The organism is Arthrobacter sp. AK01, from assembly GCF_021109375.1.
Classification (GTDB): domain Bacteria; phylum Actinomycetota; class Actinomycetes; order Actinomycetales; family Micrococcaceae; genus Arthrobacter.
On record NZ_JAJOHP010000026.1, the window covers coordinates 1 to 57,479 of the forward strand.

Annotated in this window: 54 protein-coding genes (1 of these 54 running past the window's edge); 35 read left to right on the top strand and 19 right to left on the bottom strand. The window is 62.9% G+C overall.

Annotated features, from left to right (window positions below; genetic code table 11):
* The first annotated feature begins 156 nt into the window (after positions 1–156).
* Both LN996_RS10935 and LN996_RS10940 read left to right on the top strand, forming a co-directional pair.
* Complete coding sequence (locus tag LN996_RS10935; protein ID WP_231340414.1) at positions 157–2,046, top strand: dynamin family protein; 1,890 nt, start codon at positions 157–159, stop codon at positions 2,044–2,046.
* On the top strand, positions 2,043–3,518 hold the full coding sequence (locus tag LN996_RS10940) for a dynamin family protein (RefSeq protein ID WP_231340415.1): 1,476 nt from the start codon (positions 2,043–2,045) through the stop codon (positions 3,516–3,518). The genes LN996_RS10935 and LN996_RS10940 overlap by 4 nt, the downstream gene beginning before the upstream one ends.
* Here LN996_RS10940 and LN996_RS10945 read toward each other — a convergent pair.
* On the bottom strand, positions 3,499–4,125 hold the full coding sequence (locus LN996_RS10945) for a hypothetical protein (RefSeq protein ID WP_231340416.1): 627 nt from the start codon (positions 4,123–4,125) through the stop codon (positions 3,499–3,501). The genes LN996_RS10940 and LN996_RS10945 overlap by 20 nt on opposite strands.
* A gap of 6 nt (positions 4,126–4,131) precedes the next feature.
* Positions 4,132–4,572, bottom strand: a complete 441-nt coding sequence (locus tag LN996_RS10950; RefSeq protein ID WP_231340417.1) for a PLD nuclease N-terminal domain-containing protein — start codon at positions 4,570–4,572, stop codon at positions 4,132–4,134.
* An 84-nt stretch (positions 4,573–4,656) separates the two neighbouring features.
* Here LN996_RS10950 and LN996_RS10955 point away from each other — a divergent pair, with 84 nt between their 5' ends.
* Entirely contained in the window at positions 4,657–4,968 is a 312-nt protein-coding gene (locus LN996_RS10955; protein ID WP_231340418.1) for a DUF4229 domain-containing protein, read from the top strand.
* Between the two features lie 61 nt (positions 4,969–5,029).
* Here the strand turns inward: LN996_RS10955 and LN996_RS10960 are convergent, their stop codons facing one another.
* The 5 genes from LN996_RS10960 to LN996_RS10980 form a co-directional block, all read right to left on the bottom strand.
* Positions 5,030–5,911, bottom strand: coding sequence for a 1,4-dihydroxy-2-naphthoate polyprenyltransferase (locus LN996_RS10960; protein ID WP_231340419.1), 882 nt, complete (start codon positions 5,909–5,911; stop codon positions 5,030–5,032).
* Between the two features lie 52 nt (positions 5,912–5,963).
* Positions 5,964–7,103: an AMP-binding protein gene (locus LN996_RS10965; RefSeq protein ID WP_231340420.1), complete on the bottom strand. Its 1,140-nt coding sequence runs from the start codon at positions 7,101–7,103 to the stop codon at positions 5,964–5,966.
* 7 nt (positions 7,104–7,110) lie between these two features.
* The gene (locus LN996_RS10970) at positions 7,111–8,061 is read right to left on the bottom strand and encodes a 1,4-dihydroxy-2-naphthoyl-CoA synthase (protein ID WP_231340421.1); all 951 of its coding nucleotides are present in this window, start codon (positions 8,059–8,061) and stop codon (positions 7,111–7,113) included.
* Between the two features lie 21 nt (positions 8,062–8,082).
* Complete coding sequence (locus tag LN996_RS10975) at positions 8,083–8,520, bottom strand: VOC family protein (protein ID WP_231340422.1); 438 nt, start codon at positions 8,518–8,520, stop codon at positions 8,083–8,085.
* Positions 8,521–8,642: 122 nt separating this feature from the next.
* Complete coding sequence (locus LN996_RS10980) at positions 8,643–9,371, bottom strand: CPBP family intramembrane glutamic endopeptidase (protein WP_231340423.1); 729 nt, start codon at positions 9,369–9,371, stop codon at positions 8,643–8,645.
* Between the two features lie 51 nt (positions 9,372–9,422).
* Here LN996_RS10980 and LN996_RS10985 point away from each other — a divergent pair, with 51 nt between their 5' ends.
* Genes LN996_RS10985 through LN996_RS10995 form a run of 3 tightly spaced genes read left to right on the top strand, consistent with a single transcriptional unit; the run spans position 9,423 to position 11,965 of the window.
* Positions 9,423–10,367, top strand: a complete 945-nt coding sequence (locus tag LN996_RS10985) for a metal ABC transporter substrate-binding protein (protein WP_231340424.1) — start codon at positions 9,423–9,425, stop codon at positions 10,365–10,367.
* Positions 10,364–11,098: a metal ABC transporter ATP-binding protein gene (locus tag LN996_RS10990; RefSeq protein WP_231340425.1), complete on the top strand. Its 735-nt coding sequence runs from the start codon at positions 10,364–10,366 to the stop codon at positions 11,096–11,098. Before LN996_RS10985 ends, LN996_RS10990 begins: the two co-directional genes overlap by 4 nt.
* 3 nt (positions 11,099–11,101) lie before the next feature.
* Complete coding sequence (locus LN996_RS10995; RefSeq protein ID WP_231340426.1) at positions 11,102–11,965, top strand: metal ABC transporter permease; 864 nt, start codon at positions 11,102–11,104, stop codon at positions 11,963–11,965.
* 5 nt (positions 11,966–11,970) lie between these two features.
* On the opposite strand, the gene LN996_RS11000 is transcribed toward LN996_RS10995, so the two are convergent.
* The gene (locus LN996_RS11000; RefSeq protein WP_231340427.1) at positions 11,971–12,828 is read right to left on the bottom strand and encodes a DUF4097 family beta strand repeat-containing protein; all 858 of its coding nucleotides are present in this window, start codon (positions 12,826–12,828) and stop codon (positions 11,971–11,973) included.
* On the bottom strand, positions 12,828–13,328 hold the full coding sequence (locus LN996_RS11005; protein WP_231340428.1) for an Arc family DNA-binding protein: 501 nt from the start codon (positions 13,326–13,328) through the stop codon (positions 12,828–12,830). The genes LN996_RS11000 and LN996_RS11005 overlap by 1 nt, the downstream gene beginning before the upstream one ends.
* A 203-nt stretch (positions 13,329–13,531) precedes the next feature.
* On the opposite strand from LN996_RS11005, the gene LN996_RS11010 reads away from it, so the two are divergent.
* The 5 genes from LN996_RS11010 (at position 13,532) to LN996_RS11030 (ending at position 20,160) form a co-directional block, all read left to right on the top strand.
* Positions 13,532–15,193, top strand: a complete 1,662-nt coding sequence (locus LN996_RS11010) for an ABC-F family ATP-binding cassette domain-containing protein (protein WP_231340429.1) — start codon at positions 13,532–13,534, stop codon at positions 15,191–15,193.
* 140 nt (positions 15,194–15,333) lie between these two features.
* Positions 15,334–15,681, top strand: a complete 348-nt coding sequence (locus LN996_RS11015) for a molybdopterin oxidoreductase (protein ID WP_159701185.1) — start codon at positions 15,334–15,336, stop codon at positions 15,679–15,681.
* Positions 15,681–18,149: a nitrite reductase large subunit NirB gene (gene nirB, locus LN996_RS11020; RefSeq protein ID WP_231340430.1), complete on the top strand. Its 2,469-nt coding sequence runs from the start codon at positions 15,681–15,683 to the stop codon at positions 18,147–18,149. The genes LN996_RS11015 and nirB overlap by 1 nt, the downstream gene beginning before the upstream one ends.
* A complete protein-coding gene (locus LN996_RS11025; protein ID WP_231340431.1) occupies positions 18,146–18,457 on the top strand; it encodes a Rieske 2Fe-2S domain-containing protein in 312 nt (103 codons plus the stop codon). The genes nirB and LN996_RS11025 overlap by 4 nt, the downstream gene beginning before the upstream one ends.
* 239 nt (positions 18,458–18,696) lie before the next feature.
* The gene (locus tag LN996_RS11030; RefSeq protein WP_231340432.1) at positions 18,697–20,160 is read left to right on the top strand and encodes an amino acid permease; all 1,464 of its coding nucleotides are present in this window, start codon (positions 18,697–18,699) and stop codon (positions 20,158–20,160) included.
* A gap of 94 nt (positions 20,161–20,254) precedes the next feature.
* Here LN996_RS11030 and LN996_RS11035 read toward each other — a convergent pair whose 3' ends face one another.
* Positions 20,255–21,124: a DUF1295 domain-containing protein gene (locus LN996_RS11035; protein WP_231340433.1), complete on the bottom strand. Its 870-nt coding sequence runs from the start codon at positions 21,122–21,124 to the stop codon at positions 20,255–20,257.
* A 97-nt stretch (positions 21,125–21,221) separates the two neighbouring features.
* Between LN996_RS11035 and LN996_RS11040 the strand changes: the two genes are divergently transcribed.
* The 14 genes from LN996_RS11040 (at position 21,222) to paaZ (ending at position 37,555) form a co-directional block, all read left to right on the top strand.
* Positions 21,222–21,701, top strand: a complete 480-nt coding sequence (locus tag LN996_RS11040) for a MarR family winged helix-turn-helix transcriptional regulator (RefSeq protein ID WP_231340434.1) — start codon at positions 21,222–21,224, stop codon at positions 21,699–21,701.
* Positions 21,698–23,566, top strand: a complete 1,869-nt coding sequence (locus tag LN996_RS11045; protein WP_231340435.1) for a long-chain fatty acid--CoA ligase — start codon at positions 21,698–21,700, stop codon at positions 23,564–23,566. Before LN996_RS11040 ends, LN996_RS11045 begins: the two co-directional genes overlap by 4 nt.
* An 8-nt stretch (positions 23,567–23,574) precedes the next feature.
* Positions 23,575–23,982 carry a DUF2177 family protein gene (locus tag LN996_RS11050; RefSeq protein WP_308102716.1) on the top strand — a complete coding sequence of 136 codons (408 nt, stop codon included), beginning with the start codon at positions 23,575–23,577 and terminating at the stop codon, positions 23,980–23,982.
* Positions 23,983–23,991: 9 nt separating this feature from the next.
* Positions 23,992–24,450, top strand: a complete 459-nt coding sequence (locus tag LN996_RS11055) for an SRPBCC family protein (protein WP_231340437.1) — start codon at positions 23,992–23,994, stop codon at positions 24,448–24,450.
* Positions 24,450–25,106 (top strand): pentapeptide repeat-containing protein, encoded by a 657-nt coding sequence (locus LN996_RS11060; protein ID WP_231340438.1) that lies wholly within the window; start codon positions 24,450–24,452, stop codon positions 25,104–25,106. Before LN996_RS11055 ends, LN996_RS11060 begins: the two co-directional genes overlap by 1 nt.
* 132 nt (positions 25,107–25,238) lie before the next feature.
* Entirely contained in the window at positions 25,239–26,465 is a 1,227-nt protein-coding gene (locus tag LN996_RS11065) for an acetyl-CoA C-acyltransferase (protein ID WP_231340439.1), read from the top strand.
* Complete coding sequence (locus LN996_RS11070) at positions 26,465–27,268, top strand: enoyl-CoA hydratase/isomerase family protein (RefSeq protein WP_231340440.1); 804 nt, start codon at positions 26,465–26,467, stop codon at positions 27,266–27,268. Before LN996_RS11065 ends, LN996_RS11070 begins: the two co-directional genes overlap by 1 nt.
* A complete protein-coding gene (locus tag LN996_RS11075) occupies positions 27,265–28,128 on the top strand; it encodes a 3-hydroxyacyl-CoA dehydrogenase family protein (RefSeq protein WP_231340441.1) in 864 nt (287 codons plus the stop codon). Before LN996_RS11070 ends, LN996_RS11075 begins: the two co-directional genes overlap by 4 nt.
* 26 nt (positions 28,129–28,154) lie before the next feature.
* Positions 28,155–28,757 carry a GNAT family N-acetyltransferase gene (locus tag LN996_RS11080; protein ID WP_231340442.1) on the top strand — a complete coding sequence of 201 codons (603 nt, stop codon included), beginning with the start codon at positions 28,155–28,157 and terminating at the stop codon, positions 28,755–28,757.
* A 92-nt stretch (positions 28,758–28,849) separates the two neighbouring features.
* Positions 28,850–29,590 (top strand): tyrosine-protein phosphatase, encoded by a 741-nt coding sequence (locus tag LN996_RS11085; protein WP_231340443.1) that lies wholly within the window; start codon positions 28,850–28,852, stop codon positions 29,588–29,590.
* Positions 29,587–30,603, top strand: coding sequence for a glycosyltransferase family 2 protein (locus tag LN996_RS11090; protein WP_231340444.1), 1,017 nt, complete (start codon positions 29,587–29,589; stop codon positions 30,601–30,603). Before LN996_RS11085 ends, LN996_RS11090 begins: the two co-directional genes overlap by 4 nt.
* Before the next feature lie 125 nt (positions 30,604–30,728).
* A complete protein-coding gene (locus tag LN996_RS11095) occupies positions 30,729–32,915 on the top strand; it encodes an S-layer homology domain-containing protein (protein WP_231340445.1) in 2,187 nt (728 codons plus the stop codon).
* 161 nt (positions 32,916–33,076) lie between these two features.
* Positions 33,077–35,257: a collagen binding domain-containing protein gene (locus LN996_RS11100; RefSeq protein WP_374202221.1), complete on the top strand. Its 2,181-nt coding sequence runs from the start codon at positions 33,077–33,079 to the stop codon at positions 35,255–35,257.
* 198 nt (positions 35,258–35,455) lie between these two features.
* Positions 35,456–37,555: a phenylacetic acid degradation bifunctional protein PaaZ gene (paaZ, locus tag LN996_RS11105; protein ID WP_231340447.1), complete on the top strand. Its 2,100-nt coding sequence runs from the start codon at positions 35,456–35,458 to the stop codon at positions 37,553–37,555.
* A 201-nt stretch (positions 37,556–37,756) separates the two neighbouring features.
* On the opposite strand, the gene LN996_RS11110 is transcribed toward paaZ, so the two are convergent.
* The 5 genes from LN996_RS11110 to LN996_RS11130 form a co-directional block, all read right to left on the bottom strand.
* Complete coding sequence (locus tag LN996_RS11110; protein WP_231340448.1) at positions 37,757–38,533, bottom strand: type II CAAX prenyl endopeptidase Rce1 family protein; 777 nt, start codon at positions 38,531–38,533, stop codon at positions 37,757–37,759.
* Positions 38,534–38,544: 11 nt separating this feature from the next.
* Positions 38,545–39,345, bottom strand: a complete 801-nt coding sequence (locus LN996_RS11115; protein ID WP_231340449.1) for a CPBP family intramembrane glutamic endopeptidase — start codon at positions 39,343–39,345, stop codon at positions 38,545–38,547.
* A gap of 163 nt (positions 39,346–39,508) precedes the next feature.
* On the bottom strand, positions 39,509–40,111 hold the full coding sequence (locus LN996_RS11120) for a TetR/AcrR family transcriptional regulator (protein WP_231340450.1): 603 nt from the start codon (positions 40,109–40,111) through the stop codon (positions 39,509–39,511).
* 36 nt (positions 40,112–40,147) lie between these two features.
* Entirely contained in the window at positions 40,148–41,497 is a 1,350-nt protein-coding gene (gene paaK, locus LN996_RS11125) for a phenylacetate--CoA ligase PaaK (RefSeq protein WP_231340451.1), read from the bottom strand.
* A gap of 7 nt (positions 41,498–41,504) precedes the next feature.
* Entirely contained in the window at positions 41,505–41,969 is a 465-nt protein-coding gene (locus tag LN996_RS11130) for a hotdog fold thioesterase (protein WP_159701143.1), read from the bottom strand.
* Positions 41,970–42,077: 108 nt separating this feature from the next.
* Between LN996_RS11130 and LN996_RS11135 the strand changes: the two genes are divergently transcribed.
* The gene (locus LN996_RS11135) at positions 42,078–42,656 is read left to right on the top strand and encodes a GNAT family N-acetyltransferase (protein WP_231340452.1); all 579 of its coding nucleotides are present in this window, start codon (positions 42,078–42,080) and stop codon (positions 42,654–42,656) included.
* Here the strand turns inward: LN996_RS11135 and LN996_RS11140 are convergent.
* Together LN996_RS11140 and LN996_RS11145 are read right to left on the bottom strand one after the other, a co-directional pair.
* On the bottom strand, positions 42,649–44,202 hold the full coding sequence (locus tag LN996_RS11140) for a bifunctional diguanylate cyclase/phosphodiesterase (RefSeq protein WP_231340453.1): 1,554 nt from the start codon (positions 44,200–44,202) through the stop codon (positions 42,649–42,651). The genes LN996_RS11135 and LN996_RS11140 overlap by 8 nt on opposite strands.
* 2 nt (positions 44,203–44,204) lie before the next feature.
* Positions 44,205–45,257 (bottom strand): hypothetical protein, encoded by a 1,053-nt coding sequence (locus tag LN996_RS11145; RefSeq protein WP_231340454.1) that lies wholly within the window; start codon positions 45,255–45,257, stop codon positions 44,205–44,207.
* Positions 45,258–45,364: 107 nt separating this feature from the next.
* Here LN996_RS11145 and LN996_RS11150 point away from each other — a divergent pair, with 107 nt between their 5' ends.
* On the top strand, positions 45,365–45,535 hold the full coding sequence (locus LN996_RS11150) for a hypothetical protein (protein WP_207594441.1): 171 nt from the start codon (positions 45,365–45,367) through the stop codon (positions 45,533–45,535).
* 256 nt (positions 45,536–45,791) lie between these two features.
* Here the strand turns inward: LN996_RS11150 and LN996_RS11155 are convergent, their stop codons facing one another.
* Positions 45,792–47,456, bottom strand: a complete 1,665-nt coding sequence (locus LN996_RS11155) for an ATP-binding protein (RefSeq protein WP_269215671.1) — start codon at positions 47,454–47,456, stop codon at positions 45,792–45,794.
* Positions 47,457–47,646: 190 nt separating this feature from the next.
* Between LN996_RS11155 and LN996_RS11160 the strand changes: the two genes are divergently transcribed.
* Both LN996_RS11160 and LN996_RS11165 read left to right on the top strand, forming a co-directional pair.
* The gene (locus tag LN996_RS11160; RefSeq protein WP_231340455.1) at positions 47,647–48,030 is read left to right on the top strand and encodes an STAS/SEC14 domain-containing protein; all 384 of its coding nucleotides are present in this window, start codon (positions 47,647–47,649) and stop codon (positions 48,028–48,030) included.
* Between the two features lie 19 nt (positions 48,031–48,049).
* On the top strand, positions 48,050–48,859 hold the full coding sequence (locus LN996_RS11165) for a class I SAM-dependent methyltransferase (RefSeq protein ID WP_231340456.1): 810 nt from the start codon (positions 48,050–48,052) through the stop codon (positions 48,857–48,859).
* 7 nt (positions 48,860–48,866) lie between these two features.
* Here the strand turns inward: LN996_RS11165 and LN996_RS11170 are convergent, their stop codons facing one another.
* A complete protein-coding gene (locus LN996_RS11170) occupies positions 48,867–51,086 on the bottom strand; it encodes a S9 family peptidase (RefSeq protein ID WP_231340457.1) in 2,220 nt (739 codons plus the stop codon).
* A gap of 269 nt (positions 51,087–51,355) precedes the next feature.
* Here LN996_RS11170 and LN996_RS11175 point away from each other — a divergent pair, with 269 nt between their 5' ends.
* From LN996_RS11175 to LN996_RS11200, 6 genes are all read left to right on the top strand, one after another.
* Positions 51,356–52,078 carry a glycosyltransferase gene (locus LN996_RS11175; protein WP_231340458.1) on the top strand — a complete coding sequence of 241 codons (723 nt, stop codon included), beginning with the start codon at positions 51,356–51,358 and terminating at the stop codon, positions 52,076–52,078.
* Positions 52,075–53,517: a glycosyltransferase family 4 protein gene (locus tag LN996_RS11180; protein ID WP_231340459.1), complete on the top strand. Its 1,443-nt coding sequence runs from the start codon at positions 52,075–52,077 to the stop codon at positions 53,515–53,517. The genes LN996_RS11175 and LN996_RS11180 overlap by 4 nt, the downstream gene beginning before the upstream one ends.
* Positions 53,518–53,551: 34 nt before the next feature.
* Entirely contained in the window at positions 53,552–55,111 is a 1,560-nt protein-coding gene (locus LN996_RS11185; RefSeq protein ID WP_231340460.1) for a lipopolysaccharide biosynthesis protein, read from the top strand.
* 106 nt (positions 55,112–55,217) lie between these two features.
* Entirely contained in the window at positions 55,218–56,303 is a 1,086-nt protein-coding gene (locus LN996_RS11190; protein ID WP_231340461.1) for a glycosyltransferase family 4 protein, read from the top strand.
* 1 nt (position 56,304) lies between these two features.
* The gene (locus LN996_RS11195) at positions 56,305–57,129 is read left to right on the top strand and encodes a PIG-L deacetylase family protein (protein ID WP_231340462.1); all 825 of its coding nucleotides are present in this window, start codon (positions 56,305–56,307) and stop codon (positions 57,127–57,129) included.
* Positions 57,126–57,479, top strand: partial view of a glycosyltransferase family 39 protein gene (locus LN996_RS11200; protein ID WP_231340463.1) — the 5' end (the start) only. Its footprint extends 1,230 nt past the window's final position; 354 of the gene's 1,584 nt are visible here — the first part of the coding sequence; the start codon lies at positions 57,126–57,128; the stop codon falls past the right edge of the window. The genes LN996_RS11195 and LN996_RS11200 overlap by 4 nt, the downstream gene beginning before the upstream one ends.

Genomic DNA, 57,479 nt, shown 5'->3' on the forward strand with positions numbered 1-57,479 from the left:
CACCACACCCCAACCCCCCCCCCCCCCCCCCCCCCCCCCCGCCGCGCCCGCCCGCCCCCCCCCCCCCCCCCCCGCCCGGCGGCCCCCCCGCGCCCCCCCCCCCCCCCCCCCCCCACTTCGTGGCCCCGACGAGGCCAGCCGAGCAAAGGACAGACTGTGGCGGAAACAGCACGCATGACCACGTTGGTGGAGCAGGGCATGGCGCTCGTGGGGGACCGGAACGATCTGCGTCGACGCTTGGAGAACACCCGGAACCGCCTGGAGGATCCGAGCGTCCGCGTCATTGTGGTTGGCGAGTTCAAACAAGGCAAGAGTCAACTCATCAACGCGTTGGTCAATGCGCCCGTGTGCCCCGTCGACGACGACATTGCCACCACAGTGCCAACGGTCATACGGCAGGGGGATCCGGCGTCGGCCGTTGTCCTGGTTCCCGGCCCGGAGCCGGGCACATCAAACGGAACCCCCGAAGGAGAGAACGCCGGCTCTGAAAGCAGGCTGGAACGGCAACCCGTTCAGCTGGACCACCTTGCTGAATACGTCTCGGAGAAGGGCAACCCGGGCAATGCAAAGAAGATCGTGGCGGCCGAAGTTTCACTGCCGAGGAAATTGCTGGCCGGCGGCCTGACCGTAGTGGATTCGCCGGGCGTCGGTGGCCTGGGGTCAACGCACACTCTGACCACGTTGACTGCCTTGCCCTCGGCCCATGCCATGGTTTTCGTCTCCGACGCTTCCCAGGAATACACCGAACCAGAGATGCGCTTCCTGCGGCAAGCCATGCGTATCAGTCCAAACGTTGTGTGCGTGTTGTCCAAGACAGACCTCTATCCGAGTTGGCGGCAGATTGCGGACCTGGACCAGAGGCACCTCGCGGACGTGGGGCCGGACATTCCCCTGTTTCCGGTTTCCTCAGAGCTTCGCCTCCAGGCAGCGCGGCTCCAGGACACGGAACTGAACGCCGAATCGGGATTTCCCGCGCTGATCACACACCTGCGGAACAACATTGTGGGGGAGGCTGCCAGAATTCAGCGGAGGTCAGTTGGCCATGACCTATTGACCGTTACGGAGAACCTGAGGCTTGCGCTGCAGGCGGAGCTTGGTGCCTTGGAGAACCCTGAAGGTACTCCGCAAATGATCGCCGGCCTCACCGCGGCCAAGGAGGACGCCGACGCACTGCGTAAACGGTCGGCCCGCTGGCAGATAACGCTCAACGATGGGATCGGGGACCTCATCGCAGACATGGAGTATGACCTGAAGGACAGGTTGCGCCGCATTCAACGCGAAGCGGAACTGGCCATTGACAACGGCGATCCCGGGCCTGCGTGGGAGCAGTTCACCCAATGGCTGGAACAGAGTACCGCTGCTGCGGTGTCGGACACATTCGTGTGGACCAGTGAACGTGCCCAATGGCTGGCCACACAGGTGGCGGACCACTTTTCCGAGGAGGAGGTGGCACTGCCGGCGCTGAAGGTTGCCGACACCGGCGGCGTGCTGGATCCTGTAGCCGACATCCAGGAGATGGAAAGCGGGCGGCTTGGACCCCTGCAGAAAGTGCTGATCGGCATGCGGGGATCCTACGGCGGGGTCCTCATGTTTGGCCTCCTGACAGGCATCTTTGGAATGGCCCTCATCAATCCTCTCTCCGTTGGGGCCGGTCTCCTGCTGGGACGGAAAGCCTTCCGGGAGGACAAAGCAGCCCGGCTCAAGCAAAGGCAGTCGGAGGCCAAGATCCTCGTCAGGAAGCACGTGGACGATGTGGTGTTCCAAGTAGGAAAGCAACTCAAGGACAGGCTGCGGCTGGTCCAGCGGGCCACCCGGGACCACTTCACGGAAATTGCCGAAGAGCACCACCGTTCCCTGGCGGAATCTGTGGCGGCCGCCCAGAAAGCGGCGGCTGTCTATGCCGTGGAGCGGGACCTGAGAATCAAAGAGATACGGAACCAACTCAAGGCCGTGGACACCTTGGCGAAGGACGCGCAACTGTTGCAGGAAGTCCCATCCGCGGAGAACCAACCCAATCCCGCCACATCGGCGGTCCCGGCCGGATGATGGAAACTGGCATCGCCGGAGCCGCGGAGCTGCTACGGCTGGCACGGGAAGTCTTCCACGAGGACGCAGCTGCGCTCGCGGTGGTGGATGAGCTTGAAAACAGGCTGGAAGGGCCGTTGCGCATAGCAGTTGCCGGGATGGTCAAGGCCGGGAAGTCAACGCTGCTCAACGCGATCATTGGCGAAGAAATAGCGCCGACCGACGCCGGTGAGTGCACCAAGGTGGTCACGTGGTACCGGTTCGGACACACTCCGAAAATCACGCTCTACCCGTTCAGGGGAAAACCCCGAACCCTTCCGGTAACCCGAGAGGACGGCCGCCTGGTCTTCTCCCTGGGTGATGTCCCGGCCGAAGACATAGAGCGTTTGGTGGTGGACTGGCCATCAGCCAGCCTGCGTCACCTCACGCTGATAGACACACCGGGCATAGCTTCCTTGTCGCAGGACGTTTCCGGAAGGTCCACGGCATTCCTGTTGCCGGAAGACACCCCAGCGTCGGCCGATGCCGTCATCTACCTCATGCGGCACCTGCACGCCTCCGACGTCCGGTTCCTCGAATCCTTCAAGGACACAGCCGCCGGGCAGTCCGGTACCGTCAATGCCTTGGCAGTACTGTCCCGGGCCGATGAGATCGGCGCCGGGAGGATCGACTCCCTGATCTCCGCAGCAGTCATCGCGGAGAGATACAGCCGGGACCAAAGTCTCAAACCCCTCGCCCTGGGTGTTGTTCCCGTGGCCGGATTGCTGGCACAAAGCTCACGGACCATGCGGCAAGGGGATGTTGACGCCATGAAACTGTTGGCACAGATGGACAAAGGCCAACGGGAACGGATGATGCTGTCCGCGGACCGTTTCATCCGCAGGGAGGATCCGCAGGGACTCGATCAGGCCATGAAAGCTTCCTTGGTGCACAGGTTCGGCCTGTTCGGAATCCGCTTGGGCGTTGCCCTGATCCGGGGCGGAACCACGGACCCTACGGAGTTGGCCCACGAGCTTGCCCGCCGCAGCGGCCTTGGCCAATTGCTCGACACCATCGGCCATCTTTTCCAGACGCGCGCCGAAGCACTTAAGGCCCGTGCCGCCGTCGTCGGTTTGGAATCATTGCTGCGCTGCTCGCCCAAGGACCGTATAGCACCGCTGGAAGCCGGGTTGGAGAGGCTTATGACGGGAGCCCACGAGTTCCGGGAGTTGAAGCTCCTGGCAGCCTTGCGCACCGATGGCGTTGGATTGGACAAGGAACTGGAAGCCGAAGCCGAGCGCCTGGTGGGTGGACGAGGGAGCATGCCCGCCCTGAGGTTGGGCCTGGATCCGGGAACGGACCCCGAGCACATCAGCGGGGCCGCCCGTGACGGATTGAACCGTTGGCGGCTGATCGCGGAGAATCCGCTGACCGAGCCCCGCGCGCTGGACGCGTGCCGTGTTGTCCTGCGCAGCTGCGAGGGAATGCTGGCCTCTATGCCCGCCGTTCGCTGACCCGTTCGCTGACCCGTTCGCTCAGAAGCCACGTGGTGGTTGACGGGAAAAACAGCAGGATCAGGCCTGCAGCGGCAAGGATGAATTGGGCCGCCAACAGGGCTGTGGTCAAGGCACCGTCAGCTCCGGGAGCCACCACAAAGTCGGCGGTGATCACCGTGACCACGGCGTGCAGGAGGACCAGGGGCGCCAGCGTCCAACGGGCCCAGATACGGCGTCTGAAGAGAACGGCAAGCAGGACCGCTTCCATGGCCACCACCAGGGCGATCATGGCGAGGCTTCCGAGAAATACGACGGCGGTGGCCCCCTCGACAGCCTGCGCGTCGCCGTCGGGAACCATGCCCTCGATGACGCTTTTCAGGCGGTCAAACTGTGCGTCACGGCCGAGGAAGCCGGTGACCACCACGGCGATGCCGGCCACGAAACTTGCCAGCCACAATGACCGGGAGGCGCGTGCGGGGCCTGGAGGCTTGATGACCGCGGCAATGGGCGGCGGTGTGGACAAGGAAATGCCGGGACGCGGCGGCGGCGCCGGGGATGCCGTTGGCCCGCTGGCTGATGGTGAGGTGGAAGGTGACTGCCGTGAACCATCAGCTTGCTGGGCCATGTTTGCCTACTTCAGCTCGTCGGTATCATGGGGATCCGGCTCGCTGCGCTTGGCATCGCCGGGTTTGAAACCGTTGCCTGTTGCCTCACCGGAGCCATCGGAGGGCTTGTCGCCGAGCTTGCGTTCCTTGGCTTCGAGGTCGGCCTTGAGCTTCTTCAGGCGATCATCTTCGGCCTGGTTGCGGCGGCGGGTTTCCAGGTTCCGGAGAAATTCGGGGTCATCATCCGGGGCGGTGGGCTGACGGCGGACGGGCTTTGCGGTCGGCTTGCCGTAGGGCCGGCCGAAGATGAACCAGAGCACCGCGCCGAGCAGCGGCAGGACGATCATGACGATGATCCAGGCGGGTTTGGAAATACCGCGCGTCTGGTGGCCGTCCGTGCGGATGACATCCACCAGGGCATAGACGAAGATGACAAGGACGACGACGACGCCTACAACGCGGAGCATGCACCAAGTCTAGTCGCCGGAAGCCCTCCGCTGGGCGCCCGATCCCTGCCGTGATCAGAGTGCAACCATCGCGGCTAAACTTGGATGGTGGCTTTCCTGAAGTATTCCCTCATCCGTCTGGCGCTGTTCGTGCCGTTGTTCGTGCTCTTCGCCTTTTTAGGGGTCGGTTGGATCCTGGCGGTGATCTTCGCCGGGCTGATCGCTTTCGCCATCAGCTACCTCTTCTTCCAGAAACAGCGCGACGCCGCCACTGCCGCAATGCGCGAACGTTTCTCCGGGCGGGCCAAGCCCATCCGCACCGCCGGCGAGGTTGAAGACGCCGCCGCGGAGGACGGCTTGGTGGAGCAGAACCCGGACATCGCAGTCAATAACGACAAGCGCCCGGGTTCCGTCTAGGAGTTTTTGTACAGCTAACGCCCCCAAGAAGCCTTCTTGAGGGCGTTAGCTGTACAAAAACTTAGAAGCCGTGGCTCAGGACCAGGCCCAGTGAGAACAGCAGGCTGTACCCAAGGTTGATCAGGCCGGTCTGCTTGAGCACCGGAATGAGGCTCTTGCGCTTCTTGCCGTTGACCATCAGCCACGCCGGCATCAGGCAGGCGGGGATCAGCAGCAGCACGATCAGCATCCACGGTTTGGTGGGCGCCAGCACTATCACCAGCAGGATGGCGACGGCCAACATCAGCACATAGCTTTCACGCGCGTGCCTGTCGCCGAGACGCACTGCCAACGTCCGCTTGCCCGCAGCAGTGTCCGTGGGGATATCCCTGACGTTGTTGGCCATCAACAGTGCACAGGCGATGAGTCCCGTGCCAATGGCGCCAATCACCGCGGCCAGGCTTACTTGGCCAGCCTGTGTGTAGGTGGTGCCCAGAGTGGCGACGAGCCCGAAGAACACGAAGACAAAGACGTCTCCGAGGCCCATGTAGCCGTAAGGATTCTTGCCGCCGGTGTAGCCCCAGGCTGCCAGGACGCAACCGATACCGACCAGGATCAGCCACCACGTCTGGGTGATGATCACCAGGATCAGGCCGCAGATCATCGCGGCGCCGAACAGCCCGAACGCCGCCCACTTCACCTGCTCCGGCAGCGCAGCGCCGGAACCGACCAGGCGCAGGGGACCCACGCGGTCTTCATCGGTGCCGCGGATGCCGTCCGAGTAATCGTTGGCGTAGTTCACGCCGATTTGGAGCAGGAGCGCAACGAGAGCCGCCAGGATCGCGTTCGGCAACCGGAACGCCTGGAGCTCGTACGCCGCTGCCGAACCGATCAGGACGGGCGCGATGGCCGCGGGCAGTGTGCGGAGCCGGGCTCCTTGAATCCATTGTGCAGCTGTCGCCACGTGTAGTACCTCGTGTGTTTCGCGGTTGATCTTTAGCGGGGGAAGAACGTGTCTATTGTCCCTGATGCAGCTTGGAAAGCTGGTCAATCATGGCCAGCCTGTCCGGTTTGCCGTTCGGCAGCATCAGCAATTCCTTGTCCGCGAGCACCGTCTTAGGGGCCAAAACACCCAGTGCGGCCTCGCGTCGGGAGGTGAAGCCTTTGATGCCTTCAGGGGTGGGATCCGTCACTGCGACGTATGCCGCCACAGCTTGGCCCCACTCGCGCGAGGGGACGCCGGCCACGAAAGCCGCAGTGACGCCGTCGAGCTCTTCCAGCTTGCTTTGGATGTACGAGGCGGAGGCTTTCACGCCGCCGGTGATGATGACGTCGTCAGCGCGGCCCAGGATGGTGAGTTTGCCGTCGTCGGACAGCTGGCCCAGATCCCCGGTCACGTACCAGCGGACGTCGTCCTCCTCGAAGAACGCGGCTTTCGAGGCACGGGCCGCGTCCAGGTACCCCGCGGCCACGGTGTCGCCGCCCAGCAGGATGCGGCCTTCCAGCTCGCCCTCACCGATGCGGACCTCGACGCCGTCCAGCGGCTCACCGTCGTACACGCACCCGCCGCAGGTCTCGGCCGAGCCGTAGGTGGTGACCACTTTGAGTCCCTCTGCGTGGGCGGTCGCAAGGAGATCGGGTGAGGCAGGCGCCCCGCCCAGCAGGATCGCGTTGAAGCGGCGCAGCACGGCCAGGGTTTCCGGGGCGGGGGAGTCCAGGAGCCGTTGCAATTGCGTGGGCACCAGGGACGTGAAGCGTATCTTGTCCGTCAGTTCCTCAGCGGCAGCGGTGAAGGCCTCCGGAGTGAAGCCGTTCGACTGGTCCATCACCCACGGACGCGTGCCGGCGTAGAGCGAGCGGACCAGGACCTGCACACCTGCCACATACTGCAGCGGGAGCGCGAGCAACCACTGGCCCTCACCGCGCAGGGCCATGGCGGTGGACACGGAGGATGCTGCCAGGGCGTCGATGGTCAGGACAGTTGCCTTGGGCGTCCCCGTGGAACCGGACGTGCGGACCACCACGGCCGCATCTTCGACGCCGGTCTCCACCGGAACCGCCTGCGGCCCGCCGTTTTCATCCTGGACGATTTCGACGGCGGGGCCCTCACCGTGGAGGGCTGCCATCAGGGCTTTCAGTACGGGATCGATGTTCACGGAGGTCCTAGAAGTAGTAGGGGAAGTTGGACCAGTCGGGGTCGCGTTTCTGGAGGAACGCTTCCTTGCCCTCTACGGCCTCGTCCGTCATGTACGCCAAGCGGGTGGCTTCGCCGGCGAAAACCTGCTGCCCGGCCAGGCCGTCGTCGGCGAGGTTGAAGGCGAACTTGAGCATGCGGATGGCCTGGGGTGACTGGCGGGCGATGTCCGCCGCGTACTCCAGGGCGACTTCCTCAAGGCGTTCGTGGTCAACGGCCTCGTTCACGGCACCCATCCGGACCATGTCGTCGGCGGAATACTCGCGGGCAAGGAAGAAGATCTCCCGCGCGGCTTTCTGCCCGATCTGGCGGGCCAGCAGCGCAGAGCCGTATCCGGCGTCGAAACTTCCTACTGTGGCGTCGGTTTGCTTGAACTTGCCGTGCTCGCGGGAGGCGATGGTGAGGTCGCTGACCACGTGGAGTGAGTGGCCGCCGCCTGCCGCCCAACCATTGACGACGGCGATGACCACCTTGGGCATGGTCCGCATGAGTCGTTGGACTTCCAGGATGTGGAGGCGACCGGCGCGGGCGGGGTCGATGGTCTCCTGGGTGTCACCTTCTGCGTACCTGTAACCGTCGCGGCCACGGATCCGTTGGTCCCCGCCGGAGCAGAACGAGTGCCCGCCGTCCTTTTCGGAAGGCCCGTTGCCCGTGAGCAGCACGGTGGCGACGTCCGGGGTCATGCGGGCGTGGTCCATGGCGCGGTAGAGCTCGTCGACGGTGCCCGGGCGGAAAGCGTTGCGGACTTCGGGACGGTTGAACGCGATCCGGACCGTCGGCAGGTCTTTGGCAGTGCCATCTGTGGAACGCTCAACCTGCCGGTGGTAGGTCATGTCCTTGAAGTCATCAAAGCCGGAAACGGTGCGCCAGCGTGAGGGGTCAAAGACGTCGGAAACCTTGGCAGGTAGATGGTTGTTCACAGTCCGAGTCTAGTAATGGCCTTAGCTGATGCAGAACTCGTTGCCCTCGGGGTCGGCCATGGTGTGCCACTCGTGGGGTCCCTGGCTGGCGGTCCAGAGGTGTTTCGCTCCGCGGGCCTCCAACTGTTTCCGCACCTCGTCCTTGTCCCGGCCGTCCAGGCGCACGTCCCAGTGCACTCGGTTCTTGACGGTCTTTTCATTGGGGTCGGTCTGGAACAGGATGCGCCGGCCGGTCTTGGGTTCGGTGTCCTCGGCCGGCACGATCGCGCAGCCCTCGGCCCACACGAGCTTGCCGTTGTGGGTGATGGTCTGGTCCTCAGTGGCGAATCCCTGCTCGATCATGGACCGGATGAACGCTTCGTCCTGCGGTTCCACCTTCCATTCCAGCGTCTCGGCCCACCAGTCGGCGAGGTCGTGGGGCTTCTTGCAGTCGACTACTACCTGGATGTTCAGTGTCATGCCCCCAAGTTATTCCCGACGGCGGGGGCTGGGTAGAGCGATGCGGTCACCTTCCGTCCGGGTTACCCAACTGCGTGACAGCAAACGTCGCAGCGAGGGCCCAGTGGAACGTTTGCTGCTACTCAGTTGGGGAGGAGCTCAGGCGGGATGGCGTAGATGAGCACTACGGCCATGAGATTCTTCGCGGCGTGGACAAAGTAGGAGAACATCAGGTTCTTTCCGGTCCACACATACACCGCCACCAGCACCACGGCCATGCCCAGATACGGCGCCAAGGCGGACAACACCAGCCCTTCGCGGCCCACCACATGGATGGACGCGAAGACCACCACGGAGACCACGCAGCAAACCCAGATATTCAGGTACCGGGACAACTTGCCGATCAGGAGATGGCGGAAGAGATACTCCTCCACGAACGGACCAAGGATCACCAACAGTGGCACCATGAGCCATGCGGGTACCTGCTGCAGCAGGCCTTGGATGCCCAGCTGGTTCTCTGAGCTTTGGGCTGTCCCGAATGCCGCCACCAGCAGGGCCGTGAGAATGAGCATCACCACGATCGCCAAGGGGACCATGCCCAGGGTGAACCATGGCCGGGTGCCCAGGATCTTTAGGTCGCGGCCTATTACGCGCCAGGCCGAAGCGACCGCAAATATTCCGACGCCGGTATAAAAGATCGCGTTGACGGCATAGGAGGCGGTGGCTGGCTGCGGAAAGACCTGGAGCATGAGCCGTTCCACCGACTCGCCCGCGAAGGTGAAGTACAAGGTGAAGCCGAGGTAGACGGCCACGGCGATGGCGTCGAGGGCAGTGAACCTGTACAGAGATGCCTTGGTGGAAAGAGTGCCCATGTGACCAGCCTAGCTTTGCTGGGTGGCCCATGCTTGGCTACACTTTTCGGTATGCCTAACTTTTCGTTTCGGCGCGCCAAAGATGTCCGCCGTTTCGCTGCTGCCCTGATCACCATCACCCTCGCCCTTGGCGTCACCGCTTGCGGTGGGAATTCCCCCGCAGGAGGTGATGACAAGCCCATGGTTCTGACGACGTTCACTGTGTTGGCGGACGTGGCCAAGAACGTTGCCGGCGATAAGCTGCGCGTGGAGTCCATCACCAAGGCCGGCGCCGAGATCCACGGCTATGAGCCAACGCCGGGAGACATCCGCAAAGCTGCCCAAGCCGATCTGATCCTGGACAACGGACTCAACCTTGAAGCGTGGTTCGCCCAGTTCGTGGAGGACCTCGATGTGCCGCACGCCGTGGTCAGCGATGGTGTGGAGATCATGCCTATTGCCGAGGATTCGTATCAGGGCAAGCCGAATCCGCACGCGTGGATGTCGCCCAAGAACGTCCAGATCTACGCCAACAACATGGCCAAGGCGTTCGCGAAGCTGGCGCCGTCCCATGCTGCCGAGTTCGAAGCCAACGCGAAGGCCTACAACGCCCAGCTCCAGGCCGTGCAGGACGAGATGGTCTCCAAGCTCTCCGTGTTGTCGGAGAAGCAGCGGGCGCTGGTCACATGCGAAGGCGCCTTCTCCTACCTGGCCCGCGACGCCGGCCTCAAGGAGGTCTACATCTGGGCCGTGAACGCTGAGCAACAGGCAACGCCGCAGCAGATCACCCGTGCCATCGAGTTCGTCAAGGAGAACCAGGTTCCGGCGGTGTTCTGTGAATCCACGGTGTCAGACGCTCCTATGCAGCAGGTGGTGGGTGCCACTGATGCCACGTTCGGAGGGACCTTGTACGTCGATTCCCTCTCTGAAGCGGACGGCCCCGTTCCCACGTACCTGGACCTCATGCGCCATGACGCCAAGGTCATCACCACGGCACTGACAGGAGGAAAGCCATGAACACACCTGCGATCGCTGTTGAGGACGTCACGGTTCACTACGGTGAGGTCCTGGCCCTGGACAAGGCGTCCCTCACCTTGGACCATTCAAGGATCTGTGGCCTGGTGGGCATGAACGGCTCGGGCAAGTCCACCCTGTTCAAGGTCATCATGGGAATGGTGAAACCCGATTCCGGCAGGGTGCTCATCAACGGGGAACCGCCCGTGAAGATGCGCAAGGATGCGGGCATCGGCTACGTTCCCCAAAGCGAGGACGTGGACTGGGCGTTCCCCTTGTCCGTCCGGGACGTGGTGATGATGGGCCGCTACGGGCACCTCGGATTCACGCGCCGGCCCCGCAAAGCCGACCGTGACGCCGTCGAGCATGCTTTGGAACGGGTGGAACTGAGCGAGTACGCCGACCGGCAGATCGGTCAGCTGTCCGGCGGGCAGAAAAAGCGCGCCTTCGTAGCCCGCGGCATCGCGCAAGGCGCCACCATGATGCTGCTGGACGAGCCGTTCGCGGGCGTGGACAAGAGGTCCGAGGCCACCATCACCAGGCTCCTCCGCGAGCTGGCCGACAACGGCGCCACCATCCTCATCTCCACCCACGACCTTCATGCCCTTCCCCAACTCTGCGATGAAGCGGTGCTGCTGATGCGCAAGGTGCTGATGCATGGAAGCCCGGACACCGTGCTCCAACCGGAGAACCTTGCCATGGCCTTTGGCCTCGACGTCATGAACAGGGGCTGAACCGTGGAATTCCTGCTGGAACCCCTCAGCTACGACTTCATGGTCCGTGCCCTCGCCACCACCGCCATCGCCGCGGTGGTCTGTGCCGTCCTGAGCTGCTGGCTCGTCCTCATCGGCTGGTCCCTCATGGGTGACGCCGTCTCGCACGCGGTGCTTCCCGGCGTCGTCCTCGCGTACATCGTGGGTGCTCCGTTCGCGCTCGGTGCGCTGGTGTTCGCCCTCATCGCGGTGACCTTGATCGGGGTGGTCCGCAATACCAGCCGGGTGAAGGAAGACGCGGCGATCGGCATCGTGTTCACCTCGCTGTTCGCGCTCGGCCTGGTGCTGATCTCCGTGACCCCGAGTCAGACCGACCTGAACCACATCATCTTCGGCAACCTTCTGGGCGTCAGCATCCCGGACCTCATCCAGGTGGTGGCACTGGGCGTGGTGGCGTTCGCGATCCTGATCCTCAAACGCCGCGACCTCACGCTCTATGCCTTTGACCCCACACACGCCCACGCCATCGGCCTGTCACCCAAAAAGCTCGGCGCCCTGCTCCTGGGCCTGCTCGCACTGACCTCAGTGGTGGCGCTGCAGACCGTGGGCGTGGTGCTGGTGGTGGCCATGCTGATCATCCCGGGCGCCACCGCCTACCTGCTGACCGACCGGTTCTCCCGGATGCTGGTCATCGCACCTGTCATCTCCGTAGTGTGCTCCGTGGCTGGGATCTACCTCAGCTACTACCTGGACACCGCATCCGGAGCCATGGTGGTCCTCACCCAAGGTGTGGTGTTCGCCGGCGTCTATCTGTTCAGCCCGCGGCAGGGACTGATCGGCACCCGGCTGGCCAAGGCCCGCAGGAAGCGGGCCGTGGCCACCGTGTAGCGGTTCTAGCGGACGGCCGAGCGCTTCACCGTGATGTCCCCGTAGGCGTTACGGGCGCGGATCTCCACTTTGTCCATGCTCTCGCCGGGTCCGCCGCTTGCTTCGAGTCCATTGCGCACGCGTCCGTACTTGGTGTTGAGGTCAAGCCAGGCCGCGGTGCCTTCACGCACACCGACGACGAGAGTGCCCGCGCCTGTCTGCACGGTGAGGTTCCCGGCGGCGACTTCGCCCACGGTGATGTCGCCGCTGGACGTTTTGACGGTAGTGGACAGGCCGGCTCTTTCCAGGGAGACGTCACCATTGGCCGCACTGACGCTGAGCTCGCCGGCGGCGTGTGCGATGTAGGTGTTGCCGTTGCCGTTCTTTATTGTGGCAACGCCTTCAATATCCCTGATACGGATCTTTCCGGAGCCGGTTTTGATCCTGGACCTACCTGAGGCGTGCTCCACGGTGACGTCGCCCATGTCCGTATGGGCCCGGAGCTCACCGCAGTGGTCCATGCTGATATGTCCCAAGTCAGTCCTCAGCTCGGCAGTGCCGAACCCGCCTTCGCAGCGGAGGTCGCCCATGGCGGACTTCAATTCCAGGCTGCTGCCCGTGGGCACCTCCACGGTGATTTCCACGGCGCCGCCGTCGCTGAACCAGGTGTGGCGGAATGCGGGGTGAAGCCTGACCTGCAAGCGGCCGTCCGCGTAGTCCACAGTGGTTTGCTCAGCCATCCTGACATCCAGGCTTCGCTTGGCCTTGCGGGGTTGGACCGTCACCTCAGTCTCGGGGTGGTCGCGGGCTACGATCCAAATATCGCCGCGGACGGAAACGTCAACAACGACGGCGATTGGCTGGGGAGTCTGGAACGTTGCCATCAGCGTGCCCATCCTGTGAAGTTCTGCTCGCCGGGTTCGCGGCGCACCTTCCGTTGGGAAGGGCCACCGCTGTTCAGCGACTCGGCGACGGCCCGGACCAGCCATGAGTTTACTGACAGGCCGTCTTTGCCCGCCGCGTCCTCAACCTGCTGCTTGAGGTGATCGGGTAGTCGGAGCGTCGTCCGCGTTGTGCTGGCTCCGTCGAGGTCTTCGGGTGCGATGGGCTGCCGTTCGTTGACTGTCTCAAAGTCTCCGCTCTGCGGGTTGCTGACAACGAATTCAGGGTCGCGGCCGCGGAGCCTGACCTCTACGGAACCCGGCGCGAGTTCCAGCGTGATCTCGCTTGCGGCATCCGAGAGGGCCTCCAGGAGGACCAGTCGCACAGTGGATTCGACGGCGGCGGTGAGGCGTTCGCTGAGTGCGCGCGCTTCGGGCCCACCGGCCTCGGCGGCGGTGTTCAGCTGATGATGGACCGCGGTCACGTACTGGTTTAGCTGCATGACATCATTGTGACGCCAAAGTGGTGTCATTTCAAGAGTTTATTGAACTCTGATGGTGTCGTCCTTGGTACTCCCGCTTGACGGGGACCGTGTCCGCCGGGCACGCTGGAGCGATGAAGTCTTGAGCGCAGCCCTTTCTGCGGCTGCATCCCCAGTACCCACACGGCTTTCTGCCATCCACTGCGGACTTGCGAGGACACCTCTTGACTGACCACCTTCACCTTTCCGGCGTTTCCCACGGCTACGGGGACCGCGAACTCCTGCACAATGTCGACCTCGTCATCCACCATGGCGAACACGTGGCAATCGTCGGCGAAAACGGCGCGGGTAAATCCACGCTGCTCCGGCTCATGGCTGGCGTCGAAACGCCCGACGACGGCACTGCGGGTCTGTCCGGGAACGCCGGCTACCGCGTCGGTTACCTGGCGCAAACCCATGGGCTCTCCGAGTCGTTGACAGTGGGGGACGCCATCGACTCCTCCCTGGCATCCCTGCGTTCCTTGGAAGCGCGAATCCTGGACCTCGAATCAGGCCTGGCGGATGCCGACACCGAGGAACTCGAGCTCTACGGCAGCCTGCAAACGGAGTACCAACTCCGCGAGGGCTACGCTGCCGAATCCCGGGTGGAAGCGGCGCTGGACAAGCTGGGGCTGGGAGGCTTGGACCGGCGTCGAACGCTTGGATCCTTGTCCGGCGGCGAGCAGGAGCGTGTAGCGCTGGCCTGCCTGCTGGCCGATCCAGCCGAAGCGCTGCTCCTGGACGAGCCCACCAACCACCTTGACGCGAACGGTACCGCCTGGCTTGAGTCCCGATTGGCTGCCCATCGCGGCACGGTAGTGGTGGTCTCGCACGACCGTGTCCTGCTGCGTAAGGTAGCCGCCACCATCATCGAAGTGGACGCCGACCGTCGGTCCGTGAACCGCTACGGGAACGGCTACGAAGGCTACCTCCGCGAGAAAGCAGCCGAGCGTGCCCGTTGGGTCCAGGAGTACGACGAATGGCTCGACGCCATGGCTGCCGAACGCCTCCAGGCCGCCACGGTGGCCGACCGCATGGGCTACGGACGCAAGCGCGACAACGACAAGATGGCTTTCGGGTTCAAGGCCGGAACATGGCAGAGTGCGGCATCCAGCAAAGTCCGCAACGCCCAGGAGCGGCTTCGCAGGCTCGAAGAAAACCCCGTTGACCGGCCACCCGTGCCACTGAAGCTGGCGGCGCCGCTGGGTTCCGTGGCTGAAACGGACTCCGAACCCGCGCTGGAAGCCCACGGAGTCAGCGTGCCGGGACGGCTCCACACCACCGACCTCAAGGTGGAAACCGGACAAAAGGTGCTCATTACGGGCCCCAATGGCGCCGGCAAATCCACCCTGTTGTCTGTGCTGACGGGCAACCTGGAACCCGCGGCTGGATCCGTGACCATCAAGGGCAAAGTGGGCTACCTGCAGCAGGAACTCGACGTGCCCGCGCGGCCGGGGCTCCGGCTGCTCCCCGCGTTCGCTGCGGGATTGGGCGGAAACATTGATGACCATGCCGAGGGGTTGCTCCACCTGGGGCTCTTCCGGCCTGCTGAATTCCACGTCCCCGTGGGTGGCCTCTCCGCAGGTCAGCAACGCCGGCTCGCCCTGGCCCGGCTCCTGTTGGGCGGCTGCGAAACCATGATCGTGGACGAACCCACCAACCATCTGGCACCCGTGCTGGTGGAACAGTTGGAGGCCGCGCTGGCGTCGTTTGCCGGGACGCTGGTGATCGTGAGCCACGACCGTGCCTTGGGGGAGTGGTTCGATCGGTGTGCTTCCAGTCCTGGCCGGGAGGCGTCTACGGGGACGTGGGTCCGGTACGGGATGCAGGACGGCAAATTGCTGTAATCCTCACGCGGTTTCAACGCCGGTGAGCTGTTCGCAAAGCGATCGTTACGCCTCGTGCTGTGGGCGGAAATACGGCGTCGCGCGTTCTGAAACAACGGCAGAGCACCATGGGAAGGGAACCGGCCGAAAGGACTTGTCCCGTGATCATCCAGAACCTCTTCCTGCAGGGCATTTACCACTTCGAGGGCACCGGGCTGGATAAACCGGTTCCCATCCATGCCGAGCTCTCGCACTTCGTCCCGGACGGCGTCGTCAACCAGACGCTGTACTTCCGCGGCGGCAACTCGAGCCCGGAACTGATCACCGTTGTCCTCATGCGGGACCGCATTCCCATGCGCTATTTCCCCATAGGCGCCAAGGGCGATGTCCACATCCCGCTGAGGGTAGTGGAGGACACCGATGGCGGGTCGGTGATCGAGCTGTTCCTGGTGGCGCCCGCGGGCGTTCGGGGATCAGTGGTGGTGGATCTCGGCATGGTGGAGCACTGATGAAGAAGCGGCTGGTGGTGATCGGCAACGGCATGGCCGGTGCCCGTGCCGTGGAGGAAGTCCTGGCCAGGGGTGGCGGTGACATCTTCGACATCACCATGTTCGGCGACGAACCTTATGGAAACTACAACCGGATCATGCTCAGCCATGTCCTCTCGGGCGAGGAAAGCGATGCGGACATCTTCCTCAACGCCCTCCCCTGGTACCAGGCGAACAACATCACTCTCCATGCCGGGGTCCTGGTGGACCGCATCGATAAGTTCAGCCGGCACGTTTTCGCCGCCGACGGCCGCGTGGTCCAGTACGACCAACTGATTATCGCCACCGGCAGCCGCTCCTTCCTGCCACCTATGGACGGGCTCCATACGCCCAGCGGAACGGTCCGGCATGGCGTCTTCACCTTCAGGACCATGGACGATACCCGGAAGATGATCGAGTTCGCCCAGCACGAGCACCACCGGCGGGCAGTGGTGATTGGCGGCGGATTGCTCGGGCTGGAGGCGGCCCGGGGGTTGCAGGCCTACGGCCTGGACGTTGATGTGGTCCACTCGGGCGGGCACCTGATGAGCGCCCAAATGGGGCCCGACGGCGGTGCAATACTGCGGCGGAGCGTGGAGGCGCTGGGCATCAAAGTGCACACCGGAAGCCGGACCACGGCGATCCTGGGTTCGGACAGCATCACCGGGGTGGGCCTGCGCGACCAACCAGATCTCGACTGCGACATGGTGGTAGTCACCGCAGGCATCCGGCCCAACGTGGGTGTCGCCGTCGTGAGTGGTTTGGCAGTGGAGCGCGGCATCGTGGTCGACGACCACCTCCGGGTGATGGATGAAGAGGAAATCTACGCAGTAGGGGAGTGCGTCCAGCATCGCGGGCAGGTGTACGGACTGGTGGCACCCTTGTGGGAGCAGGCCGCCGTGCTGGCCGATCACGTCACCGGAGTGGACCGCAACTCGATGTATCTGGGCTCCCGGACTGCCACCAAACTGAAAGTGGCCGGCGTCGACGTCGCTTCCATGGGACTTCATGGCCCCGAACGGGATACCGATGAGCACATCGTTTTCTCGGAACCCGGCCGCGGAGTGTTCAAGTCGATCGTGATCCGGGACAACAAGATGGTGGGCGCCACCCTGCTGGGCGACAGCCGCAAGGTGGCCTACCTGACCCAGGCTTTCGACCAGGGTTTGCCCCTTCCTGAGGAGCGGCTCTCGCTGATGTTCGACCTCGGCTCACCGGGGGAGGAGGAGAGCGTTGCCGAGCTGGCGGACAACGCCCAGGTCTGCAACTGCAACGGCGTTTCCAAAGGGGCACTGGTGTCCGCCGTTCGTGGCGGGTGCGCTTCGGTGTCCGCTGCCATGGACGCAACCCGTGCAGGCAAGGGCTGTGGGTCGTGCAAGCCCATGGTCACCCAAGTGGTGGAATGGGCGGCTGGTGGTGCCGTGGAGGAAGACCCGGCAGCTAGCTACTACGTTCCCGGAATTCCGCTGGACAAGGGTTCCTTGATGGCCGAGATCCGTTCGCGCGGCCTCCGTTCAGTTTCGGAAGTCTTTGCCGCCCTGGCGCCGGGCAGCGCCGAGGACGCCAAATCCAAGATGGGGCTGGCATCGCTGATGAAGATGATGTTGGCAGGAGACTACGTTGATGAACGCGACGCCCGGTTTATCAACGACCGCGTACACGCCAACATCCAGCGTGATGGCACGTTCTCCGTGGTGCCGCAGATTAAGGGTGGGGTGACCTCGGCCCAGCAACTCCGAAGGATCGCCGACGTCGCAGAGAAGCACAACATTCCCATGATTAAGCTGACCGGCGGGCAGCGGATCGACCTGCTGGGAGTGCCCAAGGAGGAGCTTCCACAGGTGTGGGCGGATCTGGACATGCCGTCCGGGTATGCCTATGGCAAGAGTTTCCGCACGGTCAAGACGTGTGTGGGGAAGGACTACTGCCGGTTCGGGACGGGGGATTCAACCGGACTGGGCATTGGTCTGGAGTCGCGTTTCCAAGGAATCGAAGCGCCGGCCAAGCTGAAGCTCGCGGTCTCCGGCTGCCCACGCAACTGTGCCGAGTCCTTGGTCAAGGACGTGGGTGTGGTGGCGGTGGAAGGTGGCCGCTGGGAAATCTACGTCGGGGGAGCGGCGGGTGCCCACATCCGCAAGGGGGACCTCCTGGTCACGGTGGATACGCCCGAGGAAGTCACTCTCCTTGCAGGCCGTTTCATGCAGTACTACCGGGAGAACGCCCATTGGTTGGAACGGACGTACTCCTTTGTGCCTCGGGTGGGGATTGAGCGGATCCGCAGCGTCATTCTTGACGATTCCGAAGGGATCGCCGCCCGCCTGGATGCAGCGATGCAGGCCTCGGTGGACAGCTACGTGGACCCTTGGAGCGAACGCGATGATCCCCTGACGCCCGGCCAGTTCCGCACCTCCCTGCCTTTGACAGTTCTGCCGCAGGTGCCGGTCCAATGAAGATTCCGCTGGTCCTGGGACCTCTTGACCAAATTCCCTTCGGTGAAGGCCGGGCCTTTGGCGTCGACGGCGAGCAGGTGGCAGTGTTCCGGCTCAGGGACGGAAGCCTGCGCGCCGTTTCGGGTGTCTGCCCGCACAAAGGCGGCCCCATTGCAGATGGAACCATCGACCAGCACGTGGTGATGTGCCCATTGCACCAGCACGCCTTCGAACTCCATACCGGCTGCTCCACCACGGGCGCCAAACCCCTTCAAACCTACAAAGTCTTCGCAGATGAGGCCGGGAATATTGTTCTGGAGGTCGGCTGAGCGGCGACGGTTTGCGGGGCAGCGGGGGACCTTTTCCACAGCCCCTTGTTGCCTGCGTCACGGGCATTCGGGTTAATCCCGTAAGATAGACGGGTTGCGCGAAGCTTCGGCGTTCTGCGTTCTTTGTCACACTTCGGGTCCTCAAAGGAGGAAAAGCTCGAATTTTGTGTGCCAAAGATGCCTGTGTTCCGGCATGGGCGTGACACCTACAGCAAGACCCCAACCCACAAGGAACAGCTGTGCCGCAAAGTACTCCCACAGATCTCCAGAGCTCCAAGGCGTCATCCGCAGCCGCGGGCTCAACCCTCAGCGCTGAGGGATACCAGAAGACCCTGAGTCGCCGCCACGTCACCATGATCGCCATGGGCGGCGCCATCGGCGTCGGCCTCTTCATGGGTGCCGGCGGCCGCCTGGCCTCCACCGGCCCGGCCCTGATCTTCTCCTACGCCATTGCCGGCGTCATCGCTTACCTGCTGATGCGCGCGCTCGGTGAACTCATCATGTACCGCCAGACGTCCGGCTCCTTCGTGAGCTACGCCGGCGAAATGTTCGGCAAGAAGGGCGCCTTCCTTTCCGGCTGGATGTATTTCATCAACTGGGCCATGACAGGTATCGCCGAACTGATCGCGATCGGCCTGTACTTCCAGTTCTTCTTCCCGAACGTGCCCATTGAACTGTCTGCCATCGCCGCGCTGGTGCTGCTGGTGGCCGTGAACCTGTTCAGCGTCAAGGCCTTCGGCGAATTCGAGTTCTGGGCTTCCTGCCTCAAGGTCGCGGCCATCGTGATCTTCCTGGCTGTTGGCACTTTCATGGTTGTCACCAACGCCAAGGTGGGCGACGGCAACGCGTCCGTTGCCAACCTCTTCCACGAAGACGGGGGCATGTTCCCCAAGGGCGGCCTGGTGATGATCCTGGTCCTCAACGCCGTGATCTTCGCCTACAACGCCATCGAACTCGTCGGCATTACCGCTGGTGAGATGGAGAACCCCGAACGCGAAGTTCCCAAGGCGATCCGCGCCGTCGTCATCCGTATTGTGGTCTTCTACGTTGGTTCGGTGACGCTGCTGGCAATGCTGCTTCCGTCCGACCAGTACGTGGCCGGCACCTCGCCGTTCGTTACCGTTTTCGGCCAGATGGGCCTGGGCTGGATGGGCGACGTCATGAACATGATCGTCATCACCGCCGCACTGTCCTCCTGCAACTCGGGCCTGTACTCGATCGGCCGCATTTTCCGCACCATGGCCAACAACGGCCACGCTCCGCAGTGGCTCACCAAGATGTCCACCCGTCACGTGCCGTACGCCGCCATCCTGGCGATTGGTGGCGTCTACCTCGTGGGCATCCTCCTGAACATCTGGCTGGGTGGCTCGCACGCCTTCGACCTCGCACTGAACACCGCATCCATCGGCGTCATCTTCACGTGGGGTTCCATCTTCGCGAGCCAGATTGCCCTGCGGAAGAAGCGCGGCAACGTCTCCAGCCTGCCGATGCCCGGCTCGCCGTGGACCAGTTGGCTGGGCCTCATCGCGCTGCTGGCCATCACCGTGCTCATCGGCTTCGACACGATGACGGACAAGGCAACCGGCGAGGTCTTCCTGCTGGGTCTATGGACGTTGGCCACCATCCCGTTCTTCGCCCTGGTCCTGTGGCTCGGGTGGCAGAAGGTCAAGAACAACGAGCCCAAGAGCGAGTTGTTCAGCTAAGACCCGTCTGGTCCTTGCGTTTCAAACGTACGACGGCGCGTGCCTCCTTCCGGGGGCACGCGCCGTTTTCGTGGTGGGCCTTGCGTTGTGGGTCCTAGCTGAGCTTCGGGATCAACACCGGGGTGCTCTTCTTGTAGGCCTCGTACCCCGCCTCGCCGCCCCAGGTCTTGTCGGCCTTCTTTTCCAGCAAGGGGATGCCGCTGACCTTGGTGAGCAGGAGGGCAACGAAGATCGGGGAGATCAGTGCAACCCACTGCCAGCCTTGGAGTACCGGGATGGCGATGATGGCCACCCCCGTCCACAGGAGGATCTCGCCGAAGTAGTTGGGGTGCCGGGACTTTGACCACAGTCCGGTGGAGATGAACTTTCCCTTGTTGGCCGGGTTGGCCTTGAACCGGCTCTTCTGCAGGTCGGCCACGATCTCGATGAGGAATCCTGCCGCCCACACCACGAATCCGAGGACGGCCAGCCAGTCCAAAGCCACCCGGTTGGTGCTGGTGATGGCCACCCATGCTGCTGCGGCAGTGAAGACCACCCAGAGTCCTTGCATGGTCCAGACGTTGAGGAAGCGCACGAATGATGGCTTGATCTCGTCGAAGCGGTCGTCCTTGCCGGACTTGTGGATCCGCCGGGACAGGAAGGTCCCCAGGCGGAGGGCCCACGCGGCAACCATGGCCGCAAGGAGCAGCGAACGGGCATCAATTCCGGGGGTGGCAAGCACCAAAAGAACGGTGATGGCTACATAGGTCAGTGAGCCAGTGAGATCGAAGTACTTCTCTGTCTGTGCTTTGAAGGACGGGATGAAGACAAGCCATTGAATGATGAACGCGGCGGCGACTGCGGCGGCGAAGACCGGAATCCCGGTCAGGCTTGCTCCGTGCTGGCTTCCAGCCACGGCGACGAGTCCGCCCAGCAGCACCACCACAGGAAGGGCAATGAGGCCCTTCCTCTCTGAATCCTTCACGACAGCGTTCCTTTCACGGCGGCTCGAGCGGCGTTTCCCCACAATGCCTGTTTCCTAGCCTGTTTTATGTTCAAACTAATTTGATTACTATATAACCATGCAAAATCATGAAAAGGCTACCGGAGAGTCGGCCCACCCGACCTCCCGGACCTTGCAGGGTCTGTTTGGCCTGGCCAATGAGACCGAACGCGAGGTAGCCCGGGCCCTCGGACTCAACCTCACTGACTACAGGGCGCTGACCGTACTGGCTGAGTCGGGACCCGTTACTGTGGGTGCCCTCGCCTCGGACTTGGGTGCTACAGCGGCCACCACAACTGCGCTGGTCAGCCGTTTGGAGTCGCACGGGTTCGTTGAGCGCCTGCGCAGCACCGAAGACCGGCGGCAAGTGCACGTCAACGTCACCAGTTCGGCATCCCTCCAGGTCAAGGACCTGCTGCAGCCGCTCCTGTCTGCTGCCACTGCGCACGTGGACGCGCTGCCTGCTGAACACCAAGCCGTCGTCGGGGACTTTCTCGACGCCGTCCTGGGCCTGATGCAGGAGCACCTGCAATCCCTGTCAGCCGGGGGTGCCCGTTGAGAGAGTTCACCTCCCCGCCGCTGGTTGACGCGGCCAACCACCGCAACGCCACGGAGTTGCTCATGGAGCGCGTCCGGACGAACCCCGGGCACATCGCATTCGAAGTCCGTGCGACGGATGCGGCCATCACCGATCCGTGGCGGCAAGTCACCACGGAGCAGTTCGTGGACGAGGTCCGGGCACTGGCCAAGGGTTTCATCGCGGCGGGCATCCAGCCGGGGGAGTCCCTGGCCATCATGTCCCCCACCCGTTACGAGTGGGCACTGGCCGATATGGCGGCTTGGTTCGCCGGCGCCGTCGTGGTTCCGGTTTACGAAACCTCAGCGGCGCCGCAGGTGACGGCGATCCTGGCCGACGCCGACGTCAGGCTTGCCGTGGGCGGCACCGCGGAGCACGCCGCTTTGCTGGAGCAGGGTTTTAGCACCGCAGGAATCCAGCCCCTGGGGATCTGGACCATTGATGCCGTGCCCGGGGCGGACCTGGCAGATTTAGTGGCCCGCGGTGTCGGGATCCCGGACAGCACCGTTGAGGAGCGCCGCTTGCTGGCCGATCTCGACTCCGTTGCCACCATCGTGTACACCTCCGGCACCACGGCGGCGCCCAAAGGTGCGCTCATCACCCACGGCAACTTCGTGGGGCAGGTCCTGAACGTCGCCGGAGCCTACACGGAGGTGGTCCGAGAGGGTGGCAACACCATCATCTTCCTGCCCATGGCCCATGTCCTGGCACGCGGGCTGCAGCTGATCTGCCTGGCCAACGGCATGCGGATCGCCCACCTCTCCGATCCACGGGACGTGGTTCCTGCACTGGGCGCTTTGAAGCCAACGTTCCTGGTGGTGGTTCCGCGTGTGCTGCAGAAAATCCAGGCATCGGCCGCTGCCGCCGCAACGCAAAAGCGGCTGGGGCGCGTGTGGGCTTCGGCGCAAAGCACGGCAGTGGAGTGGGGCCGGTTTGCCGAAGCGCACGACGCCGACCAGACCGTCCGTGCCTCTGCCGGCCTCCGCATCCGGCGGGCCCTGTTCGACCGCCTTTTCTACGCCCGGCTGCGGAAGTTGGTGGGCGGACGCCTCGATTACCTGCTGTCCGGCGCCGGGGCCCTCGACGCGGAACTGTCCCTGTTCTTCCGAGGACTGGGACTTCCCGTGATCGAAGGCTACGGCCTCACGGAAACTACCGCCCCGTTGACGGGGAACCTGCCCGGGGCCATTAACTCGGGGTCCGTGGGTGTTCCCATGCCCGGTACCACCGTGCGTCTCTCGGACCAAGGTGAAGTCCTGGCCCGCGGTGTGGGCGTCTTTGCAGGCTACCGCCGGCAGGCGGACAACGCCGAAGCGTTCGTCGACGGCTATTTCCGGACCGGGGACCTCGGCGAGCTGGACCATCTGGGCCGGCTCACCTTGAAGGGGCGGATCAAGGACGTCATTGTCACCGCCGGCGGGAAGACCATCTCCCCGGCCATTTGGGAAGGCTACGTTGAAGGCGACCCCCTGGTTGCCCACGCCGTGATGGTGGGGGAGGGCAAGCCGTATCTCGGTGGGCTGGTGCTGCTGGACCCCGAAACCTTGGCTGCGTGGGCCGAGCGCGAGGGCATTGCAGATCTGAAGGGCCTCCGGATCCCCGACGACGGCGGCGCAGTCCAAATCGACGACGTCCGGCTTCTGGCCGTCATTGGCAAGGCCGTCAGTGCTGCGAACGCGAAAATCGCACGCTCCGAGCAGGTGCGCCGGTTCGTCTTGCTGCTGACCGACCTCACGGAGGCCAACGGAATCGTGACACCCACCATGAAACTCAAACGTGGGGCTTTCACCGAACGCGCACGGCACATCGTGGACAACCTCTACGCTGACACCCGGCGCCAGGGATGAGCCGCGGCATGAAGCGTTGGCTTCTGTCCTACGCGCTGGCAGCAGTGATTTTTGCCGTGATCGACGTCGTATGGATCCTCACCGTGGCGCAGCGGCAGTATGAAAGCCAGATCGGACACCTGATAGCGTCCAGTCCGCAGCCAGTGGCGGCGGTGCTGTTCTACGTAGTCTTTGTTGCCGGGATTGTTCACTATGGCGTGCGGCCAGGGAAGGCGGACCTCACGCTGGGTCGGCGGGCCGCGGGAGGAGCGTTGTTTGGCTTCTTCACGTACTCCACCTGGGCGTTGACGGCGCTCGCCGTGCTCAAGGACTTCCCGCCGATGGTGGCGGTGACCGACATTGCCTGGGGTGTTGGCGTCTGCGCTGTGGTCACTTGGCTGACTGCCCTCATTGGGACTGTCAGGGGTCGGCACTAGGCTCGATGTATGGAACACACCACCACCCTGACGCAGCACATTAAGGCAGGCCCGGAGAAAGTCTGGGCCGTTATCTCGGATATCCCGGGCTCGGCCGGCACACTCTCCGGCATCGACTCCGTCCAGTTGCTCAGCGAGGGCCCGTACGGCGAAGGCACGCGATGGAAAGAAACCCGGACCATGATGGGCAAGCAGGAAACCGTCGAAATGTGGGTGTCCCAGGCCGACCCGCCGCGCAGCACTACTGTGAAGGCGCTTCAGGGCGGCGCTGATTACACCTCGCGCTTCACCCTGTCCGAGCGCGACGGCGGAACGGACCTTACGCTGACGTTCGGCGCCGAGGTCCTCAAGCCGTCATTCCTCAGCAAGGTGGGTATGGCCCTCTTCGGGAAGATCGGCATGAGCATGACGCGCAAGGCACTCGCCAAGGACTTGACGGAGATCGCAGCAAAGGCGGAATCCCTCTGATGGCGGCTGCGAAGGTTGCGGCCCCTAAGATTTCACCGGTCCGTTTGGAAGAATTGCGCGACGACGACGCTCCGGACTTCCAGCGTGGCGAACGGTACGACGGCGTCAGGTGGACCAAGGTTTCCGCCGACGGAGAAGAGCTGAGTGGCTCCGACTTCATCGAATGCGAATTGAACGGCGTCTCCTTCAATGAGGCGCAGTTGCGGGGCGCCACGTTCCGGGAGTGCATTCTGGCCGAGCCGTATGCGCCGGTCTTCACTGCCGCGCGAAGTTCCTGGCAGGACGTGGAAATCAGCAACCCCCGGTGGGGCTCAGCTGAACTTTATGAGGGAAACTGGCGCTCCGTCCGGATCGATGGCGGCAAGCTGGACTATGTGAACCTGCGAGGCTCCAAGCTCATGGACCTCCAGATCTCCGACTGCATCATCAACGAGCTCGATCTCGGTGGTTGCGCCGGGACCAGGATCGCTTTGAAGAACTGCACCATTGGCACCTTGGACGTTACTGGGGCCAAGCTCAAGGACGTTGATCTGCGGACATCCGAGTTCCGGGGGATCAATGGATTGGCGGGGTTGGCGGGGGTTGTTATCGACGACTACCAACTCAGCCTGATGGCACCTTTGCTGGCGGGCCATCTGGGGATCCGGGTGGTGTGATGCGGCGGGCGGGCCGGCTTAACGGCGAGCTTCTCCTGTTGACCGGCCCGCCGGGCCGTGTAATCTTTATAGAACGAACGGTCGGTATATTATTCCCAGGCCGGTCCCTTTCACTTCGCGAAGGATGTTCTCATGGTCGAGGCTTTTCTTGTTGGCGGCGCACGTACGCCTGTAGGTCGCTACGGTGGGGCACTGTCCTCCGTCCGTCCGGACGATCTCGCAGCGTTGGTGGTCCGGGAAGCGGTGGCGCGTGCCGGCGTCGATCCTGACTCCATTGACGAGGTGATCCTCGGCAACGCCAACGGCGCAGGCGAGGAGAACCGCAACGTGGCCCGTATGGCCACCATTCTGGCGGGACTTCCCCTCCACATCCCTGGCATCACGGTGAACCGCCTGTGCGCCTCCGGTCTCAGCGCGATCATCATGGCCAGCCAGATGATCAAGTCCGGTGCTGCGGACATCGTGGTAGCCGGGGGCGTTGAGTCCATGAGCCGAGCGCCATGGGTCCAGGAGAAGCCGGCCACAGCATTCGCCAAGCCGGGACAGATCTTCGACACGTCCATCGGCTGGCGCTTTGCCAACCCGCTCTTCACCAAGGGTGAGCTCTCCCGTGACGGCAAGATGACGTACTCCATGCCGGAGACGGCCGAGGAAGTGGGCCGGGTGGACAACATCTCCCGTGAGGACGCTGACGCCTTCGCCGTCCGCTCGCACGAGCGCGCGCTGGCCGCCATTGCCGGCGGCCGCTTTAAGGACGAGATTGTTCCGGTCACGGTCACGACGCGTAAGTCCGAGACAGTGGTGGACACCGATGAAGGTCCCCGTGAAGGCACCACCATGGACGTCCTGGCCAGGCTGCGGCCTGTGGTCCCTGGCGGATCCGTGGTCACGGCAGGCAACTCTTCCACCCTGAACGATGGTGCATCGGCCATCATCGTCGCGTCAGAGGCAGCCATCAAGAAGTTCGGCCTTATCCCACGCGCCCGCATCGTCGACGGAGCTTCAGCCGGTTGCGAGCCGGAAATCATGGGCATTGGTCCTGTTCCGGCTACTCAGAAAATCCTTGCGCGTACGGGCCTCAGCGCGGATCAGCTCGGCGCCGTGGAACTAAACGAAGCATTCGCCACGCAGTCACTCGCGAGTATGCGTCGCCTCGGGTTGAACCCTGACATCGTGAACAACGACGGCGGCGCCATCAGCTTGGGGCACCCGCTCGGTTCCAGCGGCTCACGTATCGCCATCACGCTGTTGGGCCGGATGGAGCGCGAACTCGCCTCCGGGACTGGACCGAAGGTCGGGTTGGCGACGATGTGCATCGGCGTCGGACAAGGCACCGCGATGCTGCTGGAAGGCGTGTAATGGCACTGAACCCGAAAGACTTCAGCACGCTGCTCATCGAGGAACGCGAAGACCGCCTCACCGTTCTCCTGAACCGCCCCGAGGTCCGCAATGCGATTGACCAGAAAATGGTGGACGAGCTCCACCTGGTCTGCGCTGAACTGGAGCGGAGCCCCAAGGTACTGATCATCGCCGGAACCGAGGGCGTGTTTGCCTCCGGTGCCGATATTGGCCAGTTGCGGGAACGCCGTCGGGATGACGCCTTACAGGGGATCAACTCCACCATCTTTGTCCGGATCGCCAAGCTTCCCATGCCCGTCATCGCGGCCTTGGACGGATATTGCCTGGGTGGGGGCGCTGAACTCGCCTACGCGGCGGACTTCCGCATCGGAACTCCGAGCGTCAGGATTGGAAACCCGGAAACCGGCTTGGGGATCCTGGCCGCGGCCGGTGCCAGCTGGCGACTGAAGGAGCTTGTCGGCGAGCCGAAGGCCAAGGAGATTCTCTTGGCCGGCGCTGTGCTGCGGGCTGAGGAAGCACTGCGGATCAGCCTCATCACGGAAATCCATGAGGCCCCGGAATTGATGGATGCCGCCCACAAGCTGGCGGACCGGATCGGACGTCAGGACCCCTTGGCGGTCCGCATTACCAAGTCGGTGTTCCACGCCCCGGCTGAAGCCCACCCGCTGATTGATACCCTCGCCCAGGGAATCCTCTTTGAATCCCAGGCCAAGTTTGATCGCATGCAGGCCTTCCTCGACAAGAAATCGGCAAAAGCCCAGCAAGACACTGAAGCGCCCACGCAAGACAGGACCCAGAAATGACAGCAGTTCCCGCCATCCCGCACGTCGTCGGAGTCTTGGGCGGTGGCCGGATGGGTGCCGGCATCGCGCACGCTTTCCTCACCAAGGGTGCCACCGTGATCGTGGTGGAGCGTGATCACGAGGCGGCTGCCGGAGCGCAAGGCCGCGTAGCCGAGGCGGTTGCCAAGTCTGCAGCCCGTGGAACCTTGAGCGAGGCCCCCGAAGCAGCAATGGCCCGCTTCAGCACCTCCACGGATTACGAGTCGTTCATCCACTGTGGCCTTGTGGTGGAAGCCGTGCCTGAGGACTACCAACTCAAAGTCACCGCTCTGAAAGCCGTTGAAGAGCACCTTTCAGCGGATGCTTTCCTGGCATCCAACACCTCTTCCTTGTCAGTCACCGGACTCGCCAACGAACTCCGCCGGCCCGCCAACTTCGTTGGCCTGCACTTCTTCAACCCGGTGCCCGCCTCTACCCTCATTGAGGTGGTGCTGGCCAAGGAAACGTCTCCCGAACTCGCTGTTGCGGCGAAAAGCTGGACCGAGGCACTTGGCAAGACCGCCGTCGTCGTCAATGACGCGCCCGGGTTCGCATCCTCCCGCCTGGGTGTGGCGATCGCCCTGGAGGCCATGCGCATGGTGGAAGAGGGCGTCGCGTCCGCGGAGGACATTGATGCCGCCATGGTCCTGGGCTACAAGCACCCCACAGGTCCGCTGAAGACCACCGACATTGTGGGCCTGGACGTCCGGCTTGGCATTGCGGAGTACCTGCACTCCACGCTCGGCGACCGTTTCGCTCCGCCGCAGATCCTCCGGGACAAAGTGGCCCGTGGCGAGCTCGGACGCAAGACAGGCAAGGGCTTCTTCGACTGGAACGACTGACGCCCGCAGGCGGTTAGGCTAACCGGGTGACTTCAATCGAACCCATCACCCTGACCGGAAAATTCGTGACGCTTGAACCGCTGAGCCCGGAGCACCACGATGGGCTGGTGGACGCAGCCCGCGACGGCGAACTGTGGAAGCTCTGGTACACCTCAGTCCCGACGCCGGAGGGCATGGCCGCCGAGATCGACCGGCGCCTGGACCTGCAAGCCAAAGGTTCCATGCTGCCGTTTGCCACGCGGTCCACGGCGACGGGCAAGCTCATCGGCATGACGACGTACATGAACATCGACGCCGTAACGCCGCGCGTGGAGATCGGTTCGACGTGGAATGCTGCTTCGGCGCACGGCACGGGAACCAACCCGGATTCCAAGCTTTTGCTCCTTCGGCACGCCTTCGAAACACTGGGTTGCCCGGCCGTGGAATTCCGCACGCACTGGTTGAACCAGCAGTCCCGGGACGCGATTGCCCGGCTCGGAGCGAAGCAGGACGGCGTGCTCCGGAACCACTCGCGCAGCGGCGACGGTGCGCTCCGCGACACTGTGGTGTTCTCCATCCTTGACCACGAATGGCCCGCGGTGCGCAACGGCCTCGAGTTCAGGCTGTCGAAATACGCCGCCGAGGGGTGAGCTCTCGGCATTAGGCGCGCGTGATAATCCCGAGAGCCAGCCCCTCAGCGAACACTCACATCCAGGCCGTCCAATGTGCTTAGCTGGCTCCTATGGATGGGACAACCTCAGCTCACCACGCTGTTCGGTGGGATGGCGCCGTCAACGCCTGGCACGTTGCCGGAGACGTGTACCGGATGGGTCGGCACGAATGGCTCACCGGGACCGGTTGGCAGCAGATGTACGACGACGGCGTCCGCACCGTGATCGATCTCCGTGCCTCCCGCGAACGTCGCCAACGCGATACCGATCCCAAGGTGCCGGACCACGTGAAGGCCCGTATCGACGTCGTCCATTGCCCAACAGAGGATCCTGACCATAGCGACTTCAGTGAACTGTTCGGCCCCTATCTGAAGGACCCTGCCCAGTACGGTGACTATTTGCAGCTTTTCGGGGAGAAAATTGCCGCGGTGTTCAAAGCCATCGCCGCGTCCCCGGGAAAGGTGGTTGTTCACTGCTCGGCGGGCAGGGACCGCAGTGGTGTGATCGCCCTGCTCCTCCAGCAGCTGGCGGACATCGACCAAGAGGAGATCGTGCGCGGCTACGAGCTCGCTGCCCGCGGGATCAACGAGCGACACCGCACACATGGGGCGCCTCACGCGCACGACCCGTACCTTTCCGGCGACGACCTTGAGGCAATGCTGGCGCAGCGTCGGGCGAGCCTTCGGGACTTCCTTGGTTCGATCGACGCGGTGACTTTCCTGACGACCAACGGCGTCACTGAGGTTCAGATCGCGGCGGTTCGGGCAAAGCTGGGCTCCGGGCTTCCGGGCGCTGCTAACATGCAGGATTGATCACACTTCCCGAACGGAATGGACCAGCCATGAATGCCGGTGCCCGCGTCACCATCGTGACCCGTACCAAGAACCGCCCAATCTTCCTGGCACGGGCCCTGGACGACATTTTCGCCCAGACTTTCCGGGACTTCGAGGTGGTGATCGTGAACGACGGCGGCGACCCGGCCGACGTCGATCGCCTCACCTCCCAGCGGCCTGAAGCCGAGCGGGAACGCATCATCACGCTCCACCATGCCGAATCCGTCGGGATGGAGGCCGCCTCCAACGCGGGCATCAAAGCCGGCTCAGGCGACTTCATCGTGATCCACGACGACGATGATTTTTGGGCGCCGAACTTCCTGGAGAGCACGGTCGCCTACCTGGATGATCCTGCCCACGGAGCCGAGAGCGGCGTCATGGTCCGCACCGAGATCGTCATCGAAGAGCTCGTGGCAGACCGGATTGAGCCGATCCGCCGCGAGATCTTTTGGGCGGACATGCAGCAAATCACCCTTGCCGACATGCTGAAGATCAACCGGGCTGTCCCCATTTCCTTCCTGTACCGTCGCAGCCTCCACGACGCCGTGGGGTACTACAACGAAGACCTCCCTGTGGTGGGCGACTGGGAGTTCCACCTGCGGGTCCTCAGCCACTCGCGCGTTGGATTCCTCGACGGCGAACCCCTCGCGTTCTGGTCCCAGCGGCCTGAGTCCGAGGGGCATGACGGGAACAGTATCTTCGCTAAAGCCGCCGAGCACGCCCGCTACGATGCGTTGGTCCGCGATGAGCACCTTCGAGAGGGTGTTGCCCAGGGCGGGCTCGGCACCATGCTCTACCTGACGCAAGTCTTGGCCGAGCAGGAGGAGCTGATCCGTGCCCAGCAGCGTCGCCTCGACGAAGCCGCCGCCAAGCTCGACCACGTGCTGGAGCGGCTCGACGCCCTGAACCAGACCATCGTCGTCCGGACCAGCGTAGGGGAGTTCCTCAAAAAGCCGCTCCTGTTGGTGAAGAAGCTCGGGGGCAAGGGCTAAAGCAGCCCGAAGCCTTCTCTCACTTCACATATATCCGGCGTTTCGAATAACCGTTTTCATGCACTAGGATCGCGACGGGTCGCCAACCCAGCGACCCCTTCATTCGCATGAAAATCGGGGGACCCATGAGGGGTATTTCTCGCGGCCGTTTTCGGCTCGCTCTCACACTGTTAGCAGCACTTATTCTGGGCGCATTGCCCGCTGGGTTTGCGTCCCCGGCGTTTGCAGCGGCCACGGGAAGTATTTCCGGAACGGTCACGGTGCCCGAGGGCTTTGACGTAACGAAAATTACGGTGCAAACACTTAGCCCGTCGTACAGCTATGCCCAAGTCCAAGCCAACGGCACCTTCACTCTCACCGGGCTCGAAGCCGGGCAGTACAAAGTCAGCTTTAGTACCTTTGCCGCGCCCGAACTCACCTCCACTTGGTATGGAGGTCGTAAGGAAAGCCAAGCGACCGTCATTCCCGTTGCGGCCGGTGCAGTGGTGACCGGGATCAACCAGACCTTGACCATCGGCGGCAAGATCTCAGGAAAGGTCACCGTACCTGCCGGCGTGGACGTGACCAAGGTCAGCGTTAACGCAAATGCCGGATTGCCCGCCAATCCAGCAGCAGACGGCACATACACAGTCATCGGGTTGCCTACCGGCACACATGAAGTGGGCTTCAGCTACTCTCCTGAGCCCTCGCCCGTTTTGCGCACGTCGTATTCGACGTCTCCGGGCGGCGCACCGACACCGGTGAACGTTACAGAGGGTGCCACCACCAGCGGCATCGATCAAACGCTGAAACCGGCCGCAATGATCTCTGGAAAGCTCTCGGTTCCGGCTGGTGCTGCTGCCTACAACGGCCAGGTCATGGTGGAGGCCGGCCCGGACTTTGCCCTGAACGATTTCGCAGGATCAGCGTTCCTCAGCTCGGATAACTTGGGTAACTTCACGATTGGTGGTCTCAAGGCTGGCACGTACAAGCTCCATTACCGCGCTTTTAACGACACGTGGGCCAACATGTGGCACAAGGGGGTTGCTGACCCTGCCAAGTCGCCCTGGATCACCGTGACCGACGGCCAAAAGCTCACTGGAATCCACGACTCCGCTGTTGCAGCTGCCACTATCTCTGGTTCCGTCGCCGGGGCACCCGCGCCGGGCCCGTCGATGAGTGGCCCGGGGATGGGCATCACAGCGGTGACTGCGGACGGTACGGTGGCTTCTTCCACAGTCATGGAAACGTCGCAGACCACCTACTCCCTCAAGAACCTGCTGCCCGGTTCCTACAAGGTCGGGTTCAACCGCACCAAGGGGTACTGGACCACCTACGAGGGCCAGCTGTACAAGGACCTCCCGGAATCCGGGGGTGCCGCCAATGCCACGCCAGTGACGGTTGCTGCCGGGCAGACCGCTGAGAACATCAATGCAACCGTTCGCGTGGGCGGAACGCTGACGGGCAAGGTCCTCGGCGCCAACGGCGCTCCTTTGAGCGAGGTGCCGATCCGTGTCTACACCAAGGATGGGTCCTTCACTACTCGTCCGGGAAGGACAGCGGCTGACGGAACTTTTAAGGTTACCGGCCTGACCACGGGGTTCTACTTCGTAGTAGCTGAGCCTGAAGGCCTGGGGCCGATTTTCTTGGGGAATGTTCTTGCTGAGGCCAATGCCAGGTCGGTTGCGACCGCGGTGGGTCAGAACACGGATATTGGGACGTTGAGTTATGCCACGGCTACTCAAGGTACTCGTGGTTTTGATGACGTTCCGTTGGGGGCGCAGTTCCAGGATGAGATCCAGTGGTTGGCGGATAAGGGTATTTCCACGGGGTGGGAGGCGAATGGGTCCCGGACGTATCAACCGTTGTCTCCGGTGAACCGTGATGCGATGGCTGCGTTCATGTACCGGTTGGCTGACAAGCCTGCTTTCACGGCTCCTGCGGTGACTCCGTTCAAGGATCTTCCTGTTGGTACGCAGTTCTATAAGGAGATCACCTGGCTTGCCGATAAGGGGATCTCGACGGGGTGGGTCGAGGCTGACAAGTCCACGACCTACCGGCCGTTGCAGGCGGTGAACCGTGATGCGATGGCGGCGTTCATGTACCGGCTGGCGGGGGAGCCTGAGTTCACGGCACCGAAGGTATCGCCGTTTGTTGATGTTCCGGTGGGTGCTCAGTTCTACAAGGAGATCACCTGGCTCGCGGCTCAGGGGATTTCCACGGGCTGGGCCGAGGCAGGAAACATGAAGTCGTTCCGTCCGTTGCAGCCGGTGAACCGTGACGCGATGGCAGCTTTCATGTTCCGCTACAACACCAAATTCGGCGCCAACTAGCCGCCTAGCTCGACTTATCAACCAGAAGGGGTTGGTTCCAGATCAGTGGAGCCAACCCCTTTTTTGTCCGAACCCGTTCGCTGCTTTGCTGCGTTTTCGAGTACCGCCGTACATGCACTAAGATCGCGTGGGGCCGCCATTGGAGCGGCCCTTTCGCTCGCATGGAACATGGGGGACCCGTGAGGGGTTTTTCGCGCGGCCGCTTTCGCGTCGCTCTCGCAGTATTGACAGCACTTTTCCTGGGCGCGTTGCCAGCCGGGATCGCATCCCCGGCCATCGCAGCACCCACCGGGAGTATTTCAGGCAAGGTCACGGTCCCTGCTGGTGTGGATGCGACCACGATCTCTGTTCAGGCCTGGTCCAACTCCGCCTTTGAACAAGCTAAGCCGAATGCCAGTGGACAGTTCTCCCTGACCGGCCTCGAACCCGGACAGTACGTAATCTACTTCAGGGAAAGTTCCGAACCTCGCAACGTGCTCGCCACCTATTACGGCGGGTATACGCAAGCGGAGGCCACCCGTGTCGACGTCGCTGCCGGAGCCGCCGTCGCCGGGATCAATCAAATCCTTTCTCCCGGCGGACGGATCAAGGGTAAAGTCACTGCTCCCGAAGGCACGGAATGGGGAGACATCGTTGTCACGGCTTCGGACGGGGACCACACTGCGTGGCAGATGATCAGGAGTGAGGACAAGTCGTTCGATCTCGGGCCGCTGATGCCCGGCGCTTACATCGTTTCGTTTTCCTCCCATGAGGGAAGATCTCCATTCCTCAAGACCAATTACCCCGGCGTTTCCGACCCCGCCCAAGCGACAAAGATCAAGGTTTCCGATGGGTCTGTAGTCACGGGAATCGATCAGGTCTTGAAGAAATCCGCAGTCATTTCGGGCTCCATTTCGGGAGGAAATTTCCACGGGTCGGTAGTAGCCCGACCCGCCAACGACTTGACGAAGGTGACAATCCAAACCGCCGTCAAGGCGGGTGCGTACACGATCGGTGGGCTCGAAGCAGGGGCGTACAAGCTCGAGTTCCAATCAGATAATTACGACCTCGTCTCCATGTGGCATGGCAGCGTGCCAACCTCGGCTTCATCGCCCAGTGTTACTGTGGCCGCAGCCCAGACTGTCAGTGGCATTGCGGACGCCCCCGTGAGGGCCGCCGCCATCTCTGGCTCCTTTCCCACCCTGGACGCCGGCAACAGCGTGCAGGTCCTTGCTGTGGATGGTTCCGTGATAAAACATGCCCAGTACTACTCGGGCAAGGAATATACGGTCAGTGGCCTCTTTCCGGGGGCATACAAGGTCCAGTTCAACCGAGAGGACTACGACACCTATCGAACGGCTCAAGAAGGGCAGTTCTATAACAATGTGCCTGAAAGCTCGGGGGTAGGAAGCGCCACGAATATCACCTTGGCGCCGGGGCAGTCAGCTGAGAACATCAATGCGACCAACCGTGTGGGTGGGACCCTTACGGGCAAGGTCGTGGGATCCAACGGTTCACCGTTGAGCGATGTGCCCATTCGCATTTACTCCAAGAACGCCGTGCTCACTGCCCGCCACGCAAGGACCGCGGGGGATGGCACGTTCAAGGTCACGGGTCTGAGCACGGGTTTGTACTTTGTGTCGGCTGACGCTGAGGGCCAGTCCGGTCCGATTTTCTCGGGGGATGTTCTTGCTGAGGCCAATGCCAGGTCGGTTGCGACCGCGGTGGGCAAGAACACGGATATTGGGACGTTGAGTTATGCCACGGCTACTCAAGGTACTCGTGGTTTTGATGACGTTCCGTTGGGGGCGCAGTTCCAGGATGAGATCCAGTGGTTGGCGGATAAGGGTATTTCCACGGGGTGGGAGGCGAATGGGTCCCGGACGTATCAACCGTTGTCTCCGGTGAACCGTGATGCGATGGCTGCGTTCATGTACCGGTTGGCTGACAAGCCTGCTTTCACGGCTCCTGCGGTGACTCCGTTCAAGGATCTTCCTGTTGGTACGCAGTTCTATAAGGAGATCACCTGGCTTGCCGATAAGGGGATCTCGACGGGGTGGGTCGAGGCTGACAAGTCCACGACGTATCGTCCGTTGCAGGCGGTGAACCGTGATGCGATGGCGGCGTTCATGTACCGGCTGGCGGGGGAGCCTGAGTTCACGGCACCGAAGGTTTCGCCGTTTGTTGATGTTCCGGTGGGTGCTCAGTTCTACAAGGAGATCACCTGGCTCGCGGCTCAGGGGATTTCCACGGGCTGGGCCGAGGCGGGAAACATGAAGTCGTTCCGTCCGTTGCAGCCGGTGAACCGTGACGCGATGGCAGCTTTCATGTTCCGCTACAACACCAAATTCGGCGCCAACTAGACTCGGCATCCAAACAAACGAAACGAAGGGTCGGCTCCCCACAAAGGGGCCGGCCCTTCGGCGTCCCTGGAAATTACTGCTGTACTCCTCCGGGCATTCATGTACCCTGTATATATTACCGAACGGCCGGTCAGTAATGTTGGCTCCAGTCAGCATTGACCGTGCCGATTTCACGTGCCTTGGAAGGACCCGTCGACGATGACCACTACCGCAGTCGCCCCGGAAACCACAGCCGTTGCAACCGTCCCCAGTTACGTTCAGGATGCCTGGTGGACCCCGGCGCCAGACGCCAAGAAGGTCCCGGTTCGCGATGCCAGCACCGGAGAAGTCCTGGCCAACGTGAGCACCGACGGACTGGACCTTGCCGCCGTCGTAAATTACGCCCGCACCACAGGCCAGGCCGAACTCGGGAAACTGACGTTCCACCAGCGCGCCCTCAAGCTCAAGGAGCTTGCCCAGTACCTCAACGGCCGGCGCCAGGAGCTCTATGAGTCCTCGTCGCAGAGCGGTGCCACCAAGATCGACAACATGATCGACATCGACGGCGGCATCGGCGTGCTCTTCACGTTCGGATCCAAGGGCCGCCGTGAACTGCCCAACTCGCAGGTTGTGGTGGACGGCCCCATGGAGGTGCTGTCCAAGGATGGCTCCTTCGCCGGCGAGCACATCTACACCCGCATTCCCGGCGTCGCGGTGCAGATCAACGCCTTCAACTTCCCCGTGTGGGGCATGTTGGAGAAGTTTGCTCCCGCATTCCTTGCCGGCGTTCCCACCATCGTGAAGCCCGCAACGCCCACTGGTTACGTGGCCGCCGCTGCGGTCAAGGCAATAGTCGAATCGGGTATCCTCCCGGCCGGTTCCCTGCAGCTCATCTCCGGTTCGGCCCGGACCATCCTGGACGAGCTCGACTACCGCGACCTCGTGTCCTTCACGGGCTCGGCATCAACCGCCAACTCGCTGAAGAGCCACAGCAATGTTGTTCAGGGCGGCGTCCGCTTTACCTCTGAAACCGACTCCCTGAACGCCGCCATCCTCGGCCCTGATGCCGTTCCGGGCACGCCAGAGTTCGACGCCTTCGTCAAGGCAGTGGTCACCGAAATGACTGTCAAGGCGGGCCAGAAGTGCACCGCCATCCGCCGCATCATCGTGCCGCAGCAGCTCACCGCTGAGGTTGCTGCCGCCGTCGGCGCCCGCATCAACGAGCGCGTCGTCGTCGGTGACCCCCGTGCAGACGGCGTCACCATGGGCGCCCTGGCTTCGCTGGAGCAGCTCGCCGACGTCCGCGCTGCTGTGCAATCCATGCTCGACGCCGGTGGCGAGCTTGCGTACGGATCTCTCGATACGCCGTCGGTCACCTCGGTTGGGGGCGCCGTGGGCGTCGTGGAGGACGGCGCGTTCATGTCTCCCGTGCTCCTAAGCTGGGCCGATGCTGAGACCGAAGAAGTCCACTCGCTGGAAGCATTCGGACCCGTATCGTCAGTCATTGGCTATTCGGACCTTGCCGACGCCATTCGCCTGGCTGCCCGTGGATCCGGTTCGCTGGTAGCCTCCGTGTGCACCAACGATCCCGCAGTGGCCCGCGAGCTGGTCACCGGCATCGCAGCCCATCACGGACGCGTCCACATGCTCAACCGGGAAGACGCCCGCTCGTCGACCGGTCACGGCTCACCTGTCCCGCACCTGGTCCATGGTGGTCCCGGCCGCGCAGGTGGCGGCGAGGAACTGGGCGGCATCCGCTCCGTCCTGCACCACATGCAGCGCACCGCCATCCAGGGCTCCCCCAACATGCTCACTGCTGTTACCGGCCAGTGGCACACCGGAGCCGACCGCAACTTCACGGTGGAAACCGAGGGGGAGCACCCGTTCCGTAAGCACCTCTCAACCTTGCGCATCGGCGATGCCGTGCGTTCTGAACTCCGTGAGGTCAAGCTCGAGGACATCACTGCCTTTGCGAACTCCACGGGCGACACCTTCTATGCGCACACCAATCAGGAAGCCGCCGAAGCCAACCCCTTCTTCCCCGGCATCGTGGCCCACGGCTACCTGCTGTTGAGCTGGGCTGCCGGACTGTTTGTCGAGCCCGCACCGGGTCCCGTCCTGGCCAACTACGGCCTGGAGAACCTGCGCTTCATCACGCCCGTTGCGGCCGGCGACTCCATCCGTGTCACCTTGACGGCCAAGAAGATCACCCCGCGCGAGACTGATGAATACGGCGAAGTTGCCTGGGACGCCGTCCTGACCAACCAGAACGACGAAATCGTAGCCACCTACGACGTCCTGACGCTCGTGGAGAAGTAACCCTCTCTCACGCCTGTCGGGTTTGAGGGGTTCCTTCTCTCACGCCTGTCGGGTTTGAGGGGTTCCTTCTCTCACGCCTGTCGGGTTTGAGGGGTTCCTTCTCTCACGCCTGTCAGGTTTGAGGGGTTCCCTCTCTCACCGTTCTTCGTAGGAATCGGGCATCCGCGCCAAAAAGGCTCGAACAAGCCGCTGAAAAGACGCCTATCTGAGGGCTGGGTCTGGGGTGGTGACAGCGGTCCGTTCGTTGGCTCCCTTGATCGCCCAGTAAACGAACGCGACGGCGAGGATTGCGCTGAGGTATTGGATCGGGCCGGCCAGGCCAGCCAATTCGGTGGGTGCGTAGGCGACGGTGAAGGTGGAGATGTCCCAGATTGCGTGCAGGGCCATGGCCCAGAGCAGGGTGCCGGTGGTGCGTCGCAGGATGTAGAACCCGGTTCCCAGCGCGAACGTCAGGACGACTTGGGTCAATGTTGGCGACAGTGCCTGTCCGGCGAAGAAGTTGACGGCGTGCATTAGCCCGAACATCAGGCTGGAGAGGAACCATACCCATCCTTCGCCGAGCTTTGAGCGCAGGGCGACGAGCACCAGGCCACGGGTGCTGAATTCCTCGGCGAAGCCGACCAGGACACCGAATGTGAGTAGCGCGAGGAGGAATCCGGCGTCGAACTTGGACCAATCGGTGCCGGCAAAATTCACGAGTGCGGCCAGCAGGAGCACTAGAGGGGCAATGATTGGCCATTTGTGGGGCGCGCGTTGGCGATCGCGCAGGGCTGGTTTCCACCAGCCAAGCCACCACGCGGTGGCGGCCAGTAGTATGCTCCCGATGCTGAGGGAGACCACGATGGCCCGCCATACGTTTGAGGCGCTGGCACTGAGCTCTGGATAGGGGATGCCGGAGAGTAGTTGGATGGCGGTCACGACCACCACGTAGCCGATCCAAATAGCGAGGCCGATCCAAACCTTGGGTGCTATCCGCATGGCGATTCCTTTCAGGTTGTTGGTTGGAGAACGGCGCCGTGTTTCTCCGGGGCTGGCGCGAACCGCAGGGTGGCGATACTGCCGTCCGGCCAGCGGGTCTTCACGTAGGCGAACACCATGGCGATGATCAACACGCGGGCCAGCATTCCGGGGATGCCGCCTTCGGGGCCGTAAGCGCCGCCGTTGAGAAGTTCGGGGCCGGTAGAGGCTGTCGAAAACCATCCGGGAACGATGTTGCCGCTGATCGGGAAGCCGAACAGCCCCTGGGCCATGTTCCAGCCGAGGTGAAGGCCGAACGGCAACCACACGCTGCGGGTTGCGAGGAACGCAACGGCGTAGATCACGCCGCCAAGGCCTGTGCCGAAGGCAGAGACCGCTGTGGCACCGTCGTTGCCCAAGTGGCCGGCCCCGAAGAGCGCTGCAGTCAGGAGCACAGCGATCCACCGACCGTGTGTCAGTCGCGAGAGCAGGATGGCCACGCCGCTGAGGAGAAGGACGCGGAAGAGGAACTCTTCCAGGGCCGCGGCCTGAATCAGCGGAACCAGCACTTCGCTGGCGAACGAGGACCAGGTGAGCGTTCCCGGCTGGACCGCGACTACACCCAGGAGGAGTTCGACGACGAAGACCAGCCCGATCGCAACGAACGTGATCGCAAGCCCAACGGCGATGTCGATCGGCAGCCATCGATTGAGGGTCAACCCCATGCTGCGCAGCACCGGTTTACGTTTGCGGGCGTAGTGGATGACTGCGAAGCCGCCCAGTCCCAAAGCGAGAAGATAGGTGAGGATGCTGAACGCCAGTGACGCGGTCATTGGTCAATCTCCACGGCGTCCTGCTTTCAGGGTGCGCGCCGTGCGGGAGGAATCCGACAAGGGTGGAACACGAACCCGATGGGCACAAAAATAGCAGCCGCCCGGTCGGTGTCAAGCACTTTGTACCCACAGTTCCCTAGGCGACCGTTGGCCACGGAGGTGGTCAGGCGGCCGTGTGGAGCCCGTCGAAAGCCATGGTGATGACGTCATCGGCGAGCTTCTCGGGGGACAGCGAGCCGCCCGGCTTGTACCACTCCACGATCGAGTTGATGGTGCCGAACAGCAGGCGCGTGACCGTGCGGGGATCGATGTCCTGGCGCAGCGAACCATCTTCCCGGGCCGCGGAAATCAGGGCAGCTACCTTGTGGTCGAAAGCGCGGCGGCGTTCCAGTGCGTCCCGCTCGATCTCCGTGTTGCCGCGTAGACGCAGCAGCAGGGTTACGAAGGGCAGCCGGTCCACCAGCACTGCGATGGTCTGCCGGAGCACGAACTCAAGCCGTGCGTCGGCGGGGCCGGTGCTGGCAGACGGCTCCTCCAGGATGGCCTCCAAACCGCCCAACGCGTGGTCCAGGGCGAGCTTCAGGAGATCGCCCTTGGACGGCACGTGGTGGTAGATGGCCGATTTTGAGATCCCGAGGTTCTCGGCCAGGATGCCCATGGACGTAGCGTCGTACCCGTGGCGGTTGAAGACGTCGACGGCGATGCGGAGCACCGACTGCTGGTCGTAACCGGGCCGTCCGCGCTTGGTGGTGGTCTCAGTAGGCATGCTGGCATTTTCTCACGATCTCTACGGGGCGGGCGTTCAGCCCTTCGGGCGCATGTCGTAGATCCGGCGAAGCTTCCCGTTGGAACGCTCCAGGGAACCTGGCTCCACAACGTCAACCACGCAAGATGACCCGACGTGAATCTTGATCTGCTCACGCAAGGTGTGTGCCGCCGTCGTGCCGGCCTCGGATGGAACGTTTTCCCGGCGCTCAATCTTGACCGTCAGCGAATCCATTCGCTTGCCTTCGGGGCGGGTGATCTCGAGCTGGAAGTGCGGGCTGAGCTCCGGGATCCGCAGGGCGATTTCCTCAATCTGCGACGGGAACAGGTTCACGCCGCGGAGGATGATCATGTCGTCGCTGCGGCCGGTGATGCGGCCCATGCGGCGGTGCGCGGGGCGGGCGGTGCCCGGAAGCAGGCGGGTGAGGTCTTTGGTTCGGTACCGGATGATTGGCAATGCTTCTTTGGTCAAGGACGTGAAGACGAGTTCGCCGGGTTCGCCGTCGCCCAGGACCGTGGAGTGGTCAAAGGGGTCGATGATTTCCGGGCGGAAGTGGTCTTCCCAGATGTGGCAACCGTCCTGTGTTTCCACGGCCTCGCCCGCGACGCCGGGCCCCATGACTTCGGAGAGTCCGTAGATGTCGGAGGCCTTGATGTTCATGGTGACTTCGAGCTCGTGGCGCATCTCTTCGGTCCACGGTTCGGCCCCGAGAACGGCGTACTTGAGGGAGGTAGAGGTGGGGTCGATGCCCTGGTGCTGCATGGCATCGGCGATCGTGAGCAGGTACGTTGGCGTGGCCAGGATGGCGTCCGGCTTGAAGTCCTGGATGAGCTGGATCTGGCGTTCGGTCTGGCCGCCGGAGATGGGGATGACGGTGCAGCCGAGCGCTTCAGCGCCGGCGTGTGCGCCGAGTCCTCCGGTGAACAGGCCGTAACCGTAGGCGTTGTGGACCTTCATGCCGGGGCGGACGCCCGAGGCGCGGAAGGAGCGCGCAACGAGGTTTGCCCAGTTGGCGAGGTCGTTCTTGGTGTAGCCAACCACGGTGGGCCGGCCGGTGGTGCCGGAGCTTGCATGGATACGCGCCACCTGGTCCTGGGGGACAGCGAACATGCCGAAGGGGTACTCCAGGCGGAGGTCTTCCTTGGTGGTGTAGGGGAACTTGCCGAGGTCGCTGAGTTCCTTCAGATCCGAGGGGTGGACTCCGGTTTCGTCGAACTTGCGCTTGTACAGCGGGACGCGATCGTAGGCGTAGGCGACCGTGTGCTGGAGGCGGGTGAGCTGCAGTGCCTCAAGTTCGTCGCGGGAGATGGTTTCTTCACGGTCCAGCACAGGGGCACTGGCCTTGGCGGTGGTAGCGGTTGGTGCGGCCACGGTGTTCTGGGTCATCGGTTTCCTACTTCTTGGAGATGGTGCGGCTACGGCCACGGAACTCAGCAATGAGCTCGCCGGGCTCGGTGTCAGGGGCGGCGTTGTCGTCAGGGGTAGCGGCGTAGATCTGGATGTCGTACAGGCCGCTTCGGCCGGTGCTGGCGCGGCGGTTTGCGACGGCGGTGATCACCTGGCCCTGGAACGCCGGCTTGATGAAGTTAATGTCGACGCCGGACGCCACCGTGATGTTGGCGGCTTGCTTGGGCGTGGGGTTGGCCGGGTTGCAGGCCAGCGCGAAGGCTGTGTCACCGAAGGCGAAGATCATTCCGCCGTGGGCCATGCCGAATCCGTTGAGCATCTCCTGGCGGAGGTGCATCCGGATGGTGGCGTGGCCGTCGTCGAGCTTGAGGACCTCAATGCCCATCCATTCGGACGCGTAGTCGTTTGTCAGGATGTGGTGCGATGCACCGGAGAGGGTTGTTTCAACCATGCGTCATTGCCTCCAGCTTTATTTACCGAATGTTCATTAGGTAATCCCAGATCGCGTCACGTGTCAAGACTGGACCAGTATTCGCCTGCACCTAGTAGCCTCGAACACATGCCCGAAATTGAGCTTCCCATCATCACTGACCGACTCATCCTGCGGCGCTTCGAAGCTGAGGACCTCGAACGCTTCCACGGTTACCAATCACTTCCTGAAACCGCCCGGTTCCTGCTGCGCAACGAGCTGACCAGGACCAAGTCAATGGAAGTCCTGGGACGGTACGCGAACTTCGAATTCAACCAGGAAGGAGACTGGATCTGCCTTGCCATCGAGCGCAAAGACCAGCCTGGTTTGATGGGCGAAGTGGTCCTGAAATGGCTGGAGGGCACCGGACAGGGGGAGCTGGGCTGGATATTGCACCCCGAAGCTCGAGGACACGGGATTGCAACCGAGGCGGCAGAGGCTGTCATGAAGCTGGCCTTCGAGAAACTGGCGTTCCACCGGATCGATGCGAAGTTGGACGCGCTCAACGCTGGCTCGGCGGGCATCTGCAAGCGCCTGGGCATGCGGCTCGAAGCAACATTGGTGGACAACTGGCACTACAAGGGCCAATGGGCCACTGAAAACATCTACGCGATCCTGGACTCTGAGTGGCGCACGCGGCACCATCCCTGGACCCGGACCATCAGCTGACTGGCCAGCTCTTGTTGTGCTTCAACTGTTCGGTCAACTGCGCCTCAGGCAAGGGCCGGCTGAAGTAGTAACCCTGGCCACTGGTGCAACCGATGCTGAGGAGGTACTCGGCCTGATCGGCGGTTTCCACGCCCTCCCACACGGCGGCCAATCCGCAGGCCCGGATCAGTTGCAGCACGGCCGCAAGAAGGGCCGGTTGCGCCGGGTCGCTGCCTAGGGCTGACAGCAGGGTCCGGTCCACTTTGACGGTGTCCACCGGGAGCTGGCGGAGGTAGCTGATGGAAGAATAACCGGTGCCGAAGTCGTCGATTTCCAGCCCCACGCCCAAACGGCGCAGGCTGTTGAGTGTGTAGCGGTCCAGATCGTTGCCTTGAATGACCGCGCTCTCGGTCAGTTCCAGGACCAGGAGCGAGGGGTCCAGCTCCGCGGAGGCTAAAGCCTCCCGGACGTCCTCGATGAACTCGAGCCGTTGCAGGTCGGCCGCCGAAACGTTGATGCGCATGCTGAAGTCGTGGCTCGACGTGAGGGGGTCGGTGCGCCATTGCTTCAGCTGTTCGACGGCGGTGCGGAGCACCCAGCCGCCCAGGTCCGAGATCATCCCGGTTTCCTCGGCGATGGGAATGAACTCGTCCGGCATGATGAGGCCTCGGCTGGGATGGTTCCAGCGGACCAAGGCCTCCACGCCTTCGATTTCGCGGGTATCCAGCCTGATGATCGGCTGGTAGAAGAGCACCAACTGCGAACCGGTGATCGCCTCTTTCAGTTCACCCACCAATTGGTTCCGCATCTGGCGGGCATGCAGCATTGCCGGCTCAAAGACCTTGAGCTTGCCACGCCCATCAGCCTTGGACTCGTACATGGCAATGTCCGCTTCCATCATCAGTTCCTCCGCGCTATGGCCGGGGTCAGCCATTCGAAGGCCCATGCTGGCACCGCAACGGAGGTGCTGGTCCTCAATCTCCATGAGGCTCACAACTGCAGCGAGAATCCGGTTGCCGATGGAGGCGGCTATCGCAGGGGTGACTTCGGGAATCAGCACGGCGAATTCGTCGCCGCCCATGCGGGCGACCATGTCCTGGTCGCGGACAGCCCCTGAGATCCTGTTGGCCACCGTTTCCAGGACCTTGTCCCCGATGGTGTGGCCCAGGGAGTCATTGATCGCTTTGAATCCGTCCATGTCCAGCAGGAGGATCGCAGCCCGTCGGCCGCTTTCGGCCCCGCTGACCTGGGCTTCGCTGAGGGCGGTGGCAAACGCTGAGCGGTTGTTCAGCCCTGTAAGGGCGTCGGTCATGGCCATATGCTGCATCGCAAGATGGGCCTCGTTGAGCTGCTGCGTCCGGGCCTGCACCCTCTGCTCAAGTTCTTCGTAAACGATCTGAAGGTCTTCTGCAAGGAGGTTGGTACCCATGATCACGGCATCGATTTCATCGCGCGCATCCGAGACTTCGATCCGGGTGTTGAGGTCCCCGGCGGCAAGCCTGACGATGCCTTCCAGGAGCAGTCCCAAGCGAGGGTCGTTGCCGGAGTACATTTTTCCTTCGGACATGCTCACCCCCTGTGTGGCTCGCCTCGTTGCTCATCGCTATGGCGAAGATACTCCCTGACTGCAGCGCTGCGTTCAGGCAGCGCCGCCTGTTCGAACAGTGCTGCGGCCTCATCGAACGTAGTCAGAGCATCTCCACGCCTACCGGATTCCAGCAAAGTCCGGGCCAAAAGGAAATGTGCCTCGGCGGAGGTTTGGGTGGCCAGAATGGAGGATCGGGTGCAGAGCGGCTCAAGGATTGCGGTGGCTTGCTGCATATCGCCGCTGAGGAAATACCAATGGGCGCGGACCAGGGACATTTCAAGATGGTCCCGTTCCGAGCCGCCAACAATGTCCGTGGCCAGCTCAGCCCTTTCAATGCAACGCAGGGTTGCTGCGTCGCTGAGCTTCGCTTGAAGCCGCATTTCCGCGGAAGCCCTGTTGAAACGGGCCCACAAGTCAACGTCCTTTGACGGTGACAGCCGTTCGGCAGCAAGATCGTGATATCGCCCGCCGTCAGCAACGCGGTCGGCAAGGAAAGCGACATTGCCGATAACCCAATAACCTTTTCCGGCGGTGTCTTCATCCACGTCGTCGGTCAGTAGTGTTTCCAGCACCAAGCATTCCCGCCAGGCATCGTCCAGCATGCGGCTCTCCGCCAGAGCAGCGATGAGGGCGCGCTGGGCAAGGATCTGGACGTACACCAACTCGGCGTCCCTGGCTGCTAGTTTCGCCGCATCGGCCGCCATGGCTGCTGCTTCGGGAAGCCGGCCCAAACCTTGGAATGCCACGGCAACCATGGTGCCTGCTTTGGCCCCGAGTTCCGGTGAAGACGAGGTCAGGTTGTGGCCATTGAGTTCCATGGCCAGGGTGAGGAACTCTTCAATGCGCCCCTGGTCCCGAAGGCACTCGGCCTGCAGGTACCGCATGTTCCACCACGATTCGTCATCGCCGGCGACCGTTGCCAGTCCGGCAGCGTCGCCTGCAAGCCGATAGGCCTCGTCGAAGTCCCGTTCCTTCCACTTGGCGCGTGCCGAAAGACCGGCGACGAGGTGGGAAGCGAGGTGCGGACTTTGCATGTGCCCATTATCCATGTCATTGCGGAAGAAAAGCTCGTATAGTTTGCACCGTGACTTTATTCAAGTCACAGACAACAAATTCGCATCAGTACGAAAGGGCATAGCGGATGAAAAAATTTGCGGCAACCCTGCTCATGGCGGCGGTTCTGGCAGTAACGGGTTTCGCTGCCCCGGCTAATGCCGAGCCTACGCAGGACAGCACGGCAATCGGCTGGTGGCCTAACAGCTTCACCACCACGAAGACGAACACCACCAGCATCGGTTGGTGGCCGAACTAAACATTGGGGGAGCGCCTCTCAAGGCCATATGACGTCAATTGATGCCCCGGGCTGCTGCCCGGGGCATCAATTTTGTTTCGGAGTATGTCGAGCATTAGTGACCATCACGCGCATGTGCGGAGCCCACGTTGACACGGCTGTCACACGGGGCGCCGGATAGAGAGGGTTCCTGGGCACTGCTGAGGCCGGGCGCGCCTCATGAAATCAAGCAGCACCGGTTCCTGACCAGGTGCGCCGATCCGACACGGAAGATCCGCTACGGCCCGCCTACCGGCAACTCGACGGACACCGTGGTCCCGGAGCCCAGCGTGGAATCCAGGAGCAGGCGCCCCATATGGCGGCTGATGATGTCGTGGGCGATTGCCAAACCGAGCCCGCTGCCCGGCACTGCCGCGGAAGTGGCGTTGGAGGCCCGGTAGAAGCGGGTGAAGATGTGTGGGAGATCGTGTTCCGGGATGCCCAAACCGTTGTCTGCGATCCGGACCAGTGCGAGTCCGCCGTTCTCGGAGGCCGAGACTGAGCTGGTGATGCCCACCCGTCCACCCTCGGGAGTGAACTTGATGGCGTTGGCCACGATGTTGGTGAATACCTGTTCCAGCTTTGCTTCGTCGGCCGTGACTTCGATGTCCTCAGTTCCTTCGGTAAAGGACACTGAGACGTGCCGGGACTCTGCCAGTGGCCGCAGCGTTGCAACCACCACTTGGAGGAGCTTGGCGATATCCACCGGCTTGAGGTCCAGGTTGCTGCCGTCCTGCATGGACACTGTGAGCATGTCCTCGATGAGCCTGCGGAGGCGTGTGGAGTTCCGGGCAATGACGTCCAGCATCTTGCTGATGCCTTCGGGGACGGGCCCGCCGGAGCCGTCCTGGATCATGTCCAGATATGCGGTGATGGAGGTCAAGGGTGTCCGGAGCTCGTGGTTTACGGTGGCCAGGAAATCTGTCTTGGCCTTATCCAACTGCCTGAGTTGGTGGAGGACGCGCTGCTGGGCGCTGATGAGATGGCCCTGGATGAGGCCGTGGGCCACATTTCCAGCCACATGCTGCATCAAGGCAATCTCGGGTCGGGTCCAGTCGTGCCGTTCCTCCACGGTGGACAGCAGGATGATGCCCATGGCCGAGGCGCCTTCACCCACGGGGAGAAGGACAGTGGACACGGGGTTGAGGTCACCGGACCATTCCCGCAGCGCCTTGGCGATCTTTGAGTCGGGGTCCTCCCGGTGGTCCGTGACGGCGAGGACGTCCGCCTCGGCCCAAAGCCTGTTGGCCGTCTCGATAATGGCGTTCTCGCTCTCGCCCAGGCGCGCGGGCAGCAGCGAAAGGCCGGGACGGTTCCACTGAGCCCGGATACTGGGGACGCGTTCGTCCCGGAACGTAGCGAACCAGACGCGGTCAACACGCAGGGCCTCGCCGAAGCCGCGGACCACGTGGTCGGCGATCAACTGGGGATCGTTGGTCTCCCGGATGGCCGAGGAGACATTGCGGAGGCTTTCGCGGAGCGCTTCGATTTCGCCGCGGGAACGTGCGCGTTCGGCGGCCCGGCCGATCAGGGTTTTAACACGGTGGACAATTTCCCCCGACTGCACCGGGCTGATGACGTAGTCAGCTACCCGCCAGGCCTCCACTTCCTCAAGGTCCACAATTTCCTCTGCGGCGAGGACCAGCAGCATCGGGACTCCCGGGCTGCGCAAGCCGTGCGCAAGGGCGCTCTGAGCCACCACTACAGAGGGGTTGTGCTGCTGGATTTGCGAGGCCAGGGAGTCAGCGTCCGGGGCAGGGAAGACCTCGAATCCCGCTGAGGAAAGCGCGGCCGAGGTCGCGGCCAACCTGCCACTGTCTGAATCCGCCACTACGGCCGACCGGACATGCTGTACGTCGGCAACGGTCTCGCCCACTGAGCCCCTTCCGTTCCAACGTTCCATTCACGGTATTTCTTGATGTGGCAACACCCTATCAGCGGCTTTGAGGACAAAGGCGGCCGTGCGTCAAATGGCCGGGATGAGTCGCAGGGCACACCTTTACTTTGTGTTCCGGATTCGTCAGCCTTGAGGGTGTCAGCAGGGGAGCCACGCCCGCCTCCCCTGCAGCACCACCAATCGCGCAAGGAGCACTGTGGACCACCCAGCAACACCGCAGGATCATCAACAGGTGTCGTTTGAATTGGAGCTCGAGGAACCGGGCATCCTTCGCTTGACATGGCCGCGCGGGGCCAGGATCCAGGAAGCGGATGCCCAACGTGCCATGGACCGGGTCAACGAGCTGTGCGGCCCGGACCGCCATCCGATGATTGTGGACATGGCAACCACCGACGACGTCACCCGCGGTGCGCGCTCTGTGTTTGCCAAGCCTTGCCAGGCCAACCGCATCGCACTCTGGGGCTCGTCACCGGTGGACAGGGTCATTGCCAACTTTTTCCTGGGCATCATGAAACCCCCGTGCCCTACCAAGTTCTTCACATCTGAAACAGAGGCATTGGAGTGGCTGGTGGAGGCCTAGTGCCACCTATATTTGGAGAATGTTCTCCGCCCTCAGGAAGTACCTGCTGATCCCACGCCTCATCAGGCTCTCTTCCGCCGCGCCCAAGGACGCCCGTACGGCCTGGGATCAGTTCTGGGGCGACATCCGCTCAACCGGCGCCACGGGCGATGTCCTGTGGGACTCGGGCAGCGACCACGAACTCCTGGGCTACCTCCCCACATTGGCCGGGTTGGACCCCGCCCTGCCCGTGGTGGACGTTGGCTGTGGCAACGGCAGCTTCACCCGGCTGTTGGCGCAGCGCTTCCCGCATGCGCTGGGACTCGACTACTCCGCCAACGCCGTGGATCGCGCACGGCTGGAGTCGGCGGGGATTACGACGGCGTCATTCGCCGTGTGCGACATGACGGCACCTGACGCTGCGCAAACAGTCGCAACGGCACTCGAAGCTGCAGGCTGGGCCGGGGACGCGAATGTCTTCATTCGCGGAGTCCTGCACGTACTGGACCGGAACGGCCGGTCAGCGTTGGCAGCGAACCTGCTGCCTGTCGTCGGGACGCGCGGAGGCGTGTTCCTGGCAGAAACCAATTTTCCCGGAACGCCGGTGGACTACGTCAGCCACCTCGGGGCCACCCGGGATTCCATTCCGGCGCCTCTTGAGTGGGCCATTCGCGGACTGCCAATGCCGGGCCGTTTCGGGGCCGCGCAACGCGCAAAGGCCTTCCCGACGGCGGACTGGTCCCTGGTGGAGGAAGGCTCGGCGAGCATCGAGACGCGCCCGCTCAGCAACCCGTCGGCCCCGGACGTGATCCCGGGCTACTTCGCACTGCTGCGGGCGCGCCGAAACTGACGAATACTTATTTCAGGCCGGCTCCCGGCAGCAATTCGGTTGCGCCTACGGAGTCGGCAACAAACGCGTAGTCCCAAGCGCGTTCACGCCACTGGACATACCGGCCTGATGCGCCGCCGTGCCCACCGTCCATCTCGATCTTCATGACGATTGGCTCGGAACCGGTGGAAACGGAGCGCAATGCCTGGACCCATTTGGCTGGTTCGACGTACAGCACCCGGGTGTCGTTGAAGGACGTCACCGCAGCGATTTTGGGGTAGGCAACGGCCCCCACATTCTCGTACGGAGTGTAGGACTTCATGTAGGCGTAGGCTTCGGGGTCCGTGATCGGGTTGCCCCATTCCTCCCATTCCAGGGCGGACAGGGGAAGCTCCGGATCCAGGATGGTGGTCAATGCGTCGACGAACGGCACCTGTGCCACCACGGCAACATACTTTTCCGGGGCCATGTTGGCTATGGCACCCATGAGCAAGCCGCCGGCGGACCCGCCCATGGCAGCGATTCGCGCGGGGTCCGCCCAGCGTGACCCTGCCAACCAGTCAGTGGCCGCGATGAAGTCTGTGAAAGTGTTCTTCTTGGTGAGCTTCTTGCCATCCTCGTACCACTGCCGGCCGAGTTCACCGCCGCCCCGGATATGGGCAATCACCATGACGATTCCGCGATCCAGCAGCGACAACCGGGCTATGCCGAAGCCCGGATCCATGCTCATCTCGTACGAGCCGTAGCCGTACACCAGTCCAGGGGCAGTGCCATCCTGCTGAACCGAAGCGTGACGCAGCACGGACAACGGGACGCGTGTGCCGTCGTCGGCCGTTGCCCATTCACGGGTGGCGACGTAATCCGCCGCGGAGTAGCCGCCAAGGACCGGGCTCTCCTTGCGCAGCAGCAGCTGGCCGGCCGGAAGTTCCGCGGTGGGCAAGACGAAGTCGTAGACGCGCGACGGAGTGAAATAGGAGGTGTAGCCCATGCGGATGACGGGAGCTTCGTAGTCGGACCCGGAGACCCCGGCGGTGTAGAGCTCTTCGTCAAAGGCAGGCTCCACAGGGGCACCCTGCGCCGTGGTGCCCAGGCCTTCCAAGGGCAGTACCTGAACGCGCTCGATGGTGTCCTTGCGGATGGACAACACCAGGTGCGTGGACGTAACGCCGGCGCCGTTGACGCGTACGGCGTCCGAATGCGCGACGACGGTACGCCAGTCCTGCTCTGCCACCGGCTTGGCGAGTTCTGCCGGGTCCACCAGGCTCACCATCGAGTTGATGGCGTCCTTGTTATGGGTCAGGAGCAAGGTCTCTTTGCCCTTCAGGAGGAAGGGCTCGGCCTCGTAAAGAATGTGGTGGTCGCGGGAGATAACGGTGCTCAGGCCGGCTGCGTACTGGTCGAAGCGGAGGAGTTGCGTCTCGCTGAACTCGGAACAGCCGATGCTGAGCACCAGGTGGCGGCGGTCCGAGGAAAGATCGAACCCAAGCCACATTGCGACGTCGTCCTCCTGGTAGAGAACCTCATCCTCCGTGACCGGAGTGCCCAGGACGTGTGCCTTCACCTGGTAGGGCCGCCACGAATCATCCACAACGGTGTAGAAAAGGCGGGTGCCATCGGGGGAAAAGGCCACCCCATAGAAAATGTCCTCGATGACGTCCGGGAGGAGTTCGCCGGTACGGAGATCCTTGATCCGGAGGGTGAAACGTTCGTCGCCTGAGTTGTCCACGGCGTAGGCGTAGAGATTTCCGTCCACCGTGACGGCGGCGCCGCCCACGCTGAAGAACGGTTGGCCCTCGGCTTCAACGTTGCCGTCCAGAAGCACCTGCTCACCGTCGATGTCGACGCCGGGCTCCACCGACGGGGGAGTCCAATCGGCTACTGGATCCCCGGTGTTCGAGGCCAGGACGCGGCACTGGATGCTGTACTCCCTGCCCTCCACCGACCGGCTGTAGTACCACCAGCCGTCCTTGCGGCTGGGCACGGACAGGTCCGTCTCCTGGGTACGGCCCTTGATCTCCTGGAACATCGCCTCGCGCAACGGTTCCTGGTGCGCCGTGACCGCTTCCTGGTACGTGTTCTCGGCCTTCAAATGGTCCACTACTTCGGCGGACTCCTTGTCCCTGAGCCACTCGTAGTTGTCCACGAAGACGTCGCCGTGGTGTTCGCGGCGGGTGGGGATGCGCTTGGCGACAGGAGGCGCGACCGCTGTTTCCGGGGCGCTGGCAGGGACCGAAGATACGTGGCTCATGTGGCCACTCTATAGACGGGCTCCGACATGGAACCAGCGATTTCGCTCAGAGCGCCGGGCGCCTGTCCGCGGTAGTGATAGGGAGCCATGACTTGGGCCACAACGTGGGATTCGCGTCATGTCTTGGCGGGTGCCGCCACTCCATATATTGCGGGCACGTTTTTCGTCCCGTTCCCGGATATTTGGAGGCTCAGATGGTTCTGCTGCAATCCCACAGTGTGCACATTGGCAGGAGGGGGGTACTTCAGGCGCGCCGACATTCAGACTCCTTGCGCCGATCCCAAGTGGATCTTGAGGTCATCATCCCGGCCTATAACGAGGCCGCGAGGATTCCCGGCACGCTGAGGCAGACTGTCGACTTCCTGGCCAGCCAACCATGGTCATCGCGCATCGTGGTGGTGGACAACGGCAGCGTGGACGAGACCGCGGCGGTTGTCCGTGGGATAGCCCGTGAAAACGGGGGCGTGGTCCCCATCTCTGTGGTGGGGTGTTCCCAGCGTGGAAAGGGCGCAGCAGTGCGCCGCGGTCTTCTTAGTGGAACGTCGAGGTTCACGGGCTTCTTCGATGCTGACCTTGCCACCCCTTTGGACACCCTCTCCGCAGCCATGTCGTATCTCTCCGATGGCGCATCAGCGGTCATCGCATCCCGCCATGCCCCTGGCTCCACGTTCGTCCGTCCCCAACATCTGGGGCGAAGAGTGGGCGGAACGGCTTTCCGGGTCCTGACAAGGTCCAAGGTCAAAGGCATCCAGGATACCCAGTGTGGCTTCAAGTTCTTCGAACGGGATGCCCTCACCGCGGCGATGGTGCAATGCCGAAGCACCGGATTCGCCTTTGACGTGGAGCTTCTTCTTCGGCTTCAGGACAACGACGCCAGCATTATCGAACTGCCTGTGGCCTGGACTAACGGAGCTGAATCAACATTCCGCCCCTTCCAGGACGGAATCGCCAGCTTCGCCTCGGTGTTCCAACTTCAGAAGGCAACCCCGTGACGTATGCCCTTCCTGACCTGAACTCCCCATCCCGACTCGCAGGAAAGCACGTGCTGGTCCTCAACTGGCGCGACGTCAGGCATTCACAAGCCGGCGGCGCGGAGCAGTACATGCATGAAATTTCCAAGCGATGGGTGCAAAACGGGGTTCAGGTCACGTGGTTCACAGGGCGCGATGTCGGCCAGGCTGCCGAGGACGTCATTGACGGCATTCATATACTGCGCGGAGGCGGGGCTCTATCCATCTATGGACACGCTGCCCTTCGCCTTCTGCGGAGCAGTGGCCGGTTTGATGCCGTTGTGGACTGCCAAAACGGGATTCCGTTCTTTTCCCCTTTGTTCCTGTCAGGGGACATTCCGATCGTCCAACTGATCCACCACGTCCACCAGGAGCAGTTCCGTACCAGGTTCTCGCCGCCCATGGCCGCATTAGGCCGATTCCTGGAAAGCTCGGGAGCCAAAACGGTGTACGGGCAGCGCTCAATAGTGGCGGTGTCACCCTCGACACGCCTGGAACTTCGAAAGCTCGGCTTTGCGGGTCCTATCCACGTGGTGCCGAACGGCACAATAGACATTCCGCAGGCTGTGGCGACACGAGCCCCTAACCCAACCATCGCCGTCGTCAGCCGGCTGGTGCCCCATAAACGATTGGATCTGCTCTTGGGTCAGTTCGCCGTGGCGGCGCGCCGTGTTCCCAAACTAAGAATGGACATCATTGGCGACGGCCCGGAGCGGGCCAGACTCCAGCAGCTGGCCACGGATCTGGGCCTTGACCACGCAGTAACGTTCCACGGCTACCAGCCCAACAACGTGCGTGACGAGTTGCTGAGCCGGGCCTGGCTCACGGCATCCACCTCGGCTTCGGAGGGCTGGGGCTGCTCAGTGATCGAGGCCGCGGCGTGGGGCGTGCCTTGCCTGGCATTGCGGGTTCCAGGCATTCGGGACTCCGTTGTGGACGGCAGGACAGGTTGGTTGGTGGAGACCCCCAGGAAATTTGGGACCGCCATGGTTGAGGCCCTGACAGCCATGCGTGAACCGGACGCAGTCAAGGACGTCTCGGCGGACTGCAGGGAATGGGCCAGCTGCTTCACCTGGGATCGCAGTACCAGGCTGCTCACTGGCGTGCTTTTGGAGGAGGAGACGTTGCGCCGTGAGGGCGGTGACCCCCGCTCACGCCACTCGGACCTGTCCACCCTGGTGCGCTTCGAACTGCCGGAAGGGGCCGATTTACGCTCCATCCTGCGACCCACCGACGAAGTTGCCTTGATGCACGACGGACATGTCGCGGTCCTGATGAACGGCCGCGACGAATTCGAGGCATTCGCGGCCGTACAGAAAATTGGCGTGCCAGCAGCGGAACTCCGTCATGCAGGACGCGACACACTGCTCGCTGGCCCCGGAAGTGCCGTCGCTCCGGCCGATGCCTTTGACGGTCAGTAGTGGCAGTTGGTCCGTGGATGTATCAGAACAGACCATGACCACAGACGTGACCTTGAGGCCCAGAGCTGAATACAGGGAAAGGACGTCAGACCAGGACGTCAACATAGCCCAGAATAGTGGTTTCCTCGCTGTGTCTGCGGGAGTAGTGGGCGTGGTCAGCTACGCCTGCACGCTGCTCATGGCCAACATGTTGGGGACGGCGGACTACACACAATTCGCCGCCGCCGCGATGATTCTTGGGGTTGTGGGAATCGTCGCCAACGCGCTGGTTCCGCTTCCCTTGTCACACGTTGTTGCGGTGCACCCGGAAGGATCCGAAGAGCGCCGGAACGGTATGGCCTTCTCTGTCTTCGTATCGTGCATGGCGGGAATTGCTGCGGCCGTCATAACCGGCAGCGTAACGCTCGCGCTGGCTACTCCAGCCTTGGCAACAGTGGTGGCGTTGGCGGCCTTTGTCATCTTCGTCGTCAATGCACCCGCCGGATGGCTGCAGGGCGAGCTCCGCTTTACCTGGTACGCACTGTCCACGATCGGTGAGGTGGTCCTCAGGTTGATCTTCAGCCTGCTGGTGATCGCGATGGCGTGGGGAGCCGGTGGAGCAGTGCTTGGCTTCGTCGCGGGGTGCATGGCGCCGTTGGTTGTCCCGTGGTCTTTTTACCGGGATCTTCGCTGGCGTCCGCGGGTATTGCGTGAGAAATGGCGATGGGCTGAGACCAGCGATATCGCGTCGGTTCTGTGCGTGGTTTCTGTGCTGGTGGGCATCGACGTCGTGGTGGTCGGCTTCCTCGATAACGGCTCGGCGGCCGCCGCAGGATTCCAGGCGCTGGCCACGATCGCGAAAGGGCCCGTGTATGTGGCAGCCGGAACGGCGTTGGTGGCGTTTCCCCTGCTTCGCACCCCTGGCGTAAAGGTTGGCGAGGTGCTTGGCGCTTCCTTTGCTTCGTTCGGGCAACTCGTGGTGGTGGCTTTCGCCATTATCGCTACCGCGCCGCCCCTGATGTCCGGCCTGATTGTTCCACCGAAGTACCACGGTTCCCTGAACCTCCTGCCATGGCTGGGGGCCTCAGGCCTTGGCTATGCCGTCCTGATGGTGCTTTCCACCGTCCTTCTCGCCCTGCGCGCATACCGTCGCTGCCAAATCGGTCTCGCCTGTGCATGCCTTCTGGTGGTTGGCGGGCTTTGGGCGGGCTGGCAGCTGGACGCGGTCACGGGAATGGCTGTGGGTTCCGCCGTCGGGGCTGTGACGGCCGGGTTGGTCCTGACAGTCCTCGCGCGACCTGTACTGATGGCAGCCCACCCGGGAAGGGGAGCGGGGAGGTTCCTGATTCTTGCTTTCGCCCTCATCGTGGTCCTCGCAGTCGCTGCGTTGGTTCAGCCCCTGGCCTGGTTGGTCCTTGCCACCATCAGCGGCTTCACAGTTCTTGCCCACCAGCGCGGCCTGCTGCCGTACAGGAACGACTTCAGGATCTCCCGACGACGCCGGCCCCGCAACCGAAGCAGGAGTTCGGGCCGTCGACAGCACCGCCCACGTCACCTGCCTGAACGCCCCGGGGCCGCCCCCGCCGTGCATGGTGCGGGGAAACGGGTGCAGTGACCAGCAGCAGTTTGCCCTCAACAGATTTTGAGACGGAAAGACAACGATGAGAGTTTTACATTTGGGCTTTGAAGATCCGCGTATGCCTGGGGCGGGTGGAGGATCTGTGCGGACCCACGAGATCAACCGCCGCCTGGCTGCCAAAGACTTCCACGTCACCGTGCTGACCACCCGATACCCGGGCTGGAAGGAACGCGTGGAGGACGGTGTGCACTATGTGCCGATTGGCTTCGGAACAGGCGGCAACCGTCTGACCAGGCTGGTGGCCTATGTTGTCCGACTGCCCTTTGAAGTCCATAAGCGCCGGGCAGCTACTGAGCTGGTTGTGGAGGATTTCTTCGCTCCGTTTTCCACCATGGCCGCACCACTCTGGACCAAGCGTCCAACCATCGGAGTGGTCCAATGGCTCCATGCCAAGGACAAAGCACGGCAGTACAAACTACCGCTGCACTGGATAGAGCGGTTGGGCGTCCGGAGGCACCGCAGGCTCATTTCTGTTTCGCAGGGAATCAGCGATCGATTGAAGGAACTGAACCCAGCCCTTCATGTGGACATCATCGGCAATGGAGTGGATCCCGGTATATGGAACACCCAACCCCGGCACGGGAATGATGTGCTGTTTGTCGGGCGCCTGGAGTACGAATACAAGGGTTTGGACCTTCTGCTGGAAGCCTGGGCCAAAGCGTGCCGCCGAGTAGATGGCAACCTGTTGATTGCGGGGAAGGGCCCAGACGAAAAAAGGGTGCGTGCGTCCATTCAGGATGCCGGCCTCTCTGAGCGCGTGCAGTTTCTTGGGTGGCTTTCAGGGGACAAGAAATTTGGTGCCATCAGTGACGCCCGGCTGATGGTGGTGCCATCCCGGCACGAGACGTTCGGGTTGGTAGCCATCGACGCCCTGGCCGCAGGCACACCGGTAATTGCCTTCGACATTCCCTGCCTGCGGGAGGTCGTCCCACGGGGAACCGGGTGGCTCGTGGAGCCCTTCGACGTCAAAGCCTTGGAAGAGGAAATTGTCCGAAGGTACCAGCAGGAGGGGCTGGAACACGTCGCCGCACGGGGACGGGAGTTTGCCGCGGACTACAACTGGGATGCGCTCGCCGACTTGCAGGCAGGGGCTTACAACACAGCTCTCGGCGAACTGAATGAACCCCGACCCAAACGGCAATGGGCCCTCCGCCCGGAAAGGGCTTGAAATGCTGCTCGAATCACGCGTTGAGCGGTCCATGGCAGGCGACGCGCCGTGGCTCTTCCTATCACCCCATCTGGATGATGCAGTGCTGTCCTGCGGGGCGCTGATCGAAGCTCAAGCACAGGGGCGCGAGATCATCGTGGCCACGCTGTTCACGGAGGCCATGCCGTCACCCCACACGCGCGCGGCACGGTCCTTCATGCGCCAATGCGCCATACCGGACGCAGGGGAACTCTTCGTGGCCAGGCAGTCGGAGGACCGGGCTGTGCTGGAGGACATGGGAGTCCAGTCAATTCACCTCGGCGAAGTGGACGCGCTTTTCCGACGCCGGCGCAAGCCGGCGATGTTAGGCAGCAGCGCGTGGGAAAGACTCCTGCCGGAACTCACCCATCGTTACCCCACTTACCGGTTCGACATCGCGTTGGGCAGGGTTTCCCGGGGTGACCAGGGGCTTATCCGCCAACTCCGGAGCAACATTGCCGTGCTCATGGCGCAGACCAAAGCGGATCTTCTCTTCTGCCCTGCGGGAGTGGGGAAGCATGTGGACCACCTCATCACCCGGGAGGTTGGCAAAGGCCATCCGGAGAGCTTGGTGATGTACTCGGATTTTCCTTATGACCTTGTGGCCGGGCCCGATGAAACGCACATGGCGAAGATGGGATTTGTGCCGTGGACTTGGGACTCAGGACTCGACGCCAAACCCGGTCGGATCAGGCAATATGCGTCGCAGGCTGACGCATTGTTCCCCGCCGGAGAGATTCCGCTGCAGCCGGAAATCTATTATGTGCCCGGAAGTGCAGCGCCTGCCTCGAAATACGGGGAGTCATGAACTCGCTTCACCTGCTGGAAGTACTTCCGACGGAGGGCCGCACGCGGAGTTCCGCCCGCAGGGCTCAGAGGGCCCTGCGGCGCAGCCGGTGGGTTGCGCTGCTGGTGGGGCTACTGGCCCTGGTGTTCCGGGTGTTCGGTGTTCAACGGGCCAACGACCTGTTTATTGACGAGGTAACCTACGCGGACATCGCACGACAAGTAGCTGATGGGCACATGCCATCAAGCTCGGGCGCTCCCTTCTTCCTGCACCCTCCCGGTTCGTATGCACTCAACGCCCTGGTCATTCGAGTGCTGGGCCTTGAAGGTCACGCCATGGATTTGGCTTTGCAGTTGCGCTGGGTCAACTCC

Excerpts from the sequence above, each read along its gene's own strand:
- LN996_RS11170 (WP_231340457.1), bottom strand. The coding sequence starts at position 51,086 with ATGAGCCACGTATCTTCGGTCCCTGCCAGCGCCCCGGAAACAGCGGTC.
- LN996_RS10940 (WP_231340415.1), top strand. The coding sequence starts at position 2,043 with ATGATGGAAACTGGCATCGCCGGAGCCGCGGAGCTGCTACGGCTGGCA.
- LN996_RS11085 (WP_231340443.1), top strand. The coding sequence starts at position 28,850 with ATGGATGGGACAACCTCAGCTCACCACGCTGTTCGGTGGGATGGCGCC.
- paaK (WP_231340451.1), bottom strand. The coding sequence starts at position 41,497 with ATGACCCAGAACACCGTGGCCGCACCAACCGCTACCACCGCCAAGGCC.
- LN996_RS11130 (WP_159701143.1), bottom strand. The coding sequence starts at position 41,969 with ATGGTTGAAACAACCCTCTCCGGTGCATCGCACCACATCCTGACAAAC.
- LN996_RS11100 (WP_374202221.1), top strand. The coding sequence starts at position 33,077 with ATGGAACATGGGGGACCCGTGAGGGGTTTTTCGCGCGGCCGCTTTCGC.
- LN996_RS11120 (WP_231340450.1), bottom strand. The coding sequence starts at position 40,111 with ATGCCTACTGAGACCACCACCAAGCGCGGACGGCCCGGTTACGACCAG.
- LN996_RS10990 (WP_231340425.1), top strand. The coding sequence starts at position 10,364 with ATGAACACACCTGCGATCGCTGTTGAGGACGTCACGGTTCACTACGGT.
- LN996_RS11050 (WP_308102716.1), top strand. The coding sequence starts at position 23,575 with ATGAAGCGTTGGCTTCTGTCCTACGCGCTGGCAGCAGTGATTTTTGCC.
- LN996_RS11095 (WP_231340445.1), top strand. The coding sequence starts at position 30,729 with ATGAGGGGTATTTCTCGCGGCCGTTTTCGGCTCGCTCTCACACTGTTA.
- LN996_RS10980 (WP_231340423.1), bottom strand. The coding sequence starts at position 9,371 with ATGGGCACTCTTTCCACCAAGGCATCTCTGTACAGGTTCACTGCCCTC.
- LN996_RS11000 (WP_231340427.1), bottom strand. The coding sequence starts at position 12,828 with ATGGCAACGTTCCAGACTCCCCAGCCAATCGCCGTCGTTGTTGACGTT.
- paaZ (WP_231340447.1), top strand. The coding sequence starts at position 35,456 with ATGACCACTACCGCAGTCGCCCCGGAAACCACAGCCGTTGCAACCGTC.
- LN996_RS11070 (WP_231340440.1), top strand. The coding sequence starts at position 26,465 with ATGGCACTGAACCCGAAAGACTTCAGCACGCTGCTCATCGAGGAACGC.
- LN996_RS11055 (WP_231340437.1), top strand. The coding sequence starts at position 23,992 with ATGGAACACACCACCACCCTGACGCAGCACATTAAGGCAGGCCCGGAG.
- LN996_RS10945 (WP_231340416.1), bottom strand. The coding sequence starts at position 4,125 with ATGGCCCAGCAAGCTGATGGTTCACGGCAGTCACCTTCCACCTCACCA.
- LN996_RS10985 (WP_231340424.1), top strand. The coding sequence starts at position 9,423 with ATGCCTAACTTTTCGTTTCGGCGCGCCAAAGATGTCCGCCGTTTCGCT.
- LN996_RS11110 (WP_231340448.1), bottom strand. The coding sequence starts at position 38,533 with ATGCGGATAGCACCCAAGGTTTGGATCGGCCTCGCTATTTGGATCGGC.
- LN996_RS10955 (WP_231340418.1), top strand. The coding sequence starts at position 4,657 with ATGGTGGCTTTCCTGAAGTATTCCCTCATCCGTCTGGCGCTGTTCGTG.
- LN996_RS11060 (WP_231340438.1), top strand. The coding sequence starts at position 24,450 with ATGGCGGCTGCGAAGGTTGCGGCCCCTAAGATTTCACCGGTCCGTTTG.
- LN996_RS11155 (WP_269215671.1), bottom strand. The coding sequence starts at position 47,456 with ATGGAACGTTGGAACGGAAGGGGCTCAGTGGGCGAGACCGTTGCCGAC.
- LN996_RS11025 (WP_231340431.1), top strand. The coding sequence starts at position 18,146 with ATGAAGATTCCGCTGGTCCTGGGACCTCTTGACCAAATTCCCTTCGGT.
- LN996_RS11185 (WP_231340460.1), top strand. The coding sequence starts at position 53,552 with ATGACCACAGACGTGACCTTGAGGCCCAGAGCTGAATACAGGGAAAGG.
- LN996_RS11195 (WP_231340462.1), top strand. The coding sequence starts at position 56,305 with ATGCTGCTCGAATCACGCGTTGAGCGGTCCATGGCAGGCGACGCGCCG.
- LN996_RS10950 (WP_231340417.1), bottom strand. The coding sequence starts at position 4,572 with ATGCTCCGCGTTGTAGGCGTCGTCGTCGTCCTTGTCATCTTCGTCTAT.
- LN996_RS11135 (WP_231340452.1), top strand. The coding sequence starts at position 42,078 with ATGCCCGAAATTGAGCTTCCCATCATCACTGACCGACTCATCCTGCGG.
- LN996_RS11075 (WP_231340441.1), top strand. The coding sequence starts at position 27,265 with ATGACAGCAGTTCCCGCCATCCCGCACGTCGTCGGAGTCTTGGGCGGT.
- LN996_RS10975 (WP_231340422.1), bottom strand. The coding sequence starts at position 8,520 with ATGACACTGAACATCCAGGTAGTAGTCGACTGCAAGAAGCCCCACGAC.
- LN996_RS11140 (WP_231340453.1), bottom strand. The coding sequence starts at position 44,202 with ATGTCCGAAGGAAAAATGTACTCCGGCAACGACCCTCGCTTGGGACTG.
- nirB (WP_231340430.1), top strand. The coding sequence starts at position 15,681 with ATGAAGAAGCGGCTGGTGGTGATCGGCAACGGCATGGCCGGTGCCCGT.
- LN996_RS11150 (WP_207594441.1), top strand. The coding sequence starts at position 45,365 with ATGAAAAAATTTGCGGCAACCCTGCTCATGGCGGCGGTTCTGGCAGTA.
- LN996_RS11040 (WP_231340434.1), top strand. The coding sequence starts at position 21,222 with ATGCAAAATCATGAAAAGGCTACCGGAGAGTCGGCCCACCCGACCTCC.
- LN996_RS11145 (WP_231340454.1), bottom strand. The coding sequence starts at position 45,257 with ATGCAAAGTCCGCACCTCGCTTCCCACCTCGTCGCCGGTCTTTCGGCA.
- LN996_RS11065 (WP_231340439.1), top strand. The coding sequence starts at position 25,239 with ATGGTCGAGGCTTTTCTTGTTGGCGGCGCACGTACGCCTGTAGGTCGC.
- LN996_RS11005 (WP_231340428.1), bottom strand. The coding sequence starts at position 13,328 with ATGCAGCTAAACCAGTACGTGACCGCGGTCCATCATCAGCTGAACACC.
- LN996_RS11165 (WP_231340456.1), top strand. The coding sequence starts at position 48,050 with ATGTTCTCCGCCCTCAGGAAGTACCTGCTGATCCCACGCCTCATCAGG.
- LN996_RS11115 (WP_231340449.1), bottom strand. The coding sequence starts at position 39,345 with ATGACCGCGTCACTGGCGTTCAGCATCCTCACCTATCTTCTCGCTTTG.